General features: G+C 68.6%; 59 protein-coding genes, 1 tRNA gene and 1 pseudogene (2 of these 61 cut by a window edge). 32 read left to right on the plus strand and 29 right to left on the minus strand.

The window, feature by feature from the left end; genetic code table 11:
* The 9 genes and pseudogenes from ybeY to AO398_RS03045 all read right to left on the minus strand — a co-directional run.
* Positions 1 to 56: the start of an rRNA maturation RNase YbeY gene (gene ybeY, locus AO398_RS03005; protein WP_058190493.1), read on the minus strand. Its footprint begins 430 nt before the window's first position; the window shows 56 of its 486 coding nt (coding positions 1–56); the start codon lies at positions 54 to 56; its stop codon lies beyond the left edge, outside the window.
* On the minus strand, positions 53 to 1135 hold the full coding sequence (locus tag AO398_RS03010; RefSeq protein ID WP_058190494.1) for a PhoH family protein: 1083 nt from the start codon (positions 1133 to 1135) through the stop codon (positions 53 to 55). The genes ybeY and AO398_RS03010 overlap by 4 nt, the downstream gene beginning before the upstream one ends.
* 60 nt (positions 1136 to 1195) lie before the next feature.
* Positions 1196 to 2533 carry a tRNA (N6-isopentenyl adenosine(37)-C2)-methylthiotransferase MiaB gene (gene miaB / locus AO398_RS03015; protein WP_058190495.1) on the minus strand — a complete coding sequence of 446 codons (1338 nt, stop codon included), beginning with the start codon at positions 2531 to 2533 and terminating at the stop codon, positions 1196 to 1198.
* A gap of 195 nt (positions 2534 to 2728) precedes the next feature.
* Positions 2729 to 4462 carry an L-lactate permease gene (locus AO398_RS03020; protein WP_058190496.1) on the minus strand — a complete coding sequence of 578 codons (1734 nt, stop codon included), beginning with the start codon at positions 4460 to 4462 and terminating at the stop codon, positions 2729 to 2731.
* Between the two features lie 275 nt (positions 4463 to 4737).
* Entirely contained in the window at positions 4738 to 5607 is an 870-nt protein-coding gene (locus AO398_RS03025) for a 1-acyl-sn-glycerol-3-phosphate acyltransferase (protein WP_058190497.1), read from the minus strand.
* A 4-nt stretch (positions 5608 to 5611) separates the two neighbouring features.
* The gene (locus tag AO398_RS03030; protein WP_058190498.1) at positions 5612 to 6127 is read right to left on the minus strand and encodes a GNAT family N-acetyltransferase; all 516 of its coding nucleotides are present in this window, start codon (positions 6125 to 6127) and stop codon (positions 5612 to 5614) included.
* Positions 6124 to 6798: a tRNA (adenosine(37)-N6)-threonylcarbamoyltransferase complex dimerization subunit type 1 TsaB gene (tsaB, locus tag AO398_RS03035; protein WP_058190614.1), complete on the minus strand. Its 675-nt coding sequence runs from the start codon at positions 6796 to 6798 to the stop codon at positions 6124 to 6126. The genes AO398_RS03030 and tsaB overlap by 4 nt, the downstream gene beginning before the upstream one ends.
* Before the next feature lie 172 nt (positions 6799 to 6970).
* Positions 6971 to 7383: pseudogene (locus tag AO398_RS28935) on the minus strand (methyl-accepting chemotaxis protein); the annotation flags it as partial.
* Between the two features lie 133 nt (positions 7384 to 7516).
* The gene (locus AO398_RS03045) at positions 7517 to 8083 is read right to left on the minus strand and encodes a NifU family protein (protein WP_058190500.1); all 567 of its coding nucleotides are present in this window, start codon (positions 8081 to 8083) and stop codon (positions 7517 to 7519) included.
* Between the two features lie 175 nt (positions 8084 to 8258).
* Between AO398_RS03045 and AO398_RS03050 the strand changes: the two genes are divergently transcribed.
* The 4 genes from AO398_RS03050 (at position 8259) to AO398_RS03065 (ending at position 10478) form a co-directional block, all read left to right on the plus strand.
* Entirely contained in the window at positions 8259 to 8720 is a 462-nt protein-coding gene (locus tag AO398_RS03050) for an atp-dependent helicase (protein ID WP_244498641.1), read from the plus strand.
* 99 nt (positions 8721 to 8819) lie between these two features.
* Positions 8820 to 9248, plus strand: coding sequence for a DUF2934 domain-containing protein (locus AO398_RS03055; protein ID WP_058190502.1), 429 nt, complete (start codon positions 8820 to 8822; stop codon positions 9246 to 9248).
* 167 nt (positions 9249 to 9415) lie between these two features.
* Complete coding sequence (locus AO398_RS03060) at positions 9416 to 10081, plus strand: HAD family hydrolase (protein WP_058190503.1); 666 nt, start codon at positions 9416 to 9418, stop codon at positions 10079 to 10081.
* Positions 10082 to 10271: 190 nt separating this feature from the next.
* Entirely contained in the window at positions 10272 to 10478 is a 207-nt protein-coding gene (locus tag AO398_RS03065; protein WP_058190504.1) for a hypothetical protein, read from the plus strand.
* A 21-nt stretch (positions 10479 to 10499) separates the two neighbouring features.
* Here the strand turns inward: AO398_RS03065 and AO398_RS03070 are convergent, their stop codons facing one another.
* From AO398_RS03070 to AO398_RS03080, 3 genes are all read right to left on the minus strand, one after another.
* The gene (locus AO398_RS03070; protein ID WP_058190505.1) at positions 10500 to 10784 is read right to left on the minus strand and encodes a hypothetical protein; all 285 of its coding nucleotides are present in this window, start codon (positions 10782 to 10784) and stop codon (positions 10500 to 10502) included.
* Between the two features lie 142 nt (positions 10785 to 10926).
* A complete protein-coding gene (locus AO398_RS03075) occupies positions 10927 to 11256 on the minus strand; it encodes a hypothetical protein (protein WP_244498642.1) in 330 nt (109 codons plus the stop codon).
* Between the two features lie 319 nt (positions 11257 to 11575).
* Entirely contained in the window at positions 11576 to 11950 is a 375-nt protein-coding gene (locus tag AO398_RS03080; RefSeq protein ID WP_058190506.1) for a DUF6481 family protein, read from the minus strand.
* Between the two features lie 509 nt (positions 11951 to 12459).
* Between AO398_RS03080 and AO398_RS03085 the strand changes: the two genes are divergently transcribed.
* From AO398_RS03085 to AO398_RS03135, 11 genes are all read left to right on the plus strand, one after another.
* On the plus strand, positions 12460 to 12939 hold the full coding sequence (locus AO398_RS03085) for an ureidoglycolate lyase (RefSeq protein ID WP_058190507.1): 480 nt from the start codon (positions 12460 to 12462) through the stop codon (positions 12937 to 12939).
* 171 nt (positions 12940 to 13110) lie between these two features.
* On the plus strand, positions 13111 to 13305 hold the full coding sequence (locus tag AO398_RS03090) for a DUF4089 domain-containing protein (RefSeq protein ID WP_058190508.1): 195 nt from the start codon (positions 13111 to 13113) through the stop codon (positions 13303 to 13305).
* Positions 13302 to 14699 (plus strand): AtzE family amidohydrolase, encoded by a 1398-nt coding sequence (locus AO398_RS03095; RefSeq protein ID WP_058190509.1) that lies wholly within the window; start codon positions 13302 to 13304, stop codon positions 14697 to 14699. Before AO398_RS03090 ends, AO398_RS03095 begins: the two co-directional genes overlap by 4 nt.
* The gene (gene hpxZ / locus AO398_RS03100; protein ID WP_058190510.1) at positions 14699 to 15082 is read left to right on the plus strand and encodes an oxalurate catabolism protein HpxZ; all 384 of its coding nucleotides are present in this window, start codon (positions 14699 to 14701) and stop codon (positions 15080 to 15082) included. The genes AO398_RS03095 and hpxZ overlap by 1 nt, the downstream gene beginning before the upstream one ends.
* Positions 15083 to 15189: 107 nt before the next feature.
* Positions 15190 to 16812 (plus strand): ABC transporter substrate-binding protein, encoded by a 1623-nt coding sequence (locus AO398_RS03105; RefSeq protein WP_058190511.1) that lies wholly within the window; start codon positions 15190 to 15192, stop codon positions 16810 to 16812.
* Between the two features lie 202 nt (positions 16813 to 17014).
* Positions 17015 to 17968 carry an ABC transporter permease gene (locus AO398_RS03110; RefSeq protein ID WP_058190512.1) on the plus strand — a complete coding sequence of 318 codons (954 nt, stop codon included), beginning with the start codon at positions 17015 to 17017 and terminating at the stop codon, positions 17966 to 17968.
* A 14-nt stretch (positions 17969 to 17982) separates the two neighbouring features.
* Positions 17983 to 18912, plus strand: a complete 930-nt coding sequence (locus AO398_RS03115; RefSeq protein ID WP_058190616.1) for an ABC transporter permease — start codon at positions 17983 to 17985, stop codon at positions 18910 to 18912.
* Entirely contained in the window at positions 18909 to 19964 is a 1056-nt protein-coding gene (locus AO398_RS03120) for an ABC transporter ATP-binding protein (protein ID WP_058190513.1), read from the plus strand. The genes AO398_RS03115 and AO398_RS03120 overlap by 4 nt, the downstream gene beginning before the upstream one ends.
* An 8-nt stretch (positions 19965 to 19972) precedes the next feature.
* The gene (locus tag AO398_RS03125; RefSeq protein WP_201025702.1) at positions 19973 to 20998 is read left to right on the plus strand and encodes an ABC transporter ATP-binding protein; all 1026 of its coding nucleotides are present in this window, start codon (positions 19973 to 19975) and stop codon (positions 20996 to 20998) included.
* A 96-nt stretch (positions 20999 to 21094) separates the two neighbouring features.
* Positions 21095 to 22342 carry a hypothetical protein gene (locus tag AO398_RS03130; RefSeq protein WP_058190514.1) on the plus strand — a complete coding sequence of 416 codons (1248 nt, stop codon included), beginning with the start codon at positions 21095 to 21097 and terminating at the stop codon, positions 22340 to 22342.
* Between the two features lie 457 nt (positions 22343 to 22799).
* The gene (locus AO398_RS03135) at positions 22800 to 23000 is read left to right on the plus strand and encodes a hypothetical protein (protein WP_152997379.1); all 201 of its coding nucleotides are present in this window, start codon (positions 22800 to 22802) and stop codon (positions 22998 to 23000) included.
* Positions 23001 to 23020: 20 nt separating this feature from the next.
* Here AO398_RS03135 and AO398_RS03140 read toward each other — a convergent pair whose 3' ends face one another.
* On the minus strand, positions 23021 to 24499 hold the full coding sequence (locus tag AO398_RS03140) for a PLP-dependent aminotransferase family protein (RefSeq protein ID WP_058190516.1): 1479 nt from the start codon (positions 24497 to 24499) through the stop codon (positions 23021 to 23023).
* 92 nt (positions 24500 to 24591) lie between these two features.
* Between AO398_RS03140 and AO398_RS03145 the strand changes: the two genes are divergently transcribed.
* Positions 24592 to 25218: an FMN-binding negative transcriptional regulator gene (locus AO398_RS03145; protein WP_058190517.1), complete on the plus strand. Its 627-nt coding sequence runs from the start codon at positions 24592 to 24594 to the stop codon at positions 25216 to 25218.
* Positions 25215 to 25931: a GNAT family protein gene (locus tag AO398_RS03150; RefSeq protein WP_058190518.1), complete on the plus strand. Its 717-nt coding sequence runs from the start codon at positions 25215 to 25217 to the stop codon at positions 25929 to 25931. Before AO398_RS03145 ends, AO398_RS03150 begins: the two co-directional genes overlap by 4 nt.
* A gap of 2 nt (positions 25932 to 25933) precedes the next feature.
* Here the strand turns inward: AO398_RS03150 and AO398_RS03155 are convergent, their stop codons facing one another.
* Entirely contained in the window at positions 25934 to 27478 is a 1545-nt protein-coding gene (locus AO398_RS03155) for a GMC family oxidoreductase (RefSeq protein WP_058190519.1), read from the minus strand.
* Positions 27475 to 28899 carry an alpha/beta hydrolase gene (locus tag AO398_RS03160; protein ID WP_058190520.1) on the minus strand — a complete coding sequence of 475 codons (1425 nt, stop codon included), beginning with the start codon at positions 28897 to 28899 and terminating at the stop codon, positions 27475 to 27477. Before AO398_RS03160 ends, AO398_RS03155 begins: the two co-directional genes overlap by 4 nt.
* A gap of 116 nt (positions 28900 to 29015) precedes the next feature.
* On the opposite strand from AO398_RS03160, the gene AO398_RS03165 reads away from it, so the two are divergent.
* Positions 29016 to 29774 carry a GNAT family N-acetyltransferase gene (locus tag AO398_RS03165; RefSeq protein ID WP_058190521.1) on the plus strand — a complete coding sequence of 253 codons (759 nt, stop codon included), beginning with the start codon at positions 29016 to 29018 and terminating at the stop codon, positions 29772 to 29774.
* A 10-nt stretch (positions 29775 to 29784) separates the two neighbouring features.
* On the opposite strand, the gene xseA is transcribed toward AO398_RS03165, so the two are convergent.
* The 7 genes from xseA to AO398_RS03200 all read right to left on the minus strand — a co-directional run bounded on the left by xseA (position 29785) and on the right by AO398_RS03200 (position 35756).
* On the minus strand, positions 29785 to 31479 hold the full coding sequence (gene xseA, locus AO398_RS03170; RefSeq protein ID WP_058190522.1) for an exodeoxyribonuclease VII large subunit: 1695 nt from the start codon (positions 31477 to 31479) through the stop codon (positions 29785 to 29787).
* A 50-nt stretch (positions 31480 to 31529) separates the two neighbouring features.
* Positions 31530 to 33002 carry an MDR family MFS transporter gene (locus tag AO398_RS03175; RefSeq protein WP_058190523.1) on the minus strand — a complete coding sequence of 491 codons (1473 nt, stop codon included), beginning with the start codon at positions 33000 to 33002 and terminating at the stop codon, positions 31530 to 31532.
* A 97-nt stretch (positions 33003 to 33099) separates the two neighbouring features.
* On the minus strand, positions 33100 to 34419 hold the full coding sequence (locus AO398_RS03180; protein WP_058190524.1) for an MFS transporter: 1320 nt from the start codon (positions 34417 to 34419) through the stop codon (positions 33100 to 33102).
* The gene (locus tag AO398_RS03185) at positions 34419 to 34628 is read right to left on the minus strand and encodes an Rmf/CrpP family protein (protein ID WP_058190525.1); all 210 of its coding nucleotides are present in this window, start codon (positions 34626 to 34628) and stop codon (positions 34419 to 34421) included. The genes AO398_RS03180 and AO398_RS03185 overlap by 1 nt, the downstream gene beginning before the upstream one ends.
* A gap of 63 nt (positions 34629 to 34691) precedes the next feature.
* Positions 34692 to 34949, minus strand: coding sequence for a hypothetical protein (locus tag AO398_RS03190; RefSeq protein ID WP_058190618.1), 258 nt, complete (start codon positions 34947 to 34949; stop codon positions 34692 to 34694).
* A gap of 136 nt (positions 34950 to 35085) precedes the next feature.
* The gene (locus AO398_RS03195; RefSeq protein ID WP_058190526.1) at positions 35086 to 35349 is read right to left on the minus strand and encodes a hypothetical protein; all 264 of its coding nucleotides are present in this window, start codon (positions 35347 to 35349) and stop codon (positions 35086 to 35088) included.
* A gap of 167 nt (positions 35350 to 35516) precedes the next feature.
* A complete protein-coding gene (locus AO398_RS03200; RefSeq protein ID WP_244498643.1) occupies positions 35517 to 35756 on the minus strand; it encodes a hypothetical protein in 240 nt (79 codons plus the stop codon).
* 115 nt (positions 35757 to 35871) lie between these two features.
* Here AO398_RS03200 and AO398_RS03205 point away from each other — a divergent pair, with 115 nt between their 5' ends.
* Positions 35872 to 36888, plus strand: coding sequence for an NAD-dependent epimerase (locus tag AO398_RS03205; RefSeq protein ID WP_058190620.1), 1017 nt, complete (start codon positions 35872 to 35874; stop codon positions 36886 to 36888).
* Here AO398_RS03205 and AO398_RS03210 read toward each other — a convergent pair.
* Positions 36876 to 37070, minus strand: a complete 195-nt coding sequence (locus tag AO398_RS03210; RefSeq protein ID WP_058190527.1) for a hypothetical protein — start codon at positions 37068 to 37070, stop codon at positions 36876 to 36878. The genes AO398_RS03205 and AO398_RS03210 overlap by 13 nt on opposite strands.
* Positions 37071 to 37404: 334 nt before the next feature.
* Here AO398_RS03210 and AO398_RS03215 point away from each other — a divergent pair, with 334 nt between their 5' ends.
* Complete coding sequence (locus AO398_RS03215) at positions 37405 to 37770, plus strand: cytochrome c family protein (RefSeq protein WP_058190528.1); 366 nt, start codon at positions 37405 to 37407, stop codon at positions 37768 to 37770.
* Positions 37771 to 37867: 97 nt separating this feature from the next.
* On the opposite strand, the gene AO398_RS03220 is transcribed toward AO398_RS03215, so the two are convergent.
* The 3 genes from AO398_RS03220 to AO398_RS03230 form a co-directional block, all read right to left on the minus strand.
* Complete coding sequence (locus AO398_RS03220) at positions 37868 to 38386, minus strand: MarR family transcriptional regulator (RefSeq protein WP_058190529.1); 519 nt, start codon at positions 38384 to 38386, stop codon at positions 37868 to 37870.
* A gap of 125 nt (positions 38387 to 38511) precedes the next feature.
* Entirely contained in the window at positions 38512 to 39450 is a 939-nt protein-coding gene (locus AO398_RS03225) for a site-specific tyrosine recombinase XerD (RefSeq protein WP_058190530.1), read from the minus strand.
* Complete coding sequence (locus tag AO398_RS03230) at positions 39447 to 39599, minus strand: hypothetical protein (RefSeq protein ID WP_058190531.1); 153 nt, start codon at positions 39597 to 39599, stop codon at positions 39447 to 39449. The genes AO398_RS03225 and AO398_RS03230 overlap by 4 nt, the downstream gene beginning before the upstream one ends.
* Before the next feature lie 258 nt (positions 39600 to 39857).
* On the opposite strand from AO398_RS03230, the gene AO398_RS03235 reads away from it, so the two are divergent.
* The 6 genes from AO398_RS03235 to AO398_RS03260 all read left to right on the plus strand — a co-directional run bounded on the left by AO398_RS03235 (position 39858) and on the right by AO398_RS03260 (position 45666).
* Positions 39858 to 40457, plus strand: coding sequence for a shikimate kinase (locus AO398_RS03235; RefSeq protein ID WP_058190621.1), 600 nt, complete (start codon positions 39858 to 39860; stop codon positions 40455 to 40457).
* 19 nt (positions 40458 to 40476) lie between these two features.
* Positions 40477 to 41622 (plus strand): 3-dehydroquinate synthase, encoded by a 1146-nt coding sequence (aroB, locus tag AO398_RS03240; protein WP_058190622.1) that lies wholly within the window; start codon positions 40477 to 40479, stop codon positions 41620 to 41622.
* Positions 41623 to 41771: 149 nt separating this feature from the next.
* Positions 41772 to 41846, plus strand: a tRNA-Thr gene (locus AO398_RS03245).
* A gap of 181 nt (positions 41847 to 42027) precedes the next feature.
* Entirely contained in the window at positions 42028 to 42597 is a 570-nt protein-coding gene (locus AO398_RS03250) for an NUDIX hydrolase (protein ID WP_058190532.1), read from the plus strand.
* Positions 42598 to 42711: 114 nt separating this feature from the next.
* Complete coding sequence (locus AO398_RS03255) at positions 42712 to 44430, plus strand: IlvD/Edd family dehydratase (protein WP_058190533.1); 1719 nt, start codon at positions 42712 to 42714, stop codon at positions 44428 to 44430.
* Positions 44431 to 44496: 66 nt separating this feature from the next.
* The gene (locus AO398_RS03260; protein ID WP_058190534.1) at positions 44497 to 45666 is read left to right on the plus strand and encodes an acetyl-CoA acetyltransferase; all 1170 of its coding nucleotides are present in this window, start codon (positions 44497 to 44499) and stop codon (positions 45664 to 45666) included.
* Positions 45667 to 45711: 45 nt separating this feature from the next.
* On the opposite strand, the gene AO398_RS03265 is transcribed toward AO398_RS03260, so the two are convergent.
* The 3 genes from AO398_RS03265 to AO398_RS03275 form a co-directional block, all read right to left on the minus strand.
* Positions 45712 to 47004, minus strand: coding sequence for an aminotransferase class I/II-fold pyridoxal phosphate-dependent enzyme (locus tag AO398_RS03265; protein ID WP_058190535.1), 1293 nt, complete (start codon positions 47002 to 47004; stop codon positions 45712 to 45714).
* Between the two features lie 58 nt (positions 47005 to 47062).
* Positions 47063 to 47449, minus strand: a complete 387-nt coding sequence (locus AO398_RS03270; protein ID WP_058190536.1) for a response regulator — start codon at positions 47447 to 47449, stop codon at positions 47063 to 47065.
* Between the two features lie 87 nt (positions 47450 to 47536).
* A complete protein-coding gene (locus AO398_RS03275; protein WP_058190537.1) occupies positions 47537 to 48193 on the minus strand; it encodes an alpha/beta hydrolase in 657 nt (218 codons plus the stop codon).
* A 273-nt stretch (positions 48194 to 48466) separates the two neighbouring features.
* Here AO398_RS03275 and AO398_RS03280 point away from each other — a divergent pair, with 273 nt between their 5' ends.
* From AO398_RS03280 to AO398_RS03305, 6 genes are all read left to right on the plus strand, one after another.
* Positions 48467 to 49636 (plus strand): cysteine desulfurase family protein, encoded by a 1170-nt coding sequence (locus tag AO398_RS03280; protein ID WP_058190538.1) that lies wholly within the window; start codon positions 48467 to 48469, stop codon positions 49634 to 49636.
* Positions 49637 to 49705: 69 nt separating this feature from the next.
* Complete coding sequence (sufB, locus tag AO398_RS03285; protein ID WP_058190623.1) at positions 49706 to 51175, plus strand: Fe-S cluster assembly protein SufB; 1470 nt, start codon at positions 49706 to 49708, stop codon at positions 51173 to 51175.
* 198 nt (positions 51176 to 51373) lie between these two features.
* The gene (sufC, locus tag AO398_RS03290; protein ID WP_058190539.1) at positions 51374 to 52126 is read left to right on the plus strand and encodes a Fe-S cluster assembly ATPase SufC; all 753 of its coding nucleotides are present in this window, start codon (positions 51374 to 51376) and stop codon (positions 52124 to 52126) included.
* Positions 52127 to 52130: 4 nt separating this feature from the next.
* On the plus strand, positions 52131 to 53453 hold the full coding sequence (locus AO398_RS03295; protein WP_058190540.1) for a SufD family Fe-S cluster assembly protein: 1323 nt from the start codon (positions 52131 to 52133) through the stop codon (positions 53451 to 53453).
* Positions 53454 to 53653: 200 nt separating this feature from the next.
* Positions 53654 to 54898, plus strand: coding sequence for a cysteine desulfurase (locus tag AO398_RS03300; RefSeq protein ID WP_058190541.1), 1245 nt, complete (start codon positions 53654 to 53656; stop codon positions 54896 to 54898).
* Positions 54899 to 54990: 92 nt separating this feature from the next.
* On the plus strand, positions 54991 to 55179 hold the beginning of the coding sequence (locus AO398_RS03305; protein ID WP_007566736.1) for an SUF system Fe-S cluster assembly protein. 195 nt of this gene lie beyond the right edge of the window; the window shows 189 of its 384 coding nt (coding positions 1–189); the start codon lies at positions 54991 to 54993; its stop codon lies beyond the right edge, outside the window.

Genomic DNA, 55179 nt, shown 5'->3' on the forward strand with positions numbered 1-55179 from the left:
GCGGCTTCCCAGCGGTCGTCTTCGACGGCCAGATCAATGGCGTGGGACGTGCTCACGCCAAGGGCCGGCGCCGGGGGTTGGGATTGCGGTCGGCGTCACCGTCACCGTGGGAGGCGCGCTCGTAGGCCGTGACGATCCGGCGCACGAGGTCGTGGCGGACCACGTCCACGTCCTTGAACGTCACCCGGCCGATCCCCTCGACGCCGTCGAGCACGTTCACCGCCTCCACGAGGCCGGACTTCTGGCCCGGCGGCAGGTCGATCTGGCTCGGGTCGCCGGTGATGATCATGCGCGAGCCCTCGCCGAGGCGAGTCAGAAACATCTTCATCTGCATCGAGGTCGTGTTCTGCGCCTCGTCGAGGAGCACCACGGCGTTGGTGAGCGTCCGCCCGCGCATGAAGGCCAGCGGGGCGATCTCGATGATCCCGGTCTGCAGGCCGCGATCGACGTGGCGCGCCTCCATGAAGTCGTAGAGGGCGTCGTAGATCGGGCGCAGGTAGGGATCGACCTTGTCGCGCATGTCGCCGGGCAGGAAGCCCAGGCGCTCGCCGGCCTCCACCGCCGGGCGCGACAGGATCAGCCGCTCGGCATGGCCCTGCTCCAGCAGCGACACGGCGTGTCCGACCGCGAGCCAGGTCTTGCCGGTGCCGGCCGGGCCTTCCGCGAAGACCAGCTCGTTGGTCCGCAGCAGCTTAATGTACTGGTCCTGCGCGGAGTTACGCGCCCGCACGGCGCCACGCTTGCGGGTGGCGATCTGCTCGAAATGCGGCTTGTCGGCCTCGGCGGCGATGGCTTCGGCAGGGAACAGCGTCGCCTGGGCGGTGGATTCCCGAATCGCCCCGTCGACGTCGCCGAGGGTCAGGGTACTGCCGCCGGTGCGAACCCGGGCGTAGAGTTTCTGGAAAACCCGCCGGGCCTTCTCGGCGGCGTCAGGTGATCCCTTGATGACGAGGTGGTTGCCGAGCGCTGTCGCAGTGACGTCGAGACGGCGCTCGATATGGGCGACGTTCTGGTCGTACTGACCGAAGACGAGGCTCGCGAGGCGGTTGTCGTCGAAGGTGAGCGGCACCTCGACCGCCTCGTCCGCTCCCGCCGGCCTGGCCGCCGGCCCGCGGCCCCGGAGGGCGCCGCGCATGCCAGACCCGTCCGACGCGCTCAACCTGTGATCCTCACCGGCATCCCCATCACTCGATCCTCACGCCGCCACGGCTTCGGTCGCCAACTGGCCGAACAGGCTATTGGTGCCCGCCTCGACGATCCGGACCGGCACGATCATCCCGATATGGTGGGGCGCGGCGTCGAACTGCACGGCCAACAGGTGCGGCGTCTTGCCCGCAACCTGACCCGGGCGCCGGCCCGCCTTCTCGACCAGCACGTCGAAGACCTGGCCGACCGCCGCCCGCTGGTAGGCGTAGCGCTGGCCATCCAGCAGCCCCTGCAGCTCGGCGAGCCGTTCCGCCATCACCGGCTCGGGAACCATGTCGCCTCTATCGGCTGCGGGTGTGCCGGGGCGGGGGCTGTACTTGAACGAGAATGCGCTCTCGAACCCGATGTCGCGCACGAGTTGCAGGGTGTCGGTGAAATCGGAATCGGTCTCGCCGGGGAAGCCGACGATGAAATCCGAGGACAGGGCGGTGTCGGGCCGGGCGGCGCGCACCCGGTCGATCAGGCGGCGATACTGATCGCGGGTGTGCTTGCGGTTCATGGCGGCGAGGATCCGGTCCGAGCCCGACTGCACCGGCAGGTGCAGGTAGGGCATCAGGGCCGGCACCTCGGCATGGGCGCGGACCAGGGACTCGTCGAAATCGTTCGGATGGCTGGTGGTGTAGCGGATCCGGGCGAGGCCAGGGATCTTCGCGACCGCCCGGATCAGCTCGGCGAGCCCGACCGGGGCGCCGTCGGGGCCCAGGCCGTGATAGCCGTTGACGTTCTGGCCGATCAGCGTGACCTCGCGGGCCCCGCCCTCGGCGAGCCTCTGGGCCTCGGCCAGCACCGCCGCCACAGGACGCGAGACCTCGGCGCCGCGGGTATAGGGCACCACGCAGAAGGCGCAGAACTTGTCGCAGCCCTCCTGCACGGTGAGGAAGGCCGTCGGCCCAGAGGTCCGGCGTCGGGGCAGGTGCGTGAACTTGTCCTCGACCGGGAATTCGGTGTCGACCACCCGGCGCTCGCGGGAGCTAGCCAAGAGGTCCGGCAGGCGGTGGTAGCTCTGCGGACCGACCACCACGTCGACCGCGGGCTGGCGGACCTGGATCTCGGCCCCCTCGGCCTGCGCGACGCAGCCGGCCACCACGATGCGGGTGTCCAGGCCCCGGGCCTGCCGCTCGCCCTTGAGGACGCGCAGGCGGCCGAGTTCGGAATAGACCTTCTCGGCGGCCTTCTCGCGGATATGGCAGGTGTTGAGGACGACGACGTCGGCCTCCTCCACCGAATCGGTCGCCGTATACCCTTCAGCGCCCAGCACGTCGGCCATGCGGGCCGCGTCGTAGGCGTTCATCTGGCAACCGTAGGATTTGACGAAGGCCTTCTTCAACGCGTGCCGCCCTAAAACCGTCCGCTTCCCCATGGGCCCGCTCCGATCCTGCGCGGATCGGCGGGCGGGAGCCTGTAGCACGGATCGTTCGGGCCGTCGCGACGCCCGACGACAAACGCCGGACCGCCCGGGGGTTCGGGCGATCCGGCGTCGGGTGATGCAGGGAGGCGGCGGAGCGCGCACGCCGCCCCGTCGTCAGTGGGCTACGGCCGCAGCCGGGACGTCGATGACCATCTGCTGGAAGAACGGCACGTAGGCCTGGAGCATCACGAACATGCCGACCAAACAGGCCAGGGCGATCGAGTGCCAGAACACGAACCGCAGGATCGTGCCTTCCTGGCCGAAATAGCCGGTGGCCGTGGAGGCGACGACGATCGACTGGGCGTCGACCATCTTGCCCATCACGCCGCCCGACGAGTTCGCCGCCGCCATCAGCACGCCGGACAGCCCGAGCTGCTCGGCGGTGATGCGCTGGAGGCCGCCGAACAGGACGTTCGAGGCCGTGTCCGACCCGGTCAAGGCCACGCCGAGCCAACCGAGCAGCGTCCCGAAGAACGGGTACAGGATGCCGGTGCCCGCGAAGGCGAGACCGAGGGTGGCGTCGACGCCCGCGTAGCGGGTGAGCACGCCCAGCGCCAGCATCGCCGCGATGGTGATCAGCGAGTAGCGCAGGGCCCAGATGGTCTCGACATAGGCCGTCACCAGCCGCACCGGCGAGAAGCGCATGATGATGCCGGAGATGATCGCGGCGATCAGCACCCCGGTGCCGGTGTAGGACATGTAGGTGAACAGGAAGACCGCGCCCTCAGGGACCGGCTTGGCCACCACCGGCGGCACCTTCAGGATCACGTTATGCAGGCCCGGCACCTCGTATCGCCAGGTGAAGAGCGGGTTCACGATACCCTTGAACCAGCCGGTGCCCCAGATCGCCACGATCACCGAGAGGACGATCCACGGCACCCAAGCCATCAGGATCTCGCCCTGCGAGGCGGTGCGTGCGCCGGTATGGACCGGGGGGGTGCCGGGAACGCCGGCGCCGAGCGCCACGGGGCGCTGGGCGGCGAGCGCCAGGGACGGATCGTGGCCGCGCAGGGCCGGCGAGGTCCAGATCTCCCGGGGCTGCCAGACCTTGCGGAAGAGGACGAGGGCGAGCATCGAGGCCAGCGAAGCGCCGATATCGACGATCCACGGGTTGACGTAGTTCGAGATCAGGAACTGCGCGATCGCGAAGGATCCGCCGCAGATCAGGATCGGCGGCCACACCCGGATCATGCCGCGGAAGCCGGCGAACACCCAGATCAGCCAGAACGGCACGATCAGCGAGAACAGCGGCAGCTGCCGGCCGATCATCGCACCGAGGATCTCGGGCGGATAGCCGGTCACCGAGGCCAGCCCCTGGATCGGCGCTCCGAGCGCTCCGAAGGCCACCGGAGCGGTGTTGGCGATCAGCGACAGGCCCGAAGCGGCGAGCGGCGAGAAGCCCAGCCCGATCAGGATGGCGCCGGTAACGGCGACCGGGGTGCCGAAGCCGCCCGCGCCCTCGAAGAAGGCCCCGAACGCGAAGGCGACCAGGAGCAGCTGCAACCGCCGATCGGCGGTGATGTCGGCCACGGATTGCTGCAGGATGGCGAACCAGCCTTTCTCGACCGTCAGCCGGTAGAGGAAGATGACGTTGAGGATGATCCAGCCGATCGGGAAGAAGCCCGTGACCATTCCGAGGATCGCGGCCCGGGAGGCGAGTTCGGTCGGCATGCCGAAGCCGACGATCGCCACCAGCATGGCGAGGCCGAGGGCGATGACGGCGGCGATGTGCGCCTTGACGCGACCGCTCGCGATCATGGCGAGGAGGGCGATGACCGGCACGGAGGCGGCCAGGGTCGAGAGCCAGGGGCTCCCGAACGGATCATAGACCTGGTTCCAGGTTTGCAACGGTCGTCCTCCCACGATCCCGACTTCACGGGTTTCGGCCTAGCTAGCAGAGGGACAGCGCCCGCTCAACAGACATGAATCATGTATTCATGGGGTGTTTTACCGGGACATCCCCCTGGATGGACCGATCCGTCCAGGCTGTCATCGCGCGCTCAGACAAGCAACCCAGTGGACCGCCTCGTCCGGGGACCGCGCGCTGCCCGCGGTTGCTTCGTTGCGCCTACGATGACGCGACGTCTGTGGCGCGCTGGCCGCATCCGGCCATCCACAAAACCTCACACCGTCGCGATCCCGGAACCGCCCAAATCGACCCCGGGCGAGGCCGAACGGGTGCCGGCGGCGGGCGGGGCCGCACCGCGGCCGGTGGCGAGGCCCTGCAGGGCGGCCCGCACCTCGGCCTCGGCAGCGGCCGTCGCGACCTTCCGGTCGGTCGACGCTTCGAAAACGATCGGCTTGCCCCAGACCACTTGGACGTCGATCGGGCCACCATTCACGAAGGCGGAGAGGTGCGGCGCCAACTCCATGTCGCCGTACCACGCGATCTCGGAGCGCTCGGAGCGCACCACCGGCAGGCCATTGCGCCGGGGATAGGCGATCGCCAGCGGCTGAAGGCGGACGCGCCCCTGTCCAGCCTCGGCCTGCAGGGCGGCGCGCGCGGCGCCTACCAGCGCGGAGCGGAACGGCAGGAGCCGGTTGCCGTCACCGGTGGTCCCTTCCGCGAACAGCACCACCAGCTCGCCCCCGGCCAAGCGGTGGCCCATCGCGGCGCTGACCGTGGCGGTGGCACCCCGGCGCTGCCGGTCGATGTAGATCGTGCGCTGCAGGGCCGCCAACGCGCTGATCACCGGCCATCCGGCGATCTCCGACTTCGCCACGAAGGACAGGGGGCGCAGCGACCCGATCACCACGATGTCGAGCCACGATACGTGGTTGGCCAGCACCAGGGCCGCCTCTCCGAAGTCCGGCGGCGTGCCGGATTGCATCACCCGGATGGAGAACAGCCAGAGGAAGGTGCGGTGGAACAGAATCGGCGCCACGGTCGAGCGGCGGCCGAAGACCCGCAGGGCGACCCAGTGGGGCGGGGCCAGCACCAGGAAGGCGAGGACCAGGGCCGCGGCCCGCCAAAGGACGCCGAAGCGGCTCACGCCGTTACAGGTCGGCGCTCATGGTCAGCGCGGTCGCCCGGCTACCGTCGGCCTTGAGATAGTAGCCGGTGCGCTCGCCGACCTTTCGGAAGCCGTTGCGGGCATAGAGCTTGAGCGCAGGGGCGTTGCCCTCGTCGACCTCCAGATGGACCCGGGCGATCCCGGAATGCGCCAGGCTCGACAGGTGCTCGCGCAGCAGCCGACGGCTATGGCCGCCGCCGCGCAGCGCCGGGGACAGCACGACGGTCAGGATCTCGGCCTCGTCGGCGGCACGGCGCGACAGGACGAAGCCCTGGAGCGTCCCGGTCCGCCATAGGGCATGCGCCTGTGTCGAGCGTTCGCACAGCATGCGCTCGAATTCGTGGGCCTCCCAGGGCCGTGCGAACGCGGTGGCGTGCAGCCGAGCCAGAGCCGGCGCCTGCGCGGCGTCGGCAAGCGGCGTGACATAGGGCTCCGGCGTGAGGGCATCCCACCAGGCAGCCCACCAGTCGAGAGGCCAGAACGGAAGGGGACGCGTCATTGCCGCGCGATCCTGGCATGGTCCTGGGGCCGCGCATCGGGCCCGCGGAGGTAGAGCGGCCGGGGCAGGGCCTGGGCCGGATCGGCCACGAGACCGAGCGATGCTACGGCCGTGATCTCAGGCGCACCGAGGCCGGCGACGCGGGCGCTCACACCGCGCGCGACCAGGGCGGCGGCCTCCTGCGCGGCCCCCGAGCCGATCAGCACAACAGGCCCGGATCCCAGCCGTTCCGCAGCGGTTTCGACCGGGAGATGGGCCGGGGCGAGACCGTCGCTCGGGCCGAGCGCCTGGACGTAGACCGCACCATGCCGGGCATCGACCGCCGCGGCGATCACGCTTTCGCCGGACTCAGCCAGCAAGGGCGCCAGCAGTGCCGAAAGGGTGCCGACACCGACCACAGGCTTGCCGGTGGCGAGCCCGATGGCGCGGGCTGCCGAGAGGCCGACCCGAAGGCCGGTATAGCTGCCGGGACCGACCGTGACGGCGATCCGGTCGATCGCCTCGAAGCCGCCCTCGATCCGGGCGATCACCCGTTCGATCAGCGGCAGCAGCGCCTCGGCGTGGCCCCGCACCATGGGCAGCGACTCGGCCGCGAGCGGCGCGTCGGCATCGTCTGCGGCGACGCAGGCGGCGCAGACGTCCAGCGCTGTGTCGATGGCAAGGATACGCACGCCCACTCCCGCATGCCGGTCCGGACCGGCGACCGCTCCCATTCTGCCCCGAAGGACATGAAGACCCTAGCGTTAGAACAAAACCGCCGCCCCGTCAGCGCAGGGCTGCGGCGGAAACCGTGTTGTCGGTGAAGTGTTGCCGGCTTGCGCCGGTCGGCAGGCCTAAGTGCCCTCAGGCCGCCCGGACGACCGTGAGGAACGCGCGGACCTCCGCGTTCAGCTGCTCGGATTCCCGGGAAAGTTCGGAGGCCGAGGCCAGCACGAGATGGGCCACCGCACCGGTCGCCTCGGAGGCCTTCACCACCCGGACGATGTTGTGCGTCACCTCGCCGGTGCCGTGCGCTGCCTGCGCCACGTTACGGACGATCTCCTGGGCGGCGGCGCCATGCTCGTCGACCGCAGCGGCGATGCCGGTTGCCGCGCCGTTGATCTGACGGATCAACCTGTCGATCGTGGTGATCGCCGAGGCTGCCTGGCCGGTCGAACCCTGGACCCGGCCGGTCGTGCGGCGATCTCGTCGGTGACCCTGGCGGTCTGCTCGGCCAGTTCCATCACCTCGGCCGCCACCGCCGCGCAGCCGCGTCCCTCAGGCATCTAGTCGCAGTCGAAACCCGCGTCGAAGGGCCCAGGGTCGAGCGGGTCTCTTGAAAACAAAGCGCCGGCGGTCTTGAGACCGCCGGCGCCCTTCAGATCGGTGTCCAGTGGACAGCGCGAGCACTTAGACCGCCTGAACCTCACGGATCTCCGGCAGGAAGTGCCGGAAAAGGTTCTGTACGCCGTGCCGCAGGGTGGCGGTGGAGGAGGGGCAGCCCGAGCAGGCGCCCTTCATCTCGAGATAGACCACACCCTCCTTATAGCCGCGGAAGGTGATGTCACCGCCATCGCCGGCCACAGCAGGACGGACCCGGGTCTCGAGCAGATCTTTAATGGTCACGACGGTGTCGTGATCGGCTTCGTCGTAGAACTCGTCCTCACCGTCCTGGTCATCGAGGCCGCCTTCCGCCATCACCGGGGCGCCGGACTGGAAATGCTCCATGATCGCGCCGAGCACGGCGGGCTTCACCTGCGCCCATTCCGAGCCGTCCTCCGCCTTGGTGACGGAGACGAAATCGTGGCCGAAATAGACGCCGGCGACACCTGGGACAGCGAACAACGCGGAGGCGAGGGGGGAGCGGTTGGCCGTCTCGGCATCCCGCGCCTCGAAGGTGGCTTCGGGCAGGACGACGCGGCCGGGAAGGAACTTGAGGGTCGCCGGGTTCGGCGTGGCTTCGGTCTGGATGAACATGATCGGCGAACTCCGCTGCGCCGGTTCAAGGCCGGCCGGGACAGGCACCGTAGGGTGCTCTCTCCCATGTGGACCGGCGGGTGGATTTTCTCAACTGGGCCCGGGCGCCTGGAAGGTGGACATTCGCGCTACGCCCCTTCAGGACGAGCGAAACGGGAAGCTGACGGAGCCGGCGGTGGATGTAACCGGGGATGGGATGCTCGCTAAGGAGTTGCTGAACGATCTGCGGGCGGCACAGGCCAAGCTGGAGGCCGCGCGCGAGGACGCGGCGTCGCTCAAGGTGTTGCTCGCCCTGCGCACGCACCAGCATGACCTGGCCTGGCAGGACGTGCAGCGCTTGACGGCCGAGCTGGAGGCAACCCGCGCCCGGGCGGTCGCCCTGGAAGTGGAACTGGCCGAGGCGCGGACCAACGCCGCCTCCGCGGACGCCGCCGCCGAGGCCGACGAGCGCACCGAGGCGGTCCGGACCGTGCGCGGTGCCGTGCTCGACAGCATCGGCAGCCGCGCCCTCGACCGGCGCCGGTTCCAGGAGATCATCGCCCAGGCCGGGCGCGAGGCGCCGACCGGCGGTCCCGGTGCAGCCCGGCACGCGGTGTTGCTGACCGAGGCGCGGCGGGTTCTGGGCATCCCCGGATAGGGCGGAGATCCGACCGCGTCCGCGACGGCCGGCAGGGTTAACCGCGCTTTAACCCTCCGCTCGCATCGTCGATCCCAGGACGGACAGGAGATCGAACGCATGCAGATCAGCGAGCAGCACGTGCGCGAATGCGCCTATTACATCTGGGAGAAGGCAGGCCGGATTCACGGTCATGCCGTCGCTCATTGGATGCGCGCCGAAGCCGAGCTGCGCGCCGGCGTGGTGCTGGCCGACGGCCAGACCGTCGAGGCCAAGCCGGCCGCCGTGAAAGCTGCCCCGAAGGTTTCGGCGTCGAAGTCTGCGCCTGCCAAGACTGCCACCACGAAGACTGCCACCACGAAGACTGTCGCGGCCAAGACCGCGTCCCCCAAGGCCCCGGTTAAGGCCGCTGCCCCCAAGACCGTGACGCCCAAGGTCGCGCTGGCCAAGCCGGTCGCCGCGAAGACCGCCAAGGCCTCGAAGGCGGCGGTCACCGCCGGCCTCGCCGCCAAGGCCAAGCCGGCCCGCGCCCCGGCGTCGATGCACTGAGGCGAAGGCGCCTCCCGGCGCCATCACACCGCCGTTTCAGGAGCCCGCCCCTTCACCGAGGGGCGGGCTCCTGCCGTTTGTACTCCTTACGGCAAGCCGGAACAGGCCGCTCCGGCCATCGTTGTTCGGCCGGATGCGTACGCCGTGCGCCACAACAGGGGCCGATAATGCGCGCCGTGATCTTCGACATCGACGGGACGCTGCTCGACAGCGTCGATCTGCATGCCCGTGCCTGGGTCGAAGCCTTCGCGCATTTCGGCGTCGAGACCGACGAAGCCGAGGTCCGCAGCCAGATCGGCAAGGGCGGCGACGAGCTGATGCCGGTGTTCTTGCCGAAAGAGCGCATCGCGCGCGAGGGCACGGAGATCGAGACGTTCCGCTCCGACCTGTTCAAGGCGAAGTACCTGCCCGAGGTCCGGTCGTTCCCGGCGGTGCGCCCCCTGTTCGAGCGGATTCGCAAGGCCGGGCTGACGATCGCACTGGCCTCCTCGGGCAAGGGCCCCGAGGTCGAGCGCTATCAGGACATCCTGGGCATCGCCGATCTTGTCGACGTCGTCACCAGCTCGGACGACGCGGAGCGGTCCAAGCCGCATCCCGATATCTTCGAAGCCGCAGTGCGGAAGCTCGACGGTCTCGGCAAGGACGAGATGATCGTGATCGGCGACACGCCTTATGACGCCGAAGCAGCTTCGAAGGCTGGTTTGCGCACCATCGGCGTCCTCTGCGGTGGCTTTCCGGAGGCTGATCTATCGGCTGCGGGCTGCATCGCGATCTACCGCAATCCGCAGGATCTGCTGGACGGATTCGAGCGATCACCGCTGGCCATCGGCTGACGAAGCGTAAAAGCAAGCTCTTTCCGCAACCAAACTTGAATCCTCCACGGTTTCCCGCGGGCTGTGTTGCAGCGCGGTGACGGAGCCCGATGCCGGCTACGTAAAAACGCGAATGGGGCTGGCGCGGTGCGGCGGGAAGGCGTAGCCACCCGCCCGCCATCTGGAACGTCTCAAAGCACGAGCGCCGCGCATGCCCCAGACTCACCAGGCCAGCCTCACACCGCGCTTTGTGCCGGCGGCCAAGCCCCTTCCGGAACAGATCGCCGAGGCGATCGAATGTCGGTCGACCCCGCTCAGCCATCTGTTGCGGCTGATGGCTGCCTTGAATGCGGAGGGCGGCAACGAGGCGCTCCGTCACCAGCTGCGCGCCCGGATCGGAGCCCCGCTCGACTCCTGATTCAGGACAAGCGGCGGCGCATCAGCGCCGCCGATGCCGGCGATGCTTGCGCGTCGGCGGCTGCGCGGTCGCCTGGGTCGTCCGTGCCATACAGGCGAAATAGATCTGTCGTCCGATATCCTCGAGTTCCAGCCCCTTCGGATTGGGGGCCGAGAACACCTTCGCGCGGGCCTCGACGCGGCAGGCAGCATCCTCCGGGCTGCGGATCGGCGGCTCGGCCCGGGCCGGCACATGGCCGAGCAAGACGGTGATCAGGGCAACCGACAGGAATGCGGACGCCCGCGTCCAGGCCTGGATACTCAACATACCGGAGCGTATTCCTCGTGGGACCGAGCCGCCGAGATAGAGCGGATTGCCCTGCCGTGAAGCTTCGTCAGACTGCTGGATTCGGCTGAAAGTCAGCCCCCGATTCATGGAAGCGCGCCGAAGGCGATCGGCGGTCAGCCTCTTACGGTACGACCCAGAGGCAGTGGCCGGCCCCCGCCACGGTCAGGCACTCGTAGGGTGCCCCGCCGATCAGCGCCCGCTGCTCCACGGTGCCGATATCGGCCTTCGGGATCTGCCGGCATCCGGCCTCCGGTACCGCGCGGTCAGGCCCGGTCGCGGCGTCGATCCGGCGCGTGGCGATCAGCGTGTCACAGGCGGTCACGGTGGTGCGATCCTGTGCCGAAGCATGACCTTCACTCACCAGAACGAACGGTAGCGCCGCCAACAGGATTCGAGACCGCATCGCTTCCTCGCCCATCCGCGTCGTCTTCACGAGAAGACAATCGAGCACACCGCGCATCGTGCAAGACGGCGGCTCTCAACCCCCGTCGGTCGTGGAGGGTTGCAGGGGGCCGCATACCCTGGGTCGCGCACGTTGCCCGTCTTGGCAAGATCCGCCGTCGGACGCGGCCATGGCAAGGGCGGTGGCCCTCCTGAGAAACCATACGCGGTGCCGCCGGGTCGATCTCGGATCGGACGTATGGATGGCGGCTGTAGAGCCCTTCGCTTGTCGAGGACCGGCCGAGGGCTCCCAACAACAACGCCGCCCGCCTGGGGGGCGGACGGCGTTCGAGCGCTCGATGGATGCGCGCCGGGGCCGGCGCGGCGCCTCAGCGCTTGGCTTTGGCCTTGCGGGCGGCGTAGCGGGCGTCGCGCTGCGCCTTCTTCAATGCGAGTTCGGCAGACTTGCGCTCCTGCGCGGCAGCGAGTTCGGCGGCTTCGCGGGCGAGGCGCGCAGCCAGTTCGGCCTCCTCGCGCAGTCGCTTCTCCTCGGCGGCCTTCCGCTCGGCGGCGATGCGGGCGGCCTCGCGCTCGCGGGCACGCTCCTCACGAGCCTGGGCGATCTCGGCCCGGGCCTTGGCCTTGGCGATCACCTCGGGATCGTCGGCCGGCGGCCGGGCCTTGAATTTGGCCAGCAGAGCGGCCTTGGCGTTCTGCGAATGCTGACGGCGGTCGTCGAAATTCCGGTAGTCGAATGCGCTCATTTGACCTTTCTCGGTTGGGTACGTCACGCGCGTTGCGGGGACGACCGGCGACGCCGGCCACGTACTGGAGAATACGGGTTTCAGGACCGTCCCCGGGCCCTGGAACCGCACCGATCCATCGGCAATGCCGATGGTCCGACCCGAGCGCTCGGGTCACGCAAAAGCGTTCGGGTCGGACCATGTCTGATAAAAACGGGAGAGCCCTTAGACCCAGCCTGCCCCAACACGCAATCGGTTCCGCGTGCTGAGGCGGCCGCCAAAGCGACTATCCACCGCGACTCGGGAAAAGTTTGACGCGACGATGCCGAAATACCTCAAACCGACGATGGGACGCGGCAATCTCGAAACGCGTTTGGCCGATCGCCGGGTGGGCCGAGCCGCAGGCTCGAAGGAATGCGCGAATCGTAGGTCGCGGCCTTCCGGACGGCAAGACCAGTCGCGTGGCATCGATGCCGCTTAATCCCGCGCCGGGATGCCGGCAGGCTATATCGATGAGGGATAGAGTGTTGATGCGCACGATCACGATCGCCGAGTTCACCGTGGACGCTTTCGCACCCTACGGTGATCTCCTGCTCACGCCGACGACACCGCCGCGCCAGGACCGGGCGGTGACGCTGCAGAACACGCGGCCGGCGGCGAGTGCCAACCTCGCTTTGATCCGAAGCGAGGTGATGGACGGCCTGATGCCCCTGCGCCGCCTGGAACGGCACCCGCATTCCAACCAGGCCTTCCTGCCGCTCTCGGTCGAGGCTTACGTGGTGGTGGTGGCGCCGGACCGCGACGGTCGGCCGGACGAACCCCGTATCCAGGCGTTCCGCGTCCCGGGCCATGCCGGTATCAACTACCGCGCGGGCGCCTGGCACGCGCACATGATGACCCTGCGCGCGCCCGGGACTTTCGCCATGCTCGTCCACGAGGACGGTTCGGAGTCCGACTGTGTTTTTGCTCCGATCGAGCCTCTCATCGTCGCACGTCCTGTTCATGCCTAGAATTTAGGCAATCCACGGCGGGGCCTCGGCTCATCCCAACTAGCCTCCAAATTTGCTCAACGAATGAGCAAGCCGGAACTCGTATCGCGCCGGGGCGAGAGGATGAGGCGGCACGATGCCTGCTACCCGGTAAGCAAGCCGGCCCTTCGGCATGCCGGCGCGAGGAACGCGATGCCTGAGACGCCCCCTCCCTTCGACCCGCATGCCTACGCGACCGTCACCGCGCCGCTTCTGGGCCTCGACCTCGATCCGACCTGGATGGCAGCGATCACCGCGAACCTGGGCGTTCTGGCGGCCGCAGCCGAACTGGTGGCGGGTTTCCCACTCCCTGACGCGGTCGAGGCGGCGCCGAGGTTCGAGGCATGAGCATCCCTCCTGTGTCCGATGCGACGACGATCGCAGCTGCCATCTCCCAGGGCCGGGCAAGTGGCCGAGAGGTCGTCGCGTCCGCCCTCGACCGGATCGCCCGAATCGATGGGCGGGTCGGCGCCTTCACGAATGTCCTGACCGAGCGCGCGCGCATGCGGGCCGAGACACTCGATGCCGCCATCGCCCGGGGCGAGGCCATCGGCCCCCTCGCCGGCGTTCCCTTCGCGGTCAAGAATCTGATCGACGTCGCCGGTCTGCCGACCCGGGCCGGCTCGAAAATCAATCGGGATTGCCCGCCTGCCGCACGCGACGGCACCGTGGTGCGGCGCCTGGAAGAGGCCGGTGCGATCCTGGTCGGCGCGCTCAACATGGGCGAGTACGCCTACGACTTCACCGGCGAGAACGTCCACGACGGCGACGCCCACAATCCCCACGCCCTCGACCACATGACCGGCGGCTCCTCCGGGGGCTCCGGCGCGGCGGTGGCGGCCGGGCTGGTGCCGCTGACGCTCGGCTCCGACACCAATGGCTCGATCCGGGTACCGGCCGCCTTCTGCGGCTGCTTCGGGATGAAGCCGACCTACGGACGGATCAGCCGGGCCGGAAGTTTTCCGTTCGTCGGCAGCCTCGACCATCTCGGGCCGATGGCGCGCAGCGTCGCCGACCTCGCCCTGGCCTACGACGCCCTGCAGGGCCCGGACCTAGAAGATGCCGTCCTCACCAGCCGGGTGCCCGAGCCCGCCAGTCCAAGCCTCGAATCCGGGATCGGCGGCCTGCGCATCGCGGTGGCGGGCGGCTATTTCGCGCGCGGCGGCGATCCGGAGGCGTTCGCGGCCTGCGCCCGCGTCGCCGAGGCGCTGGGGGCGAGCCGCGAAGTCGAACTTCCGGAAGCTCACCGCGCCCGGGCGGCAGCCTACCTGATCACCGCGGCCGAGGGCGCCACGCTCCATCTCGACCGGCTGCGAACCCGGCCGCGAGATTTCGACCCAGCGGTGCGGGATCGGTTGATCGCCGGGGCAATGATCCCGGCCCCCTTCGTCGAGCGGGCCCAGCGCTTCCGCCGCTGGTACCGGGACGCGGTGCTGACGGTGTTCGACAGCGTCGACGTGATCCTGGCCCCGGCGACGCCTTGCCGGGCGCCGAAGGGTGGCCAGACCCATTTCGTTCTCGACGGGGTGACGCTGCCGGTGCGGGCCAATATCGGCCTGTTCACGCAGCCGATCTCGTTCATCGGCCTGCCGGTCGTGGCCGTTCCGGTCCGACTCGATGCCGGGTTGCCGCTCGGCGTTCAGGTGATCGCCGCGCCCTGGCGCGAGGATCTGGCCCTGCGGGTCGCCCGCCAGCTCGAGCGGGACGGGATCTGCACGGCCCCCGTGGCGGAGATCGCCTGATGGTTATCGACGATCCCGCCGTGAAGGCCGAGGTCGAGGCCGCGTTCCGGGCCTACGAGGTCGCGCTCACCACCAATGACGTCCCCACCCTGGAGGCCCTGTTCCGGGACGACCCCCGGACCATCCGGTACGGCATCGGCGAGAACCTCTACGGCATGGACGCGATCCGGGCCTTCCGGCGCGCCCGCTCGACGGTGCGCCTGGAGCGGGTGCTCGCCCGGACGGTGATCACCACGTACGGGCGTGACTTCGCCACCGCCATGACCCTGTTCACCCGGGACAACGCCCCCGGCAGGACCGGTCGCCAGAGCCAGACCTGGGTGCGCTTTCCGGAGGGGTGGCGGGTGGTCGCCGCCCATGTGAGCGTCATCGCGACGGTCTAGCGATGGCCGGCCCGTGCATGGACCGGTGCCGGTTGGCCGCGAGCTTGCATACGGTCGAGCGTATTCCGGGCCCGCCCTCCCGGACCAACGCGAGTACCCGATCCGACATGCTGTCTCGTTTGAAAATCTTTGGTGCCCGTGCGGCGCTGGCCGGCGCCCTCACGCTTACCGCAAGCACCGCCGTCCTCGCGCAGGGGACACTGCGGATCGGCATGACCGCGTCCGACATCCCGCTGACCACCGGCCAGACCGACAATGGCGGCGAGGGCATGCGGTTTCTCGGCTATACGGTCTATGACGGCCTGATCAATTGGGATCTGTCGAGCGCCGAGCTGGCCTCCGACCTTGTGCCCGGCCTCGCCACCAGCTGGGCGGTCGATGCCACGGACAAGACCAAGTGGACCTTCAAGCTGCGGCCGGGGGTGAAATTCCACGACGGCTCCGATTTCACCGCAGATGCCGTAGTGTGGAACCTCGACAAGCTGTTGAAGTCCGATGCGCCGCAATACGATCCGCGCCAGTCGGCGCAAGGAAAGACCCGCATCCCGGCGGTCGCCTCCTACAAGGTGATCGACCCGCTGACGGTCGAGATCGTCACCAAGGCCCCCGACGCGACGCTGCCCTACCAGATCGCCTGGATCATGATGTCCTCCCCGGCGCAGTGGGAGAAGGTCGGCAAGTCCTGGGACGCCTTCGCCAAGCAGCCCTCCGGCACCGGCCCGTGGAAGCTGACCTTGTTCGCACCGCGCGAGCGCGCCGAGATGGTGCCGTTCAAGGAGTACTGGGACAAGGACCGGGTGCCCAAGCTCGACAAGCTCGTCCTGGTGCCGCTGCCCGAGGCCAATGCCCGGGTCGCCGCGCTCCGCTCCGGCCAGGTCGACTGGATCGAGGCTCCCGCGCCCGACGCCGTGGCCTCGCTGAAGGGCGCCGGCTTCACCATCGTGACCAACGCCTACCCGCATAACTGGACCTGGCATTTGTCCCGGGTCGAGGGCTCGCCGTGGAACGACATCCGGGTCCGCAAGGCCGCCAATCTCGCCATCGACCGCGACGGCCTGAAGGAGTTGCTCGGCGGTCTGGCCATCCCCGCAAAGGGCTTCATGCCGCCGGGCCATCAATGGTTTGGTCACCCGACCTTCGATGTGAAATACGACCCGGACGCCGCCAAGAAGCTGCTGGCCGAGGCAGGCTATAGCCCGGCCAAGCCCCTGAAGCTGAAGGTGGCGATCTCGGCCTCGGGCTCGGGCCAGATGCAGCCGCTGCCGATGAACGAGTTCGTGCAGCAGAACCTCGCCGACGTGGGCATCCAGGTCGATTACGAGGTGGTCGAGTGGAACACGCTGATCAACATCTGGCGGGCCGGCGCCAAGGCCGACATCTCGCGCGGCGTCTCGGCGATCAACTACTCGTACTTCATCCAGGACCCGTTCACCGGTTTCATCCGCCACCTCCAGAGCAACTTCGCCCCGCCGAACGGCACCAACTGGGGCTATTACAGCGACCCGGCGATGGACAAGCTGTTCGACCAGGTTCGGACGACGTTCGACAAGGCCGAGCAGACGCAGGTCCTAGAGAAGGTCCACGAGAAGTACGTGGACGATGCGCTGTTCATCATGATCACGCACGACGTGAACCCGCGCGCGATGAGCCCGAAGGTGAAGGGCTTCGTCCAGGCCCAGAACTGGTTCCAGGATTTTTCGAAGATCACCATCGCGCCGTCGGGGCGGTAGCACCACCGACTCCCTCCCCCCTCTGCGGGGGGAGGGTACCTCCGAAGCAGGGGGGAGAGGGGCAGCGCGACGATGCGGGTATCGTCGCCCGGCACGCCTTCTCCGGACGCGTCGCTCCCCTCTCCCGACCCCTGCTGACGCAGGGGCCACCCTCCCCCGCAGAGGGGGGAGGGGGATTCTTTAGGCCACGGCAAGGCACCCGATGCTGATCTACATCCTCAAACGCCTGGTCTACGTGACGCCCGTGGCGTTCGGCGTCAGTCTGGTCTGCTTCCTGCTGGTTCATCTCGCGCCGGGTGATGCCCTGAGCGCGGTGCTGCCGGCGGACGCGACGCAGGAGACCATCAACGAGATGAAGGCCGCCTACGGCTTCGATAAGCCGTTGCCGGTCCAGTACCTGATCTGGCTGTGGCACGTGCTGCACGGCGATCTCGGCACCTCCATCGCCACCGGCCGGCCGGTGCTGGGCGAGGTCACCCGCGCCGACATCAACTCGCTGATCCTGGCCTCGGTGGCGACCGTGATCGGCTTCACCTTCGGGACGCTGTTCGGCTTCGTCGCCGGCTACCACCGCAACTCCGTGGCCGACCGGGCTGCGTCCGCGCTCTCGGTCTTCGGCGTGAGCGTGCCGCATTACTGGCTCGGCATGGTGCTGGTGATCGTGTTCTCGGCGACGCTGGGCTGGCTGCCACCCACCGGCGCCGGGCCCGACGGCTCGGGCAATTGGCGGCCTGATTTCGACCATCTGCGCTACCTGATCCTGCCGGCGGTGACGATGTCGGTGATCCCCACCGGCATCATCGCCCGCACGGTGCGCGCCCTGGTGGCCGACATCCTGGCCCAGGACTTCGTGGAAGCCCTGCGCGCCAAGGGCATGGATGAGTTCGGCGTGTTCAAGCACGTCGTGCGCAACGCCGCCCCGACCGCGCTCGCGATCATGGGCCTGCAGCTCGGCTACCTGCTCGGCGGCTCGATCCTGGTGGAGACCGTGTTCGCCTGGCCGGGCACCGGCTTCCTCCTCAACGCCGCGATCTTCCAGCGCGACCTGCCCCTGCTCCAGGGCTCGATCCTGGTCCTGGCGATGTTCTTCGTCGTTCTGAACCTGCTGGTGGACGTGATGCAGACCGCCCTCGACCCGCGCATCGAACGCGCCTGACCCGGAGGCCGATGATGACCGCACCGATCACCGCAGCCTCGATGGCCCTCGACGGCGGCGTGCTCTCCGCCGGAGACACCGCCCCGGAGGCCGCCTTCGTCCCGTCCCGCGGCTTCTGGGGGCATGTCGGCCACCGCTTGGTGCGCGATCCCGTCGCCATGGGCGCAGGGGCCCTGATCCTTCTCGTCGTCCTGATCGCGATCCTGGCGCCCTGGATCACCCCGATGGACCCGTACAAGGGGTCGATGCTGCGCCGCCTCAAGCATGTCGGCGACGCCACCTACTGGCTCGGCTCGGACGAGCTCGGGCGCGACATGATCAGCCGGCTGATGCTGGGGGCGCGGCTGTCGCTGTTCATCGGGGTCACCCCGGTGCTGATCGCCTTCGTGATCGGCTCCGCCATCGGCATCCTGGCCGGCTATGTCGGCGGCTGGCTCAACACGATCCTGATGCGCACCATCGACGTGTTCTTCGCGTTCCCGTCGGTCCTGCTGGCGATCGCCCTGTCGGGCGCGCTCGGCGCCGGCATCTTCAACTCGATCGTGTCGCTGACCTGCGTGTTCGTACCCCAGATCGCCCGGGTCGCAGAGAGCGTCACGACCGGCATCCGCAAGCGCGACTACATCGACGCCGCCAAGCTGTCCGGCGCCTCGCCGCTGACGATCATGCGGGTGCAGGTGCTCGGCAATGTCGTCGGGCCGATCTTCGTCTACGCCACCAGCCTGATCTCGGTCTCGATGATCCTCGCTTCGGGCCTGTCCTTCCTGGGTCTGGGCGTTCGCCCGCCGGAGCCGGAATGGGGCCTGATGCTCAACACCCTCCGCACCGCGATCTACGCCAACCCGGTGGTCGCGGCCTTGCCGGGCGTGTGCATCTTCATCGTCTCGATCGCCTTCAACCTGTTCTCGGACGGCCTGCGCGCCGCGATGGAGATTCGCCAGTGAGCGTCATCCCGAGCGCCCCGGATCCGTTCGCCCGCGACCGCGGCGGACCGGCCCAGCCGCTCCTGTCGGTATCAGGGCTCTACAAGCATTTCCCGGTCCGCAAGGCCGGGGGGAAGAAGCAGGTGGTGCGGGCCGTCGACGGCGTCGATTTCGACGTGCTGAAGGGCGAGACCCTGGGCATCGTCGGCGAATCCGGCTGCGGCAAGTCCACCACCGCAAAGCTGCTCATGGGCCTGATCGAGCGCGATTCCGGCTCCCTGCTGTACGATGGGCAAGCCGTGGGTGAGCGGGTGATGCCGTGGCGGTCCTACCGCCGGCAGGTCCAGATGGTGTTCCAGGACAGCTACGCGTCCCTCAACCCGCGCATGACGGTCGAGCAGTCGATCGCCTTCGGCCCGAAGGTCAACGGCGTGTCCGGCCGGGAGGCGGTGGAGCGCGCCCGCGCCCTGCTCGCCCGGGTCGGACTGGAGCCCAAGCGCTTCGCCGGCCGGTATCCGCACGAGATCTCCGGCGGCCAGCGCCAGCGGGTCAACATCGCCCGCTCGCTCGCCCTGGAACCGCGGCTGGTGCTGCTGGACGAGGCGGTCTCGGCGCTGGACAAATCGGTGGAGGCGCAGGTGCTGAACCTGCTCCTCGACCTCAAGGCCGAGTTCGGCCTGACCTACATCTTCATCAGCCACGACCTGAACGTCGTCCGGTTCATCTCCGACCGGGTGATGGTTATGTATCTCGGGCGGGTCTCCGAGATCGGCCCGTCCGACACGGTGCTCGACGCGCCGGCCCATCCCTATACCGAGGCGTTGCTGGCCTCGATGCCATCCCTTGATCCCGACAACCGCACCCAGGCCGCGTTGCTGCAGGGCGACCCGCCGAACCCGATCGACCCGCCCTCCGGCTGCCGGTTCCATCCCCGCTGCACCCTTGCCGAACCGATCTGCAGCGAGAAGGAGCCGCCCCTCGACACGGTCGGGCCGCTGCACCGGGTCTCATGCCTCGCTCGCCAGCCGGGCTCCGGCCATTCCGCCGCCCCGGCCCGGGCGCTCGCGGCATGAGCGCCCCGATGTCGAACCCGGAACCCGCCGTCACCCTCGGAAACCTGCGCGTCGCCTTCGGCAAGGTGCAGGTCGTCGACGGCGTCGACCTCACCGTGGAGCGCGGGCAGGCGATGGCGCTCATCGGCGAGTCCGGCTCTGGCAAGAGCGTGACCCTGCGGGCGATCCTGCGGCTGTTCCACGAGGGGCGCAGCCGGATCGAGGGCACGATCCTGGCGGCCGGCCGGGACGTCCAGGCGCTGAGCAAGCGCCAGCTCGCCGATTTCCGCGGCGGCGACGTCTCGATGATCTTCCAGGAGCCGCTGCTGGCCTTCGACCCGGTCTACACGGTCGGCCAGCAGATCACCGAGGCGATCCACCGTCACGAGAAGATCTCGAAGGACGATGCCCGAAAGCGCGCGCTCGCCCTGTTCGAGCGGGTGCGGATCCCGAGCCCGGAGCGGCGGCTCGACAACTACCCGCACGAGATGTCGGGCGGCATGCGCCAGCGCGCGATGATCGCGCTCGCGCTCGCCTGCCGGCCGCAGGTGCTGCTGGCCGACGAGCCGACCACCGCCCTTGATGCGACCGTTCAGATTCAGGTTTTGCTGCTGCTGCGCGAGTTGCAGCGCGACCTCGGCCTGTCGATCATCATCGTGACTCACGATCTCGGCGCGGCGGTCGAGGTCGCCGACCGGATCGCCGTGATGTACGCGGGCAAGATCGTCGAGACCGGCACCGCGCATCAGGTCGTGCTCGACCCGCACCACCCCTACACGATCGGCCTGCTGCGCAGCCGGGCGGAAGGGGCCTTGGCGAAGGGCTCGCGGCTCCAGACCATCCCGGGCAGCCCGCCCGATCTCGCCAACCGGCCGCCCGGCTGCCCGTTCGCGCCGCGCTGCTTCCTGGCCGAGGAGCAGTGCCGCCGGGAGATGCCGCCGGTGGCCGAGATCGCCCCCGGCCACAAGGTCGCCTGCTGGCGGACCGACGAGGCCGCGGCCGCCTACCGGGCCGGACCGACCCCGGTGCGCGCGGCGGAGCTGGTTCCGGCCTGACCGGTATCGGGGATCGACGCATCCGCGCGAAGCCTTTATCCGGCTTCGCGCGGCTTTCAGGCGGACCACCGTGCGACCGGCCGCCCGAGCACCGCAATGAGCCAAACCTCCGCTGAGATCGTCCTGGTTCCCCGCGGGGAGGACGGCCATTTCCTGCCGGCGGCGCTGGGCTGGATGGGAAAGCCGGTCACCGTCACGGCCCATCCGGGAGCAGCCAACCACATCCTCTGCCTGCCGGTTCTCGACTTCGTCCGGCTCGGCTTTCCGGAGGCGAACGGACGGCTCGACCTGCTGGAGCCCGGGGACGTCGAGAACCTGCGCTCCGGGCGGGCGGCCCTGCTCCTCGACCTGTCGAACGAGGGGCCCGGCCTCCATGCCCCGACTTTCGAGGCGCTCCACCGCAACCTCGAAGGCCTGGGGATCCCGCGGGACCGGGTCACCCTGGTCACCCAGAACCGGCTGCTGCGGCTGGATTACGAGCGGCTCTACGGTGAGGGCCTGCGATTCTGGATCTTCGAGTTCTTCCCGCTCCAGGTCGCCCTCTGGCTCGACGAGGAAGCCGGCCCGCGGCTCTTTCCCGAACACTTCCTCGACCGGACGGGCTACGCGCCGCTCGCTCAAGACACAGGCCCGGCCCGATTCCTCTGCCAGAACGCGGCCCTGCGTTGGCACCGGGTGCTGCTCTACCGCTGGTTCCAGCTCAACGGCCTGGACCGCGACGGCCTGATCTCGTTCCACGGCATCGGCGCGGACAACCCGAAGGCGGGCGGCATCGACGTGTTCCACGCGCCGCCGGAGATCGAGACCGCCTTCGGGCCGCTGCTGGCGGATGTCGGCACCTGGATCCCAAGGCAGGCGCGGCGCATCGATACACCGGCGCCGGGCGGCGACATGGTCCTGACGGTCGATACCCAGGCCTATGCGGCGTCCGACCTGACCATCATTTCCGAGACTGACTTTTTCGAACTGGGCGTCGAGCGCATCACGGAAAAGTCGCTCAAGGCCGCGGCCATGGGGCTACCCTTCGTGACGATAGGCGCCCCCCGCGCCGTGGCGCTCCTGTCGGAACTGGGCTTCCACACCTTCGGCGGCCAGATCGACCATCAGTACGACCGGATCGCCGACCCGATCGCGCGCTTGCCGCTCGTGTTCCGGTCGATCGAGGCGGCCTGGGCCGATTGCAAGCGCGATCGCGCTGCCCGGCGTCGCCGGGCGCAGGCGCAGGCCGAGGCGAATGTGGCGCATGCCCGCCATGGGTTGCTCAAGCAACTCGACCGGGTGATGGTCGCGCCGCTGGTGGAGCGCCTGGCCCGATTCATGGAAACGGGCGCGCTCGTGCCCTGAGCCACGTTCCGCCGTGCCGCCTGTCATGCCCCGCGCGCCCTTCCGCTGCACCGCCTGCAACGGTGGCCACTATGTGCCAGTGCGGTTCTGCCCGTTCTGCGGCAGCGAGCAGGCGCGGCTGAAAGTCGAACCGCCGGCCCCGCCTCCACCAGCGCTGCCGACACCGCCTCCTCCTCCTCCGCCTCATCCACCGGTCGACATACCCTCGGAGCCTACGCCGCCAGCGGAAGCCGCACCCAAGGAGACGCCGCCGCTGCCGCCGGCCGAGCCGGATCCGGCGCCCCCGAGGCCGATCTGGACGAAGCGCCCGCCCGCCCGGCGGCGCGGACGGCTGGTCCGCCTCCGTCAGGCCGCTCTCGCGCTTGTGGCCATAATCGGCCTTGCGGCTCTCGCGCTGACGCGTCGCGACGTCGTGCCGGCTCCGACGCGGATCGCGGTCGGGCCGGAATGGACCGCGGTGGCACTGAGATCCTTCCGCACCGTCTCGCTTCTGCGGCTCACCGCAGACGGCGCGTTCAGCCTGCGCCTCGACGGTGAGCGGGTGCAGCGGGTCAGCCCGTCGAGCGGCGCGACCGTGCGCCCCAAGACCCTCAAGAGCCTGGAACTGCGTGCCGGACGCGGGCCTATCACCGTCACGCTGACGCCCCGGGGGGAATGACAGGGCGCGCGCGGCACCCGTTACGCGGCCGCCCGCAGGATTTCGGCCATCCGCCGCACCGCCGGTTCGATCGCCCGCTCCTGTACCGCCGCATAACCGAGCAACAACCCCGGCTCCGGAGCCCCGACGTGGTAGGCCGAGAGCGCAACGGCCGAGATGCCCGTCCGACCAAGCTGCGCGACCGCCTCGGCATCGCCGAGCGTGTCCGGCCAGGCCGAACCGGGTCGAGCGATCAGGTGCATCCCGCCATCCATCGGAGCGATCCTCACCACGTCGGCCGCGTGGCGGCGGGCCGCCTCGACCAGAGCCTTCTGGCGCAGGGCATAGAGGCGGCGGGTCCGGCGCAGATGGCCCGCCAGATGCCCATCCTCGATGAACCGGGCCAGCGCCCACTGGCCGATTCCCGGCGGGGACGAGCCGATCTCGGCGAGCGCCTGGTTCACCGGCGCCACGAGGCTCCGGGGCAGGACGAGGTAGCTGAGGCCGAGCGCGGGCAGCAGGAGCTTGGAGAAGCTGCCGACATAGATGACCCGCCCGCCGCGATCGAGCGTCCGCAGCGGCGCCAGCGGACGCCCGGCATACCGATAGGCGCCGTCGTAATCGTCCTCGACGATCCAGCCCGAGGCGGTTTCCGCCCAGGCCAGGAGGTCCAGCCGATTCTCGAGGCTCATGGCATGGCCCAGCGGGTAGTGGTGGGCCGGCGTGACGACGGCGAGCCGCGCCCCCTGCAGCAACGGCCCAGCCTCGGCCACCGCGAGGCCCCCAGGGCCGACCGGGATCGGGACCGGGCGCAGGCCCGCGCTCGCCAGCGCCTGGGCGATCCCGGGAAAACCCGGCTCCTCGACGAGCGCGATTTCGCCGGGATCGAGCAGCAATTCGGCCAGCAGGCGCAGGCTCTGACGGATACCCGCCGTGACGATCACGTCCTCAGCCTCGCAGGCGACGCCCCGGACCTGAGCCAGATAGGCGGCAATAGCGGACCGAAGCGCCGGCGAGCCGCGTGGATCAGGCCGTTCGGCTGGTCCGTGCCGCCACTCGGCCTGAAGCAGGCGTGCCCAGACGTCGTACGGGAAGGCGTCGAGCGCCGGGCGCCCGAGTGCGAAGGCGTCCGGCACGCCAGGCCCGGCCATGAACCGTCGGCCCGGAGCCGCTACGAAGCGGCCCCCCCGATGCGACAGGCTGGGAAGCGCCGTGCCGGTCGGTTGCGCCACCTGAATCTGGGGGAGGGTGTCGTCTGGAAGCATTGCGGCGACACGGGTCGCAGAACCGGACCGAGCCGTGAGGTAGCCCTCGGCGATGAGCTGCTCCAGGGCGAGGACGACCGTTCCCCGGGCACAGCCGAGATCGGCCGCCATCACCCGGGAGGACGGCAGCCGGGACCCGCGTGGAAGGCGTCGGTCGAGGATCGCAACACGCAGCCCTTCGCGCAGCTGGGCGTGCAGCGGCGTAGGCGCAGTCGGATCGAGGCTGACAGGCAGCGGCAGCGGGCCCCGGGCCATGATGAAAACTGGTCCAGACGGAATTCGAAAATCGGACCTTTCGCCTGGTCCGCCCTACGGTCAAGCAGGAGGGCGCCTCAAGGACGGGTTCGATGTATCAACCGCCGCACTTCCGGGATGACACGCGCACTGCGCAGCATGGGCTGATCCGTGCCTATCCGCTCGGCCTGCTGGTGACCGGCGGCCCGGAGGGCCTGATGGCCAACCCGGTGCCGTTCCTGCTGGACGAGGCCGGCTCGCAGGGCACCCTGCGTGCCCATCTCGCCCGCGCCAACCCGCAATGGCAGGCGCTGGCCGAAGCCGCCGAATGCCTCGTCGTGTTCCAGGGGCCGCAGGGCTATGTCACCCCCGCCTGGTACGCGAGCAAGCGCGAGCACGGTCGGGTGGTGCCGACCTGGAACTACGCCACGGTCCACGTCTGGGGCCGGCCGCGGGTGATCGAGGATACGGGTTGGCTGCGCCGCCAGATCGCCGACCTCACCAATCTGCGCGAGGCCCCGCGCGCCGCCCCCTGGGCGGTGGACGACGCGCCCGCGCCATTCGTAGCGGCGCAACTCCGGGCCATCGTCGGCATCGAGATCCCGATCACCAGAATCGAGGGGAAGTGGAAGATGAGCCAGAACAGGCCCGAGGCCGACCGCGCCGGCGTCATCGCCGGGATGCGGACGGAGGGTGAGACGATCCTCGCCGCGATGGTCGCCGACCGGAGCGGATCGTGAGCGTACGCGTCAACGAGTTCGGCCAGCCGATCGGACCGGCCCTGCCGGACTGGACTCCGCGCCCCCGACCGCCACGGACGCCCCTGGAGGGCCGCACCTGCCGGATCGTACCGCTCGATGCTGTGGCCCACGCGGCCGGCCTGTTCGCCACCTACAGCGCGGCGGTCGATCGGCGCAGCTGGACCTATCTGCCCGACGAGATGCCCGAGAGCGAGGCCGCGTTCCGCAACCGGCTTGAAGCCCGGGCGGAGAGCGAGGATCCGCTCTTCTATACGATCCTCGACCGGCGAAGCGGCTCGCCCCTGGGGGTCGCCTCCTACCTCCGGATCGACCCGGGCAACGGCGTCATCGAGGTCGGCCATCTGCATTTCGGCCCGAAGCTTCAGCGCTCGCCTGCATCGACCGAGGCGATGGCGCTGATGATGGCCCGCGCCTTCGATGAGCTCGGCTACCGCCGCTACGAGTGGAAATGCGACAGCCTCAACGCGCCGTCCCGGGCGGCGGCGCTCCGCCTGGGCTTCACCTTCGAGGGCGTCTTCCGGAACGCCGTCGTCGTGAAGGGCCGCTCCCGCGACACGGCATGGTTCTCGATCACCGACGCGGACTGGCCGCGGGCCAGAGCGGGCTTCGCGGCCTGGCTCGACCCGACGAATTTCGATGCGGAGGGGCGGCAGATCCGTGGGCTCGCGGATCTGCGCGCCGCGGTCGGCTGACGTCAGCGGCCGGCCAAGAAGGCCTCCGCGGTGCGCAAGCTCAGCGCCATGATGGTCAGGGCCGGATTGGCGGCGAGCGAGCTCGGGAAGGTCGAGCCGTCGCAGATCCAGAGATTGTCGATATCGAAGCTGCGGCCGACCGGATCGACCACGGCGCTCGATCCGTCGCGCCCCATCCGGCAGGTGCCGATCGTATGGGCGACCCGTTCCAGCACCCAGATATCCTCGGCGCCGGCCGCCTGCCACAGGTCGCGCATGACCTTGGTGGCGTGGGCGTTGAGGCGCTCCTCGTTGGTACTGTAGCCGAAGCTGATCTGCGCCTTCCGCATTCCGCGCGCGTCGGTCTCGTCGGACAGGGTCAGCACGTTCGCGTCGCAGGGCAGCGTCTCGCCGTTGATGCCGATACCGGCGAGGTGGTTGTAGCCGTCGAGATAATCGAGCAGCTTCTGGCCCCACAGGCCGCGTCCGCGCGCCACCGCGTTGCCGAAGGTCAGCGGGACCACGCCGAGGCTCTGAATCAGGTAGCCGCCGGCGAAGTCGGCGCCGGCTCGGATGAAGTCCTCGGTGATCAGCGACGAGGGATAGCCGCGGTTCATGCGCACCTCGTTGGCAAAGGTGCCCCAAACCTGCGTGGCGACATGGCCCATGTAGTTGCGACCGACCTGATCGCTGGAATTGGCCAGCCCCAGATGCAGCAGCAGCCGGGGCGTCTCGACGGCACCGGCACAGAGGAACACCGCCCCACAGCGCTGGCGCCGCTCATGCCCGTCCTGGGTATAGACGACGGCGGTGACCCGGCCATCGGTGCCCCGCTCCAGCCCGTGGACGAAGGCCCCGGGCCGGATCTCCGCCCCGTGCGTGACGGCCAGGGGCAGATAGGTGACGTCCATGCTGGTCTTGGCGCCGTTGCGGCAGCCCTGGTGGCAATAGCCGCAATTGATGCAGGCGTTGCGCCGCGATCCATCCTCGGCTTCGAAGTCTCGTGAGACCACGGCCGCCGGGGCGTCGGCCCAGCGGATGCCCAAAGCATCGCAGGCACCGGCCATGATCTGCGCCGGGCCATTGCGTGGCACCGGCGGCAGGGGGTAGCGACGGCCGGGATCCCAGGGATACGATTGCGGTCCCGACACGCCGATGAAGCGCTCGACCCGCTCGTAGAAGGGGGCCAACTCCTCGTAGCTCAGGGGCCAGTCGACACCTTCGCCGGTCTCGGTGTGGAGGCGCAGGTCGCGGGCATCGGCGCGGGGCACGAAGGCGCCCCAGTGGAGGGTCGAGCCACCGACTCCCGTGCCACTGTTGTTCGCGCCGAACGCCTCCGGGGTGGAGCCGCCGCTCAGGCGCTCCTCGGTCCAATAGATCTCGTCCGCCAGCGTCTCGTCGAAGGCGAAGCGTTCAGGGGTGAAGTTCGGCCCCGCCTCAAGGGCCACCACTTTCAGGCCGGCCGCGGCGAGCCGGGCGAGGAGCGGCGCGCCGCCCGCCCCTGTACCGACGATGACCGCGTCGACGGCCTCGTCCGTCCGATAGGTCCGCATCCCGTCGAGATTCATCGTACCGTCTCCCCGTGCGTCGGGCGCGGTTCCCAGGGTTCCGGCGCGTCGAGTCCAACCTGATGAAAGCCCGGCAAACCATCCGCGATCGGACCCGGCCGATCACCACCGGCGCCGATTCCGGAAAAACCGACCCGGGCCAGAGCTGCCGGATGGGCGAGCCAGAGACGCACGGCATCGGCCCGCAGATCCTCGAACCAGAACCGCATCCGGTCGCCATCGAGGCGACCACCGAGCGTTTCGGGCACAGACAAGTCTCCGCGTTGGGCGAGGGTCAGCAGGGCATCCTGATCCCGCCCATCGAGGACAACGAAGGGCCGGCCGTAAGCGGCACGGGCTCCCGCGTCGAGGGTGCGCAAAGCAGCCCGATACGCTTCCGGGTCCGGCGGCAGAGCCACGAAGCGCCAGCCGTCACCGGCGCCGGATGCCAGGCGCTTGTCGAGCCGTGCGGCGATGTCCACGCCGGGCGCCGGCAGGACGCGGGAACAGGCGGTACGGAGGATCGCGAACTCCACGGGATCGAGGGCTTCCGGGCGGTAGGCCGGATCGTCGGGCTCTGCGCGCTCGTCCAGGGCCGCCCGAAGGCGGCTGTTGACCCGCTCCGATGCGATCAACGCGGCATAGCTCGGCGATATCGCAGCAGCCCGCGACGTGTCTCCCCGTGGACGGTCGCGAACGTGATCGCGCAGCGATGCGGCCAAGGCCTCGGGACGCTCCAACGGCAGGAGATGGCCGACGCCGTCGATCGTGACGATCCGATGATGGGCGAGATGCGGCGCCATCAGGGCCGTCTGCGCATCGACGCCGAGATCGGCATCCTCGGACCCGGCCAGGATCAGGGCCGGAGTCTGCAGGATCCCGATCCGGCGGCACAAATCTTGGTGCGAACCTGCTTCCAGCCAAGCCTTCCAGGCAGCCGGTGCAGCCTGCAGCACGTCGGCAACCGCACGGGCTTCCGTCTCGGGATCGAGTGCATCGCCGACATTCGCACGCACAAAGGCTTTGGCCTCACGCAGGCGCGTGTCCGGATCCGCGTCGATCCAGGCGATCATCTTGCCGCGGCGATCCTCGGGGATTGGCTCCGGACTGGGCGGCGAGCCGGAGATCAGGATCAAGTCGGTGAGCCCTTCCAAGCCGGGCTCGCCGTCCTCGGAACGGCGGGCAAGCGCCAGCGCGACCTTGGCGCCCATGCTGTGGCCGGCAATGGCGAAGCGTGCCGGCGCCCGCGCTCGGATCGCAGCCGCCACGTGATCGGCCATCGCGTCGATCGAGAAACCCGTCACACCGGCTGCGTTGCCGAAGCCCGGCAAATCGATGGGCACGCAGACCGGCGTTTCGCCGAGGGCTTTGGAGAACGGCTCCCAGGTTCGGGCGCTACCGCCGAGAAAATGGAGGCTGAAGAGAAGGTCGGGCGCAAGCATGGCCCGGACATCGCGCGGACTTGGAATGCTTCAAGCGTACGCGACGCCGCACGGCCCTGCTGGCGTCGGGGTGGCGCGGTGCCCACCGGCATGGGATCAAACAGCCGGAGCGTATCATGACGTCCGACATCGATCTGGCTTGGCGCGTCGAAGAGGCCTGCCTCAACGCCTGGCCCAGCCCACGCCAGCTTCTGGTCCACGGCTATCTCCTGCGCGCCGCGGGCGGCGGCTCGAAGCGGCAGAACTCCGTGAACCCTCTGCGCGGCAGCGGCGCTCCGGAGAAGGCGATCGCGGCCGGCCAAGCGTTCTACGCGGCCCTCGGTCGGCGGGCGATCTTCCGAGTGCCGGACATCGCGCCGCAGATGAAGCCACTGCTGGCGGCGGGCGATTACACCGTCGTCGACGAGACCTGCACGCTGTTTCGCGACCTCGCCGACCTGTCAGGTTCGCCGGATCCCGTGGTGAGACTCACACCGGCGCCCGGTGCGGAATGGCTGGCGGTGCGCGACGCCGTGAACCGGGCCGACGCGGCCGCCGCGCAGGCGTTCCGCGACACGGTGGACACCCTGATCCTGCCGCGAGCCTTTTCGGCCGCGCCCGCGGAGGACCGGATCGGCGCCTTCGCGTTCGGGGTTCTCGACGACGATGTTTTGGTCATCGAATCGGTCGCCACGGTCGAACGTCTGCGCGGCCGCGGCCTTGGCAGACAGGCCGTGAGCGCCTTGCTCCACTGGGCCAAGAGCCAGGGTGCCCGGGCCGCTTGCCTGCAGGTGGTGGCGGCGAACAGACCGGCGCGTGCGCTCTACCGGGGGCTGGGGTTCGAGCGGGAACTGTACCGGTATCACTACCGCGTTGGCCCAGACCCTCAGGAGTGAGGTCGTGCGATCAGGCATCGAAGAGCGAACCCTGCCGCGTGGCTGCGGCGGCACTCGCGGGCTTAGGCTTCCCCATCTCTGCACCGGATGACGAACGCGTACGCGTCGTACGCGGGGCCAGCTTGGCGGACACGGATGGGTCAGGGGTCCCATCCGGCACCGCATTCACCGTTCCGTCGGCGAATTGCAGGCTGAGGCGGCTGGCTGCTGCGGCCTCGGCGGCGCGGCCGACCGGCAGGCCGGCAGCATCGCGGACCAGGACATAACCACGCTCCAACACGGCGTGATAGCTGAGCGAGCCGAGGAGATGCGCGAGGCCTTCGAGCCGGTCGCGGCGGCGCTCGATGCCGCGCAGTCCGGCCTGGGTCAGGCGATCCGTCAGGGCAACCAGGCGGTCGGACCGACGCGCCTGCAGCGCTCGTGCCCGCTCCAGGCTGGCATCCCGGGCGACGACGAGGCGGCGGCCGAGTTGGGACAGGGCCTCGCCCTTGCGCTGAACGTCGTTGCGCAAGGCGGTCAGCGGACGGTGATCGATTCGGGCGAAGCGCGCCCGCGCATTGGCCAGAGCCACGTCCGGCGAGCGGCGAGCCATGCGGTCGAGAAGGAGCTGCAGCCGGGCGCGGTGCCGGCTGGCGCCGGCCGCGAGCGCCGGGGCAAGGCGTGCTTCGGCGAGGTCGAGACGCTGGCGCTTGGCAGCGAGGATGGCGTCCGCGCTCGGCAGGGCGCGGGCCAGCGCACGCAGGTCGGACCGGTCGCGCTCGACCCGGCGCCCGATCGATCCGATCGCGCGGCCTGAGAGATCCGTCACCGTGGCGATCAGGTCGGCGCGCACCGGTACGGCCATCTCGGCCGCGCCAGTCGGCGTCGGGGCCCGCCGATCGGAGACGTAATCGATCAGCGTGGTGTCGGTCTCGTGCCCGACGGCCGAGATCAGTGGGATCACGCTCTCGAAGGCGGCGCGGACAACGCATTCCTCGTTGAAGGCCCACAGATCCTCGATGGAGCCGCCGCCCCGGGCAACGATCAGCACGTCCGGGCGCGGGATGACGCTGTTCGGCCCCAGCGCGTTGAAGCCCCGGATCGCGGCGGCGACCTCTTCAGCCGCGCCGTCGCCCTGGACACGCACCGGCCAGACCAGCACGGGACGCGGGAACCTGTCCTCCAGCCGGTGAAGGATGTCGCGGATCACCGCCCCGGTGGGCGAGGTGACGACACCGACAACGCGCGGCAGGTAGGGAATGGCGCGTTTGTGCTCCGGGGCGAACAGCCCTTCCGCGGCAAGCTGCTTCTTGCGCTCTTCCAGCAGGGCCATCCAGGCGCCGAGTCCCGCCGGCTCCAGGCTCTCGACCACGATCTGATACGAGGATTTGCCCGCGAAGGTGGTGATGCGGCCGGTAGCGACCACCTCCAGTCCCTCCTGCGGCTTCTGGCGCAAGCGCCCGAACACGCCCTTCCAGACCACGGCGTCGATCCGGGCCTGTCCGTCCTTCAGGGAGAAATAGGCGTGGCCTGAGCCGTGCTGCCCGCGATAGCCGGAGATCTCGCCGCGCAGGCGGACATGGCCGAACGCATCCTCCAAGGTCCGCTTGAGCGCGCCCGCCAGCTCGCCGACCGACCATTCCGGCTGGTTGGCGGTGAGCACGCTGGTCGGCGGGATATCCGCGGCGGGCGAGGCTGCGGGGCGCGGAGGCGGCACGAGGGGCATGGGCGGACGCTAGGCGGCCCGCGCCGCCAGGTCAAAGGTCCAGAGCTGTCCTATTCAACGGCCAATTCACGCGGTGCGTCCGAGATCGCGACCCGCGGCACGAACAGCGACAGCACCAAGGTCAGCAGGGCCACCGCGAAAACCGTCCAGAACGTGCCGTGCAGGGCGTGCTGGAGCCCGTCGCGGATCGCGTCGCCGCCGGCTCCGAGGCTCGCGGGATCCTCGAGGAGGCGCCGGAGCTGGCTGGAATCGACCGGCGGGCCGTCGACCGGGTTGACCAGGCGGTAATTCAGCACGGCACCCAAGGCGGTGGCGCCCAAGGTCGAGCCGAGGTTGCGCGCGAAGATATTCGAAGCCGTGGCGGCGCCCCGTTGCGCCCAGTCTACGCTGTCCTGGATAATCACGATGGCGGCAGTGGACAGAAAGCCCATGCCAAGCCCCATCACGATCGAGCCGCAGGCGGCCACGATTGGCGAGGTCGCCGACCCCAGGGCAACGAAGGCGGTGGCGCCCAGCGGCAGCAGGGTGGCGCCGACCAGCAGCGTCGGGCGCAGGCCGAAGCGCACGAAGTTGCGCGCCGCCGTGGTGGCGCCGATCGGCCAGCCGAGCACCATCAGCGTCAGGGTCAGGCCGGCGATCAGCGGCGATTGCCGGAGCACGCCCTGGACGTACATCGGCAGGAACGCGGTCAGCCCGATCACCGTCATGCCGGACAGCAGGGTGGCGGCGTTGGTGGTGGCGATTGGGCGCTGCATCCACAGGCGAATGTCGAGCATCGGGTCGGCGGCCCGCCGCTCCTGCAGCACGAACAGGATGGCGGCCACCACGAAGCCGAGGGCCGGCCACAGGGCCGCAGCCGCCGAGGTGCCGGCCTCAGTCAGCGCCATGATCAGCGCCGCGATGGCCGTGGTGAACAAGGCGGCGCCAAGCGCGTCGATCGGCCGGCTGCGGCGCTCGACGCTCTCCCGCAGGTAGAGCAGGAACAGACCGGCCGCGACGACGCCCACGGGCAGGTTGATCCAGAAGATCCAAGGCCAGCTCAGATGGCCGATGATCAAGCCGCCGACGAGCGGGCCTGCCACCGACGAGATACCCCAGACGCTGGCGAGATAGCCCTGGACCTTGCCGCGCTCGCGGGCCGGGTAGAGGTCGCCGATCACCGTGAGGCTCACCGGCTGGATCGCCCCAGCTCCAACGCCCTGTACAAGCCGGAACAGGATCAGAGAGGGCATCGACCAGGCGAGCCCGCACAGCAGCGAGCCGGCCAGGAACACCGCGATACCGAACAGCAGCACGGGGCGCCGGCCATAGAGATCGGACAGCTTGCCGAACACCACCGTGGTGGCCGTCTGGGTCAGCAGGAAGGAGCCGAAGACCCAGGCGTAGAGGTGGAGGTCGCCGAGCTGCCCGGCAATCTGCGGCATGGCAGTCGAGACGATCGTCGCCTCGATGGCGATCATGAACATCGCCGCCATCACCGCGGCGAGGACCAGCGGGCGGCGCGTCTCGGAGGGGCTCGGCATCCCTGCGGTCTAGGCCCGCAGCCGCCAGCGACCTAGCGTTGGAGATGTGCTCCCGCATAGCCCCGCTTCCGAGCCGTGCGGGAACGCACACGGGCGGCTACGCTTCGAGCTCCGCGTCGAGGTCGCGTCCGCGGGTCTCAGGCAGCAGGAACGCAGCGATGGTCCCGACCAGGCTGAAGGCAGCGAGGTAATAGGCCGGGGCCAGCCGGTCGCCGGTCGCGGCGATCAGCCAGTTGATCACGTAGTTGGTGCTGCCGCCGAAGATCGAGACCGAGAGCGCGTAGACGATCGATAGCCCTGCGCTGCGCACCGCCCTCGGCAACGCCTCCGGGATACCGACGATCACCGCGGCGGCGTTGATCGAGGACAGGGCCGAGAGCAGGAAGGTCACCGCATAGACGCTTGCGGCGCTCGGCGCGCTCACAACCCAGGCGAAAGCCGGCACAGCCAGGACCAGAATCAGGGCTCGCGGCCAGATCATCAGCGGGCGCCGGCCGAAGCGGTCCGCAAGCCAGCCACCCAGAAGCGGAAAGATCACCGAGGCGAGGCCCAGGGCGATCGGGACGGCGGTGGCGGCGGTCTCGCTCAGGCCCAGGGTCGCGCCGGCAAAAACCGGCATGTTGGTGCCTACGGCGTTCGACACGGTCGAGGCGGCAATGACCAGGAAGGTCAGACCCAGCAGGCGGCCGTGCTCGCGCAACAAGCGCTTGACCACAGCCAGCGTCGAGGGAGCCGCATGCGGGTCCTCTTCGGCGCCGGCGGTCTCCGGCAGATGGCTCCGGATCACGAGGCCCACCGGGACCACGCACAGGCCCAAGGCGAACATCACCCGCCAACCCCAGGCCGACATCGCCTGGTCGCCGACGATGAGCGCCAGGAGCGTTGCGACGATCCCGGCGACCAGGGCAGCGCAGCCCTGGCTGGCGATCTGCCAGCTGGTCACGAAGCCGCGCTTGGCCGGGGGCGCAGCCTCCAGAAGGTAAGCGGTCGACGGGCCGACCTCGCCGCCCAGCGCCAAACCCTGGATGAGGCGCCCGGCAATGACGATCACCTGCGCCCAGCCGCCGATGGCCGCGTAGGACGGGCAGGCGGCCAGCATCAGCATGCCCAGTGCCATCAGCGCGATGGTGATGAGCATCGCGGGCTTGCGTCCGGCCCGGTCCGCGAAGGCGCCGATCAACACGCCGCCGATCGGCCGCATCACGTAGCCGATGCCGAAAAGAGCCAACGACGCCAGGAGGCTGTGGGTCGGGTCGGTCGCCGGGAAGAACGCCTCGCCGATCGGCTTGGCGAAGAAGGCGTAGACCGTGAAATCGTAGAATTCGAGGGCGTTGCCTAGCACCACGGCACCGACCGCCTTGCGGTCGAGGGTGGGATGCGGCGTGGCGCCGGCGGGGATCGTCGTCCTGGCATCCATCAGCGCGTCGGCTCCCCGGCGGGCGGATGCTTGGCGAGTCCGCCGGTCACCGGCTCGGCCCCGTCAGCGATGGCTTCGTCATACCCTGCAAGCCAGTGCGTGCGCGCCTCCGTACCCTCGGCATAAGGACAGGCCTCGCGTGCAAGGCCCTTCCCGGGTGCGGCGCGTCCGAGAGCGTGCGTGTCGAGATCGTTCGGGGGCGAATCCATGCGGGCGCAGTTCCTCGTGTGTCGCGTCTGGCGCGATGTAGGGCACCCACGCGCGCCGGCGCCTCAATGAAGCGTGGGATCCGCGTCCGGCGGCAGAGAAACGGCCTCGCTGAACGGGAATTCCAGCACCACCTCGCCCGCGGCATCGGTGACGATCAGGCAGGCGGTCAACAGTCGGGCCTGGTTTTGCGGATTGGCCAGGGCCGCGCGGATCGTGTCCTGGGCTTTCTCCCAGGCCTGATCCGGATCGCGCAGTTCGCACCCGGTCGGATCGGTGATCGTGTCCGCGCCGATTTGCGTGTGGAAGAAGTAGCGCGGCATGGCCGTCGTCCCCGGGGTCGCGCGCTCCTGCGAGGAGCGCATTCTCCAAATGGGGATCGGGACGGCTCAGGTCAGCACCGCGCTGCCCACCGGACCGGTCAGGAAGATCCATCCGTTACGATGCCGTGCGCGGTGCTCAGCCGTTGGCGGCTTGCGCCATGGGGGCCGAAGGGACCGGTCGGAGGGTGTGAACGGTGGCGGAAGCCGTCCCCGTGCGATGCAGCTTCTCCATCGCCATCAGCGGACGCAACTCGGGCTCGGCGAAATCTAGCAGTCGGGCGTTGCGCCAGCGCGGCTTTCCGGCGCCGCGGCCGAACCAGCGCGGGCGTACCTCTTCGACCAGCAGCACGAGCCGGCCCGTCCAAGATTTGCGGAACCAGAAGCGCCCGGTCAGAGCCATCGTCCCATCCCCAGAAACGGACGCCGACCGGCGCGGTCGAACGCGCCGATACGACCCCGCGATCGGCACTTCCAATATCGGATTTGGCCGCAGAAGTACCGATACATCTCGCTGCCGCACCGCAGATCGACCGATATCCACCGGTCGAGTTAGGTCGTAGGCAGCACTCAGCGTGCGAGGTGACGGAGCACCAGACCGACCACGAGGAGCCAGACGAGGCCTGATGTGAGGTAGACAAAGCCACGCAGCAGCAGGGCTTCAAGGGCCCGGTGCGTGGAGCCCTGTTCGGCGGGTCCGATCCTGCGTTCGGCAGGCCGCGGCACCGGCTCGCTCACGTCGGCGGAAGATGCACCGAGGTAGCGCGTCAGGCTCTCCGGCAGGGGGCGTTCGTCAGTCTGCACGGGCACGCGATTTGTCGCCTCCCTCTGTGCGCGGCAAGAGAGCGCTTGCGGGTGAATCAAAGAAGGACGCGTGATACTGATCACCGGCTCCGGCGGCACCGCCCGCCCTCGGTGTCCGGTCATGTCCCTGCCTCCTGTCCTGATCACAGGCGTCGCCGGATTCATCGGTAACGCACTCGCGCTGCGCTACCTCGAGGCGGGCCGGAGAGTCGTGGGCCTCGACAATCTCAATGCCTATTACGATGTCGGCCTGAAGGAGGCGCGGCTTCGACGCCTCCAACCGTTCGAAGGTTTCGGCTTCGAGCTCCTCGATCTGACCGATGGGCCCGGGCTCGACGCACTGTTCCGCCGCCAGGGTTTCCACACCGTCATCCACCTCGCCGCACAGGCCGGTGTCCGTCACTCGTTGACGAATCCGCACGCCTACGCGTCGAGCAATCTCGTCGGCTTCCTCAACATCCTGGAAGCGTGCCGGCACGGCGGCATCGAGCACCTGCTCTACGCCTCCTCCAGCTCGGTCTACGGCGCAGTCACCGCCATGCCGTTCTCGATCCACCAGAACGTCGACCACCCGGTGAGCCTCTACGCGGCAACCAAGAAGGCCAACGAGCTGATGGCGCACAGCTACAGCCATCTCTACCGGCTGCCGACCACGGGCTTGCGCTTCTTCACCGTGTACGGACCCTGGGGTCGGCCCGACATGGCAATGTCTCTGTTCACGCGCGCCATCCTGGCCGGCGAGCCGATCCGGGTGTTCAACGAAGGCCGGATGCGCCGGGATTTCACCTATATCGACGACATCGTCGCAGGGATCGTCGCCCTCGCGGAGAAGCCGGCCGCGCCGAACCCTGCCTGGAGCGGCGCCGAACCTGATCCCGGCACCAGCGCGGCGCCCTACCGAGTCTACAACATCGGCAACAACGAGCCGGTGGAGCTAATGCGCATGATCGCGCTCCTCGAGGACTCGCTCGGACGGAAGGCCGAGACGATCCTGCTGCCGATGCAGCCGGGCGACGTGCCGGCGACCTACGCAGATATCGACGACCTGGCCCGCGACACCGGGTTCCGGCCGGCAACCCCGCTGACGCTCGGGATCGAGCGCTTCGTCGCGTGGTATCGAACCTATCACGGCCTTTGAGCGCGGCGCCGATAGCCGAGGACGGCCGCGATCCCGACGAAGACCGCGAGCCCGGTCCACATCCCGCCCGCGCCGAGTTTCTCGACGACAACCCCAAGACGCTCCGGCTCGTCGAGAACCGCGATCGCCAGAGCGACGAGGCCGCAGAGCGTGACGAAGATCGCCAGCGTGCGAAAGGTCATCGTGGGCGCTCCGCTCCCGACACCGCCATAGGCGCGATCCCCCAGCCAGCCGGTTCGGCCTGCTTATGGCGTCACCGGCGTGATCCGCAAACGGACGGCATCACAAGCTGGCTTCGCCTCCGAGCCTGCCCTCAACGCTCCAGCTTCCATCCGCCGCAGGCGGCTCAGCACGCGGCCACGTGTTGAGGGTCTGGTCGGCCCACGCAAACAGCGGGACGGCGGCTCTCGGGAGGCTAGGCCGTTGCACCATCTGCGTGTAATCATTTAGAGCTGTTCCAGGCAGGCAAGCTCTGCTCTAAACGCTGCCGCGCTAGCGGTCATAAGGAGGAAATCCATGCGTTCTTTCGTTCTCGGCGCCGTTCTTGCCGCCCTGATCCCGCTCTCGGCGCAGGCCCAGGAGGCTGGTGATGCGGCGGCAGGCGAGAAGGCGTTCGCCCCCTGCAAGGCGTGCCACAACTTCCAGAAGAACGGCGTGGGCCCGGACCTGAAGGGCGTCGTCGGGCGCAAGGCCGGCACCTACGAGGGCTACAACTACTCGGCCGCGCTGAAGAATTCCGGCCTCACCTGGGACGAGGCCACGCTTCACGAGTGGCTGAAGAACCCGAAGGCCAAGGTGCCCGGCACCAAGATGATCTTCCAGGGCTACCCGGACGACAAGAAGATCAACGACGTGATCGCCTACCTCAAGACGCAGTCCTAAGCGCGCGCGCCATCGCGCACTTGAAGCTGGGGGCATCCGCGCAGCCGCGCGGGTGCCCTTATGCGTTGTGAAACAGCGCGACGAAGCCGCGTTCGCACTACTCGGGGATCAGGCCGGCCTGCAGGCCGAGCCGCAGGGTGACGAGATCGTTCAGCAGGTCCTTACGGCCCTGCATGTCGAGCCCGGTCCGATCGCCGGCCTCGTCGGGCACGCAGGCGAGCACGTCGCGCAGCGATTGTCCTGCAGCCGTCAGGAAGATGCTGACCTGCCGCTCATCGGCTCGGTCGCGGGCTCGCCGCACGCGGCCCGAGGCTTCCAGACGCTTGAGCAGCGGAGTCAGGGTACCGGAATCGAGGAACAGGCGATTGCCGATCTCCTTGACCGACAGGCCATCCTCTTCCCACAAAACCAGCAGGACAAGATATTGTGGATAGGTCAGCTCGTAGCGGCCGAGAAGAGTTCGGTAGGCGCGGCCGAACGCGTGCGCGGCGGCGTAGACCGCGAAGCACAGCTGGTTGTCGAGGCGCTGCCGATCCCGTGGCGACGACTGGTCGACGCTCGCATGACCCGCCTGGTTCGGCTCAGCGCCGCTCTGCGAAGCAGTCGGGCCTGACATCGGATAAACTCTCTCTGGTAAAGGCGGCCTATCGTACCGGTATGCCGACGGGCCACTCTTAGTCAGTTCGTCAAACCTGTACAATTCGCGGGGACAGGCGGCGTGCCACAGATCGCGTGCGGCGTTCAGCCATCCATAAGCGGGTGCAGGTCTCGTACCATCGCCTTCAGGCGCTCATCGAGGACGTGCGTGTAGATCTGCGTCGTCGAGATGTCGGCGTGGCCGAGCAACTCCTGGACGATGCGCAGATCGGCCCCGTTCTGCAGGAGATGACTGGCGAAGGCATGGCGCAGCACGTGCGGGCTCACGTGGTCGGGGCGCAATCCGGCCGCGACGGCCGCAGCCTTCAGGTCACGGGCGAAAGCCTGCCGGGTCAGGTGGCCGCTGTCGCTGTCGGTTGGGAACAACCAGGGGGATTCCTCCGGCACGGCCGCCAAGTGGGCGGTCATCGCGGCCCGGGACGCCTCGGTCAGCGGGACGAGCCGTTCGCGGCCGCCCTTGCCCTTGATAAACAGGTAGCGCTCGCTCGTGGTGCCGGCGGCGCGCGGTAGGGCGACGAGTTCCGAGACGCGCAATCCCGTCGCGTAGAGAAGCTCGAGCAGGCAGACCATCCGGCGTGCGCGCCGCGCCGGCCCCGTCTCCTCGTCGGCCGCAGCCGCATGCGCAGTGGCCAGCAGCCCGTCGACCTCGGCGATCGACAACACCTTCGGCAGGGTCCGGCCCCGGCGCGGCCCGGAGACCGCGACGCTCGGATCGGCCTCGGCATAGCCCTCGGCGTAGAGAAACTTGTGGAAGCCGCGCACGCAGGACAGGCGCCGAGCGGCCGAAGACGCCATGAGCCCGCGGGTCTCCAGATCGGCCACGAACGCCCGAAGGCTGTGCGTATCGGCCTCTTCGAGCGGGATACCTGCGCGGTCCAGATAGGCCAGATAATCGTCGAGGTCGCGCCGGTAGGCGGCCAGCGTGTTGGCACCTGCCCCGCGCTCGGCCGCCAGCATGTCGAGATAGGCGGCGACCTCCTGAGAGGGGGGCTGGGCCGGACTCCCTGCCGCCGCCGCGCTCAACGGTTGCCCGGCTGGAGCTTCGAAGCCGGGATGGTCACGATCATCTCCCGAGGTGTCGGCACAACGAAATTCGCCAGCGCGAACATCGCAGCGAAGACAAGGCCGGCCAGGATCGCGAGGGTGGCGAAGAAACGGAACAGGGTCGGCACGTCGGTCGAACCTCGGGCAGACGAGCGCAGTCGGCGGGGAGGGGAGCGCGCGGAAAGCCACCCCCAGGATGTCGCGAGAGATCGGTTTCCACCACGCGATCGCGGCGCTGACAAGGCCCGCAAGGACACAGCGATGCGTTTCGCAGGCCGCTTGAATCGCGCTAAGAGCCTGGCACAGGATTGGAAGCCCCCGGCGAGGCGCGTACGGGGCGGCCGATAGGGAGCCGGAGACGCCGCGACCATGCGATGCTGCCGTCGATGAACGAAGAGGATGTCGGTGAACCGATCGAGGCGCGCCTGCGCCGGGCGCTGGGCCTGCGCTCGATCGTGCTCGTCGGCTTGATGGGAGCGGGCAAGAGCACGGTCGGCCGGCGCCTCGCCAGCCGGCTCGGGCTGATCTTCAAGGATGCCGACAGCGAGATCGAGGCGGCGGCCGGCCTGACCATCCCCGACATCTTCGCCATCTACGGCGAGCCGAGCTTCCGGGACGGCGAAGAACGGGTGATCTCGCGCCTGCTGCGGGCCGGCCCCCTCGTGCTGGCGACCGGCGGCGGTGCCTATCTGCGCGCGGCGACCCGGGATCGGATCAAGGAATCCGCCATCTCGGTCTGGCTCAAGGCCGATCTCGACGTCCTGATGCGGCGGGTACGCAAGCGCGGAAACCGCCCTCTGCTCCTGACCGAAGATCCCGAGGCGACGATGCGCGACCTCATGGCGATCCGTCACCCGGTCTACGCGGCGGCCGACGTGGTGGTGATCTCCCGGGAGGTGTCGCACGACCGGGTCGTTCAGGACGTGCTGGAGGCGCTGGACGTCCACCTGAATGGCGGAAGCCCGAACTCCATCGCCGCCCAGTGACCTTGCAGTGAGTCTGTCCGTGACCGAGCCCTCGCCCCATCCGGTTCCCCTGACGGTCCACGTCCCGCTCGATGCCGGCCGCGCCTACGACATCCTGATCGGCCGCGGCCTCATCGAAACCGCCGGTGGGCAGATGGTCGCCCTCGGTGCCAGGCGGGCGGCGATCGTCACCGACGAGAACGTCGCGGCGCTGTATGCCGATCGCCTGCGGGACAGCCTGGAGCGCGCCGGCCTCAATGCCGGCGTGGTGACGGTGGCGCCCGGCGAGGCCTCGAAATCTTATGCTGGCTACGCTCAGGTCTGCGATGGCCTGCTGGCGCTGAAAGTCGAGCGCGGCGACCTAGTGGTTGCATTGGGCGGTGGCGTGGTCGGGGACCTCGCGGGGTTCGCGGCTGCGACCCTGCGGCGGGGCGTGCGCTTCGTGCAGGTCCCGACCAGCCTGCTCGCACAGGTCGATTCCTCGGTGGGCGGCAAGACTGGGATCAACGCCCCACTCGGCAAGAACCTGATCGGCGCCTTCCATCAGCCCCGCCTCGCCGTGGCCGACACGGCGGCGCTCGACACGCTGTCCGAACGCGAGATGCGCGCGGGCTACGCCGAAGTCGCCAAATACGGACTGATTTCCGATGCCGGCTTCTTCGACTGGTGTGAGGCGAACTGGCGGGGGATCTTTTCCGGCGGGCCGGAGCGCGAGGAAGCAGTGGCGTCCTGCTGCCGCGCCAAAGCGGCCGTTGTCACCCGTGATGAGCGGGAAGACGGCGAGCGTGCCTTGCTCAACCTCGGCCACACCTTCGGGCATGCCCTGGAGCGACTGACCGGCTACGACTCGGCCCGGCTGGTACACGGGGAGGGGGTCGCGATCGGCACGGCCCTGGCCTTCCGGTTCTCGGCCCGGCTGGGTCTCTGTTCCGGACAGGATGCAGGCCGCGTCGCCAACCACCTCGCTCTCGCGGGACTTCCGACCCGGCTCCAGGCGGTTCCGGGCGGTTGCGGCGACGCCGACGCCCTCCTCGACGCGATGGCCCAGGACAAGAAAGTCCGCGACGGGGCCCTGACCTTCATCCTCGCCCGCGGCATCGGCCAAAGCTTCATCGCCCCCGGCATCGATCGGGGTCAGGTGCGGGCGTTCCTGCAGGACGAACTGGACGCCGATCCGCGCCCCTGATCGCGCCATCGGCCTTGCCTTGCGCCGGTCGGACCGCTATGAGCCTGCCACGTCCGGGACGGCGCGAACCGTCACGGAGGTCTGGCTCGGACCGTCCTTATCGACGCTCGGGACAGACGTTCAAGATCGGTACGCCGATCTTGCCGGTTGCCGGTGTAGCTCAGTGGTAGAGCAGCGCTTTCGTAAAGCGAAGGTCGGGGGTTCAAATCCCTCCTCCGGCACCATTTTCTCTAACGGACAGCGCTAGCGCGTCCGATCATTCCCGATTTCTGGTACTGGCGAGAGATCCCCGGGAGGCGTCCCGTTGGAACGCCGCCGTGCTTGGCACCTCCCACGGAACCGGACGGCCTGTCTTTATGTAGGTCGATCTGTGCCGCGCGTCGGCTCAGCAGACGGGAACACGCCATGAAACCCGAGATCCTGGGTGTCCGGTTTATCCACGAGGGCTGGAGCAAGTTCGGGATCGCAACGGTGCGCCTCGCCGACGGCGCCGTGGTCGAGCGCGAAATTGAGGATCACGGCAACTCGGTGAGCGTCCTGCCCTACGATCCCGAGCGGCGGGTCGCTACGCTGGTGCGGGAATTACGGGTGCCGCCTCTGTTCGCCGCTGGCGAGCACGTGCAATTGGAGGCGCCGGCCGGTCTGATCGACGCGGGCAGCCCGGAGGAGAACGGCCGCCGCGAGGTGCTGGAGGAGGTGGGCCTGCGCCTGCGCGATCTCGAATTCGTGGGCGCCACCTATTCCTGCGCCAGCCTGACAACGGAGAAGCTGCACCTTTATCTGGCGCCCTACGGGCGAGCTGACCGGACTGAGGATGGCGGCGGCGCAGACGGCGAGCACGAGAACATCCGGATCGTCGAGATCCCCCTCGCTGACCTCGCCGGGAGAGCGGACCGGGCCGAACTCACAGACCTGAAGACGCTGACGCTGATCCTGGCGCTTCGCGCACGGCACCCGGAGCTTTTCGCGGCGTGAGAATCCGCTATCGCGTATTCGTGCAATGGTTGATCACCGGCGCGGTGGTCTTCGCGGTCGCCTGGATCGCGTTCCACCTGCGCTGAGTAGAACCCCGTCTCAGGAATCGAAGCGATGAGCGAAGACGCCGGCACTGCCGAACCGCACGGCCTCGACCGGGGTCTGACCAATTACGGCGACCGTGATTTCGCGCGCTACCTGCGTCGCTCCTTCGCCCGATCGATGGGGATCTCGCGCACGCTCCTCGACAAGCCGGTGATCGGCATCGCCATGACGCCGTCCGGCTTCAACAACTGCCATCGCGGCATGCCGGAGTTGGTGGAGGCGGTCTCGCGCGGGGTGCTGGCGGCGGGAGCCCTGCCGATGCCGTTCCCGACCGTGTCGCTCGGCGAGGTTTTCCTTAACCCGACCAGCATGATGTACCGCAACCTCATGGCCATGGACACGGAGGAGATGATCCAGGCCCAGCCGATGGACGCGGTCGTGCTGATCGGCGGATGCGACAAGACCGTGCCGGCCCAGCTGATGGGCGCGGCCTCCGCGGGCCTGCCGGCGATCCAGGTGGTGACCGGCCCGATGTCGACCGGCCGCCATCGGGGCCAGCGTCTCGGCGCCTGCACGGATTGCCGGGGTTTCTGGGCGAAATACCGCGCCGGCACGGTGGATGCGGAGGAGATCGCCGAGGTCGAGGGAAGGCTCTCGGTCACGGCCGGCACCTGCGCGGTGATGGGCACGGCCTCGACCATGGCATGCATCGCCGAAGCGCTTGGCATGTCGCTGCCGGGGACCGCCGCGATCCCGGCGGTGCATTCGGACCGGCTGCCGGCCGCCGACGAGACCGGGCGCGCGGCCGTGCGGCTGATCCAGACCAAGATCACCCCGGCCCAGGTTATCACCCGGAAGTCGGTGGAGAACGCGATCCGGGTCCTGATGGCGGTGTCCGGCTCCACCAATGCCATCGTGCATCTGACGGCCATCGCAGGGCGCCTTGGCATCCGCATTCCATCCAGCCGTTTCAACGAGATCTCGGACGAGACGCCGGTGCTCGTCGATCTGAAGCCGGTGGGCGAGGGGTATATGGAGGATTTCCATGCCGCCGGCGGCATGGGCGCACTGCTGCGCGAGCTGCGCCCGCTCCTGCATCTCGACACCGTGGACGTGGAGGGCCGCACCCTCGCAGAGCGCCTTGACGAGCCGCCCGGCTGGGTCGACCGCGCGGTGATCCGCGCGTTCGACAACCCGGTCTCGCCGGTGGGCGGGCTGGTGGCGCTCAGCGGCAATCTCGCCCCCGACGGAGCGATTTTCAAGCGCGCCGCCGCGACGCCGGCGCTGTTCGAATCCGAGGGGCGGGCGGTGGTGTTCACCGGCCTCGAAGACCTGAGCCGCCGCATCGACGACCCGGATCTGGACGTGGCGCCGGGCGACGTGTTGGTGCTGCAGAATGCCGGGCCGCATGCCGCCGGCATGCCCGAGGCCGGCTATCTGCCCATTCCGAAAAAACTCGCCCGGGCGGGGGTCAAGGACATGGTGCGGATCTCCGACGCGCGGATGTCCGGCACCGCCTTTGGGTCGATCGTGCTGCACATCGCCCCGGAAGCGGCCATCGGCGGTCCGCTCGGCGCCGTACGCGACGGCGACCGGGTCCGCCTGTCGATCCGCGACAAGCGGATCGACCTGCTGGTGGACGAGGCCGAGATCGCCGGGCGCCTCGCGGACCATCAGCCGCCGCCGGCACCCAAGCGTGGCTACAAGGCGCTCTACCGACGTACCGTCACCCAGGCGCCGCAGGGTTGCGATTTCGACTTCCTGATCGGCGACGGCGAGCCCGGCTGAAACGTGGCTTGATCCTCGGCCGCCCCAGGGCCATCGTTCGACGAAGAATTGGGAGGAGTCGAGAGCATGACGCGCGCCTGCATCGTGGGCTGGGCCCACACCCCCTTCGGCAAGCTCGAGGAACCGGATGTCGAGGGCCTGATCGCACGGGTGTCGGGCGAGGCGCTGGAGCATGCCGGCGTCGATGAATCCCAGGTCGACGGAATCTATGTCGGCGTCATGAACACCGGCTTCTCGAAACAGGGCTTCGAGGGGTCTCAGGTCGCCTTGAACCGGCCAGGCCTCGCGCATGCGCCGGCGACGCACCTGGAGAATGCCTGCGCCACCGGATCGGCGGCGCTCTACGCAGCCCTCGATTTCGTCGATAGCGGCCGCGGCCGGATCGCCCTGGTGGTCGGCGCCGAGAAGATGACGGCGAAATCCGTGGCCGAGACCGGAGACATCCTGCTCGGCGCCTCCTACCGGAAAGAGGAGGCTGACATCGAGGGTGGCTTCGCCGGTGTGTTCGGGCGGATCGCAGCGGGCTACTTCCAGCGTTACGGCGACCGCAGCGCGGAACTTGCCCGCATCGCCGCCAAGAACCATCGAAACGGTGTGGCCAACCCGTACGCGCAGCTCCGCAAGGACCTCGGCTACGAATTCTGCAACACGGTCTCCGAGAAGAACCCCTACGTTGCAGCACCGCTTCGGCGCACCGATTGCTCGCTGATCTCGGACGGCGCTGCCGCCATCGTGGTGGCGGATGCCGAGACTGCCGAGGGGCTGACCCGTGCGATCGGCTTCCGCGCCCGAGCGCATGTCAACGACATCCTGCCCCTGTCGCGCCGGGATCCGACCGAATTCAAGGGCGCGCGGCTTGCCTGGGAGAAGGCCCGCGCGCAGGCCGGGATCGGCAACAGTGATCTGTCGTTCGTGGAGACGCACGATTGCTTCACCATCGCCGAGCTCATCGAGTACGAGGCGATGGGGCTGGCCGAACCCGGCCAGGGCTTCCGCGTCGTGCGCGAGGGCCTGACCGAGAAGGGCGGACGGCTGCCGATCAATCCGTCCGGCGGGCTGAAGTCCAAGGGCCACCCGGTCGGCGCCACCGGCGTCTCGATGCACGTGATGGCCTGCCTGCAGCTCATGGGCGAGGCCGGTGAGATGCAGGTTCCCGGCGCGAACCTGGCCGGGATCTTCAACATGGGCGGCGCGGCGGTGGCGAACTACGTGTCGATCCTGGAGCGGCGGCGATAGCGCGACCCAGCCTCGGATTGGTGGCGGAGAGGGGGGCGATCCCCCTCAGCCGAGTTTGTCCAGCGCCTGCGCAAGGTCTGCGATCAGGTCGGCCTCGTTCTCCAGCCCGATCGACAGCCGCACGGTCTCCGGGCCGACCTGAGCCGCGGACTTTTCACCCTCAGGCAGCTGCCGATGGGTGGTTGAGGACGGGTGGATCGCGAGCGATTTGATCTCGCCGATGTTGACGAGGTGCGAAATCAGCTCGAGCCCCGCGATGAATTTCAGCGCGGCCGGCTCGCCGCCCTTGAGCGCGACGGTAAAGATCGAGCCCGGCCCCTGCGGGGTGTAGCGCTGGGCCAATTCTTCCCCGGGCTGCCCCGGCAGGCCGGGATAGCTCACCCAGGCCACCGCCGGATGGTCCTTGAGGAAGGCCGCGACAGCCCGGGCATTGGCGCAGTGCCGCTCCATGCGCAGCGGCAGGGTCTCGATGCCCATCAGGGTCAGGAACGCGTTCATCGGCGACAGGCCGGGGCCGAGATCGCGCAGGCCGAAGAACCGGCAGGCCGCCGCAAAGGGCGTCTCCGGGAAGCTCTTGGTCAGGACGAGGCCGTCGTAGTCCGGCCAGGGCTCGGTGATCAGGTTGTAGCCGCTGGTCCGGGTCCAGTCGAAGGAGCCGGCATCGCAGATCATGCCGCCGATGGTCTGGCCCGAACCGCTCAGGAATTTCGAGGTCGAGTGCCAGACGATGTCCGCACCGTGCTCGATCGGCCGGATCAGGGCCGGCGAGGCCAGGGCGTTGTCGACGACGAGGGGCAGGCCGTGGCGCCGGGCCACCGCGGCGATCCCGTCGAGATCCACCACCGAGGCGCACGGGTTCACAATCGACTCGCAGAAGATGGCCCGGCATTCCGGCGTGATCGCCGCCTCGAAATCCTCCGGCCGCATGCCGCGGGCAAAGCGCGGCTTCAGATCGTAGCGGCCGTCGAGCCGGCGCATGACGCCCAGGGAGCCGCCGAACAAGCGCGGCGAGGCCACGTAGGCGTCGCCGCTCTTCATCAGAGTCATCAGCACGAGCATCATCGCCGACTGCCCGGACGACACCGCGACGCCCGCCTTGGCGCCTTCGAGATCGGCGACCCGCCGCTCAAGAGCGGCGACCGTGGGGTTCGAGCCCCGTGAATAGGAAAAACCGGAGCGGCGGCCGGCGAAGATGTCGGCCGCCTGCTCGGTGGAATCGAACACGAAACCGTTTGTGAAATAGATCGGCTGGACCCGCGCGCCGGTGGCGGGGTCCGGCGCCGCGCCGGCATGGATGGCCCGGGTCGCGAAACGATGCTTGCGGCTCAAATCCGTCATGGCTCTCGGTCGGCTGTTCGACGCCCGGATCGTGGATGCGCCCGAGCCGGAAAAGGCTTCACGCCGCGCGATGGATGAAGGCCTGCAGGGTTCGGACCAGAGTCGTCGGCTCGTAGGGCTTCGGGATGAAGCGAGCCCCGTCGGGCATGTCGTTGGGCCCGGGCGTGCCCATGCCGGAGACGACCAGCACGGGAATCCCAGGCCACCGATGCGCCACCAAGCGGGCCAGGGCAAACCCGTCCATCGAACCCTGCGGCATGTCGACATCCGTCATCAGGACGCCGACATCGTCGCGATTTTCCAGGACCTTGAGCGCCTTGTCGGCGTGACTGGCCTCCAACACGGTGAAGCCGGCATCGGCCAGGGTGTCCGACGCCTCCATCAGCAGAAGGCCGTCATCTTCCACGAGCAACACGACGGGTTGGTCGGATGGGCTCTCTGACATCAGACCTGCAAAGGTTAAAGCCGCGACGTTCGAAGCCCGCGCCGTATGCCCCGGGCCTGTCCCCGTCAAGGCGCCGGAGCTTCCGCCTCAGGCGGCCTCCTCGCGCTTGCCGAGGCGCTTATCGAGGTAGGTGTCGACCGTCTGGGTCAACTCGTCGACCTTGCCGTCGAAGAAGTGGTTGGCCCCCTCGACCATCTGGTGCTCGATGATGACGCCCTTCTGCACCTTCACCTTCTCGATCACCGGCATGACATCCCGGGCCGGCGCGACCCGGTCTTCGGAGCCGTGCACGAAGAGACCGGAGGAGGGGCAGGGGGCCAGGAAGGTGAAATCGAAGCGGTTGGCCATGGCGGCGATCGAGATGAAACCCTCGATCTCAGGACGGCGCATCAGCAGCTGCATCCCGATCCACGCGCCGAAGGAAACGCCGGCGATCCAGCACGACTTCGCCTCCGGATTGACCGACTGCACCCAATCGAGGGCTGCGGCAGCGTCGGACAGCTCGCCCGAGCCGTGATCGAACGCGCCCTGGCTGCGGCCGACCCCACGGAAATTGAAACGCAGGGATGCAAAGCCGCGATTGGCGAAGGTGTAAAAAAGGTTGTACACAATTTGATTGTTCATCGTACCCCCGAATTGGGGGTGCGGGTGCAGCACGATGGCGATCGGCGCGCCGCGCTTCTTGGGGGCCTGGTAACGGCCTTCCAGACGTCCGGCCGGGCCGGTGAAGATGACTTCAGGCATCGTTCGACTCTCGTTTCAGCGGTCGCCGGCCGCGCGATCGTGGGCAGTGGAGAGGCAGCCTTGACTCGCCGCACGCACACCATACAAACGCTCTTAGAATTGTTCTAGGCGATTAGAACTATTCTAAAGTAGCTTAGACGGCGTGCAATGCTTGCGCGCTGCACCAGCCTCACGGTTGGCGAGACCTCATTTGTCGGCGCGCCTTAGCACGGCGAGCCGGGGCGCGGGCAAGGAATTGTAACGCGCTGCAGCAGGGGACGACACGGAATCAGCATGAGCCGGGCCCGCGCCTATCTCGATCACAACGCGACCGCCCCCGTCCGCCCCGCCGTGGCGGAGGCGGTGGCACGCGCGCTGATGCTGCCCGGCAATCCCTCATCGATCCACCAGGAAGGCCGTGCGGCGCGTGCAGCCCTCGAAGCCGCCCGCGCCCAAGTCGCTGCCCTGATCGGCGCCCGTCCGGCACAGGTGGTCTTCACTAGTGGCGGGACCGAAGCCGCGAATGCGGTTCTGTCCGGGGCGCTCGGCCGACGCGGGCAGCCGAAGCCGACCCGCCTTCTCCATACGGCGACGGAACACCCCTGCGTAGCCGCCGGCCATCGCTTCCCCAAGGGCGCGGTCGAGTTGCTGCCAGTTACGTCGGCCGGCGTGATCAACCTCGCCGCCCTCGAAAGTCGTCTCACAGCGCTCGCGGGCGAGAATGTGCTCGTCTCAGTCCACGCCGCCAACAATGAGACCGGTGCCGTCCAGCCTCTGGCCGAGATCGTAGCCTTGGCCCACGCCCATGGCCGGGTGCTGGTGCACAGTGATGCCGTACAGGCGGTTGGCAAGATCGCCCTCGATATGCAGGCCCTCGGCCTCGATGCGCTGACCCTCTCGGGCCACAAATTCGCCGCCCCGAAGGGCGTCGGTGCGATGATCCTGGCCGACGACGTCGCCCTGGACGCGGCCTTCCTGCGCGGCGGCGGGCAGGAGCAGCGCCAACGCTGTGGCACCGAATGCCTGCCGGCCATCGTCGGCATGGGTGAGGCGGCGCGGATCGCCGGCGAGGCGCTCGTTCGGGAGGCCGCGCGCCTGTCGGGCCTGCGCAACCGGATCGAGGCCGGCGTGCTCGCCCGATCCCCCGATGCGGTGGTGTTCGCGGCCCATGCGCCGCGCCTGCCCAACACGCTCAGCTTCGCGGTCCCGGGCCTTGATGCTCCCGCGGCGCTGATCGCCCTCGACCTCGCCGGCGTGGCGGTGTCGTCGGGCTCGGCCTGCTCCTCGGGCAAGGTCGCGCGCTCGGCGACGCTGGCGGCGATGGGTGTCGATTCCGAGCTTGCCGGGGGTGCGCTGCGCGTCAGCCTCGGCTGGAACACGGTGGACGAGGATGCGTCACGCTTTCTCGACGCCTTCGAACGGGCCTTGCAGCCCCTATATAAACGGCGAGGGTACGCGGCCTGAGCGACCGCGTTCCACGCTTTCCGACAGACGCTTCCCGGTCCTTGAAACCGGGCTTGCCAGGAGATGCTGATGCCTGCCGTGCAGGAAACAATCGACCGGGTCCGCTCGATCGACCTCGACCAGTACAAGTACGGGTTCGAGACCACCATCGAGATGGAGAAGTCCGAGAAGGGCATCTCCGAGGATGTCGTGCGCTTCATCTCGGCCAAGAAGAACGAGCCGGCCTGGCTGCTGGAATGGCGCCTCGACGCCTATCGGCGCTGGCTGACCATGAAAGAGCCGGATTGGGCCCGCGTCTCGTACGACAAGGTCAATTATAACGACATCTACTACTACGCGGCGCCCAAGCGTCCGGCGGCGATGTCGCTCGACGAGATCGATCCGGAGATCCTGAAGACCTACGAGAAGCTCGGCATCCCGCTGCGTGAGGTCGAGGTGCTGGAAGGCATCGCGCCGGAGCGCCGCGTCGCGGTCGACGCCGTGTTCGACTCGGTCTCGGTGGCCACGACCTTCAAGAAGGAGCTCTCGAAAGCCGGCGTGATCTTCATGCCGATCTCCGAGGCGGTGCAGGAATATCCGGAGCTGGTGCAGAAGTACCTGGGCACGGTGGTGCCTTCGACCGACAACTTCTTCGCCACGCTGAACTCGGCGGTCTTCTCCGACGGCTCGTTCGTGTACATTCCGCCGGGCGTTCGCTGCCCGATGGAATTGTCGACCTATTTCCGCATCAACGAGCGCGACACCGGCCAGTTCGAGCGCACGCTGATCATCGCCGACAAGGGCTCCTACGTCTCGTATCTTGAGGGCTGCACCGCCCCGAAGCGCGACGACAACCAGCTCCACGCCGCGGTGGTCGAGCTGGTCGCGTTGGACGACGCCGAGATCAAGTACTCGACCGTTCAGAATTGGTACCCGGGCGATAACGACGGCAAAGGCGGCATCTACAACTTCGTCACCAAGCGCGGCGATTGCCGCGGCGCCCGCTCGAAGATCTCCTGGACCCAGGTCGAGACCGGCTCGGCAATCACCTGGAAGTACCCGTCCTGCATCCTGCGCGGTGACGAGTCTCGCGGGGAATTCTACTCGATCGCGGTGTCGAACGGCATGCAGCAGGTCGATTCCGGCACCAAGATGATCCACCTCGGCAAAAACACCACCAGCCGGATCATCTCGAAGGGTATCTCCGCGGGTCGTTCGCAGAACACCTACCGGGGCCTCGTCTCCGCCCACAAGAAGGCGACGAACGCCCGCAACTTCACCAACTGCGACTCGCTGCTGATCGGCGACCAGTGCGGGGCGCACACCGTGCCCTACATCGAGTCGAAGAATGCATCCGCGGTGTTCGAGCATGAGGCGACCACCTCGAAGATTTCCGAAGACCAGAAGTTCTACTGCCTGCAGCGCGGCCTCTCCGAGGAGGAGGCGACCGCCCTCATCGTCAACGGCTTTGTCCGTGACGTGCTGCAGCAACTGCCGATGGAGTTCGCCGTGGAGGCCCAGAAGCTGATCTCGATCAGCCTCGAAGGCTCGGTCGGCTAGGCCTTCAGCGGATCGAAGCAATAGAGCGATCACGGCACCTGCGCCGTGATCGCAAGCCGGATCGAGCGAAGGTTTCGACGCTCAATATCCGTGCGAAAAAGCTTTCAGAATGGCCGTCCCGGTGGCGGCACGACAGGAACTGACGGCGCGCAGTTGGCGTACGGGTCCGACCCGCCGTTCGATAGGACGCGAACTAACATGTTGGAAATCAAGAACCTCGTCGTACAGATCGAGGACAACCGCATCCTGAACGGTCTGAATCTCACCGTGAACGACGGCGAGGTCGCGGCGATCATGGGTCCGAACGGGTCCGGCAAGTCGACCCTGTCCTATGTCATCGCCGGCAAGGAGGACTACGAGGTCCTCGACGGCGAGATCCTGCTCGACGGGCAGAACGTGCTGGAGTTGGGCGCCGACGAGCGCGCCGCCGCCGGCGTTTTCCTGGCCTTCCAGTACCCGCTGGAGATCCCCGGCGTCGGCACGATGACGTTCCTGAAGGCCTGCCTCAACGCCCAGCGCCGGGCGCGCGGCGAGGGCGAGATCTCGACCCCGGACTTCATCCGCAAGGTCAACGCTGCGGCGGACAAGCTCGAGATCAACAAGGAAATGCTCAAGCGCGCCCTCAACGTCGGCTTCTCCGGCGGCGAGAAGAAGCGCATGGAGATCCTCCAGATGGCGCTGCTGGAGCCGAAGTTCTGCGTGCTCGACGAGACCGATTCCGGCCTCGACATCGACGCCTTGCGCATCGTCTCCGAGGGCGTGAACGCATTGCGGGCCCAGGGCCGCTCGTTCCTGGTGATCACCCACTACCAGCGGCTGCTCAACCACATCGTGCCCGACACCGTCCACGTCATGTCGAAGGGCCTGATCGTGAAGACCGGCGGCAAAGAGCTGGCGCTCGAGCTTGAAGCGTCGGGCTATGCCGAGTACCGCACCAACGAGGCCGCGTAAGCCCATGGCCGACATCCAGAACCTGCGCACCAGCGCCGAGACCGGGCTATCGAGCCTGTTCGAGTCCGCGCGCAAGAGCTTCGCCTCGGAAGAGGCGATCGCCCGCGAGGAGGCGTTCCGTTTCTTCGAGGCCACTGGCCTGCCGAGCCGGCGGGTGGAGGCGTTCAAGTACACCGATCTGCGCGCCGCCATGAAGGAGGCCGTGCCCCCGGCCGAGGCTCCGTCGCCGGAGGCCGCTCAGGCGGCCGTCGCCTCTGCGAAGGGCTTCGCCGGTCTCGACGCCGCGCGCCTGACCTTCGTCAACGGGCATCTCATCCGGCCGCTCTCGGACCTCGACGGATTGCCGGCCGGCTTTACGGTCACGCCGCTCAACGACGCAATGGGCAAGAGCGATGCTCGCCTCAGGCTCCTGGCTCCCGTCGAGCAAGCCCGTGAGAACCCGGTCTACCAGCTCAACACCGCCTTCCTGGCCGACGGCGCGCTGATCTCGGTGGCAGCCGGCACGAAGATCGAGCGCGCTGTGCACCTGCGCTTTATCGGCACCGGGACCGATGGCTTCTCAACCGCCACGCGGGTGCTGGTCGATCTCGGCGCGGGCGCGGAGATTACCGTGTTGGAGAGTCACGAGGGACCGGACGGTCTCACCTACCAGCCGAACGACGCCCTCGACGTGCGGGTCGGCAAGCAGGCGGTGTTCCGCCATGCCCGGCTCAACCGCGAGGGCGACGCCGCCATCGCGCTCTCGACGATCAGCGTGCGTCTCGATGACGAGTCACATCTGGAGACGGTCAACCTCGTCACCGGTGCCGTCCTCTCGCGCCACCAGATCTTCATGCATGTCGCGGGAGAGAACGTGAACGCCGTTGTCAACGGCGCCGCGATGCTCGGCAACGGCCAGCTGGCTGACTCGACTCTGCTGGCCGACCACGCAGCCGTGGGCGGCGTGGGCCGCGAGATGTTCAAGACGGTGATCGACGGGAACGCCACCGGCGTGTTCCAGGGCAAGATCATCGTCCGGCAGGCCGCGCAGCAGACCGACGGCAAGATGAAGTCGGATTGCCTGCTCCTCAGCGACGAGGGGCAGATGATGAACAAGCCGGAGCTGGAGATCTTCGCCGACGATGTCGCTTGCGGCCACGGTGCCACCTGCGGCGCGCCGGACGACGACCTCCTGTTCTACCTGATGGCCCGCGGCCTGCCCCGCGCGGTGGCCGAGAGCCTCCTGGTCCAGGCGTTCGTCGGCGAAGCGATCGAGTCGGTCACGCACGAGGGCGCTCGCGCAGCGCTGATCGGCGAGATCGAGGCCTGGCTGGCGGCACGCGCTTGAAGTCTCGGCCGGTCTCGTTTCGGGATCGGCCGACCTCGCGAACCTGAACTGCATCCGGCCCGACGGCGAAGCCGCCGCGATGGGATGAGATAGGATCCGCGAACTGCTGTCTGGAGGCTTCGTTCGAAGCCTCTGCTTCACTCCGGCGCCTCCGAGGAGGTGGCCCATGGGACGGACTTAGGTCTCAAAAGGTCGCGACGATGAACGCACCCGTCCTCACCACCGGCTACGACGTCGCGGCGATCCGCAAGGATTTCCCGATCCTGTCGCAGACGGTCTACGGCAAGCCACTGGTCTATCTCGACAATGCCGCTTCGGCGCAGAAGCCGCGCCAAGTGATCGACGCGATGGTGTCGTGCATGGAGACCGGCTATGCCAACGTCCATCGCGGCCTGCACTTCATGGCGAACGCCGCGACCGAAGGCTTCGAAGGCGCACGCGAGACCACGCGTCAGTTCCTGAACGCGGCCTCCACCGACGAGATCATCTTCACCCGCAACGCCACCGAGGCCTACAATCTCGTGGCCTCCAGCATGGGCTGGGCCGGGCTGATCGGCGAGGGTGACGAGATCATCCTGTCGATCATGGAGCATCACTCCAACATCGTGCCCTGGCACTTCCTGCGCGAGCGGCGCGGCGCCGTAATCAAGTGGGCGCCGGTCGACGAGGAGGGCAACTTCCTGGTCGAGGAATACGAGAAGCTGTTCACGCCGCGCACCAAGATGGTCGCGATCACCCAGATGTCGAACGTTCTCGGCACCGTGACGCCGGCTGAGGAGATCGTCCGCATCGCCCACGCCCACGGCGTGCCGGTCCTCCTCGACGGCGCCCAGAGCGCCGTCCACCAGCCGATCGACGTCCGGGCGCTGGACTGCGACTTCTTCATCTTCACCGGCCACAAGGTTTACGGTCCGACCGGCATCGGCGTTCTTTACGGCAAGAAGGAATGGTTGGAGCGGCTCCCTCCGTATCAGGGCGGCGGCGAGATGATCCGGACCGTCAGCCAGGATACGGTTACCTATAACGACCCGCCGCACCGGTTCGAGGCCGGCACACCGGCAATCATCGAGGCGGTCGGGCTCGGAGCGGCGCTCGAATACATGCTGGGGCTCGGCCGGGAGAACATCGCGGCGCACGAGGCGATGTTGACCCGCTACGCCCACGAGCGGCTCGGCGCCATGAACGCCCTGCGGATCATCGGGACCGCTAAGGGCAAGGGTGGCGTCGTCAGCTTCGAGATGAAGGGTGCCCACGCCCACGATATCGCCACGGTGATCGACCGTCAGGGCGTCGCGGTGCGCGCCGGCACCCATTGCGCCATGCCGTTGCTCACGCGCTTCGGTGTGACGTCCACCTGCCGGGCGTCGTTCGGCCTGTACACGACCACCGCCGAGATCGATGCTCTTGCCGAGGCACTCGGCAAAGCCGAGATGATGTTCGCCTGATCGGCGCAGCGTCCCAAACATGATCGTGCGGGCGATGCGTGAGCCGCGAGGAAACCGGTTCCGTCTGGGCGGTACCGGGGGAGAATGAAACCATGAGCACCGACGCTACAATCACCGGCGGCGCCAACGCCCCCGCGGTCGAAGCCGCCTCGGCAATCCCGCCTGCCGAATTGGATCGCCTGACCGACGACATCGTCGCCGCGCTGAAATCCGTCTACGATCCGGAGATCCCGGCCGACATTTACGAGCTCGGCCTGATCTACAAGGTCGATATCGGAGAC

The organism is Methylobacterium sp. GXS13 (assembly GCF_001455965.1).
In the GTDB taxonomy this organism is placed as follows: domain Bacteria; phylum Pseudomonadota; class Alphaproteobacteria; order Rhizobiales; family Beijerinckiaceae; genus Methylobacterium.

What these genes read in the sequence shown, in the direction of transcription:
- AO398_RS03085 (WP_058190507.1), top strand. Translation starts at nt 12,460, where the DNA reads ATGCGCACGATCACGATCGCCGAGTTCACCGTGGACGCTTTCGCACCC.
- hpxZ (WP_058190510.1), top strand. Translation starts at nt 14,699, where the DNA reads ATGGTTATCGACGATCCCGCCGTGAAGGCCGAGGTCGAGGCCGCGTTC.
- AO398_RS03140 (WP_058190516.1), bottom strand. Translation starts at nt 24,499, where the DNA reads ATGGCCCGGGGCCCGCTGCCGCTGCCTGTCAGCCTCGATCCGACTGCG.
- AO398_RS03195 (WP_058190526.1), bottom strand. Translation starts at nt 35,349, where the DNA reads ATGGCTCTGACCGGGCGCTTCTGGTTCCGCAAATCTTGGACGGGCCGG.
- sufC (WP_058190539.1), top strand. Translation starts at nt 51,374, where the DNA reads ATGTTGGAAATCAAGAACCTCGTCGTACAGATCGAGGACAACCGCATC.
- AO398_RS03045 (WP_058190500.1), bottom strand. Translation starts at nt 8,083, where the DNA reads ATGTTCATCCAGACCGAAGCCACGCCGAACCCGGCGACCCTCAAGTTC.
- AO398_RS03060 (WP_058190503.1), top strand. Translation starts at nt 9,416, where the DNA reads ATGCGCGCCGTGATCTTCGACATCGACGGGACGCTGCTCGACAGCGTC.
- AO398_RS03190 (WP_058190618.1), bottom strand. Translation starts at nt 34,949, where the DNA reads ATGCCGCGCTACTTCTTCCACACGCAAATCGGCGCGGACACGATCACC.
- AO398_RS03030 (WP_058190498.1), bottom strand. Translation starts at nt 6,127, where the DNA reads ATGACGCGTCCCCTTCCGTTCTGGCCTCTCGACTGGTGGGCTGCCTGG.
- AO398_RS03055 (WP_058190502.1), top strand. Translation starts at nt 8,820, where the DNA reads ATGCAGATCAGCGAGCAGCACGTGCGCGAATGCGCCTATTACATCTGG.
- xseA (WP_058190522.1), bottom strand. Translation starts at nt 31,479, where the DNA reads ATGCCCCTCGTGCCGCCTCCGCGCCCCGCAGCCTCGCCCGCCGCGGAT.
- AO398_RS03210 (WP_058190527.1), bottom strand. Translation starts at nt 37,070, where the DNA reads ATGACCTTTCGCACGCTGGCGATCTTCGTCACGCTCTGCGGCCTCGTC.
- AO398_RS03165 (WP_058190521.1), top strand. Translation starts at nt 29,016, where the DNA reads ATGACGTCCGACATCGATCTGGCTTGGCGCGTCGAAGAGGCCTGCCTC.
- AO398_RS03260 (WP_058190534.1), top strand. Translation starts at nt 44,497, where the DNA reads ATGACGCGCGCCTGCATCGTGGGCTGGGCCCACACCCCCTTCGGCAAG.
- AO398_RS03235 (WP_058190621.1), top strand. Translation starts at nt 39,858, where the DNA reads ATGAACGAAGAGGATGTCGGTGAACCGATCGAGGCGCGCCTGCGCCGG.
- AO398_RS03105 (WP_058190511.1), top strand. Translation starts at nt 15,190, where the DNA reads ATGCTGTCTCGTTTGAAAATCTTTGGTGCCCGTGCGGCGCTGGCCGGC.
- AO398_RS03090 (WP_058190508.1), top strand. Translation starts at nt 13,111, where the DNA reads ATGCCTGAGACGCCCCCTCCCTTCGACCCGCATGCCTACGCGACCGTC.
- AO398_RS03125 (WP_201025702.1), top strand. Translation starts at nt 19,973, where the DNA reads ATGTCGAACCCGGAACCCGCCGTCACCCTCGGAAACCTGCGCGTCGCC.
- AO398_RS03095 (WP_058190509.1), top strand. Translation starts at nt 13,302, where the DNA reads ATGAGCATCCCTCCTGTGTCCGATGCGACGACGATCGCAGCTGCCATC.
- AO398_RS03160 (WP_058190520.1), bottom strand. Translation starts at nt 28,899, where the DNA reads ATGCTTGCGCCCGACCTTCTCTTCAGCCTCCATTTTCTCGGCGGTAGC.
- AO398_RS03155 (WP_058190519.1), bottom strand. Translation starts at nt 27,478, where the DNA reads ATGAATCTCGACGGGATGCGGACCTATCGGACGGACGAGGCCGTCGAC.
- AO398_RS03215 (WP_058190528.1), top strand. Translation starts at nt 37,405, where the DNA reads ATGCGTTCTTTCGTTCTCGGCGCCGTTCTTGCCGCCCTGATCCCGCTC.
- AO398_RS03275 (WP_058190537.1), bottom strand. Translation starts at nt 48,193, where the DNA reads ATGCCTGAAGTCATCTTCACCGGCCCGGCCGGACGTCTGGAAGGCCGT.
- AO398_RS03080 (WP_058190506.1), bottom strand. Translation starts at nt 11,950, where the DNA reads ATGAGCGCATTCGACTACCGGAATTTCGACGACCGCCGTCAGCATTCG.
- AO398_RS03010 (WP_058190494.1), bottom strand. Translation starts at nt 1,135, where the DNA reads ATGCGCGGCGCCCTCCGGGGCCGCGGGCCGGCGGCCAGGCCGGCGGGA.
- AO398_RS03300 (WP_058190541.1), top strand. Translation starts at nt 53,654, where the DNA reads ATGAACGCACCCGTCCTCACCACCGGCTACGACGTCGCGGCGATCCGC.
- AO398_RS03250 (WP_058190532.1), top strand. Translation starts at nt 42,028, where the DNA reads ATGAAACCCGAGATCCTGGGTGTCCGGTTTATCCACGAGGGCTGGAGC.
- sufB (WP_058190623.1), top strand. Translation starts at nt 49,706, where the DNA reads ATGCCTGCCGTGCAGGAAACAATCGACCGGGTCCGCTCGATCGACCTC.
- AO398_RS03065 (WP_058190504.1), top strand. Translation starts at nt 10,272, where the DNA reads ATGCCCCAGACTCACCAGGCCAGCCTCACACCGCGCTTTGTGCCGGCG.
- AO398_RS03130 (WP_058190514.1), top strand. Translation starts at nt 21,095, where the DNA reads ATGAGCCAAACCTCCGCTGAGATCGTCCTGGTTCCCCGCGGGGAGGAC.
- AO398_RS03270 (WP_058190536.1), bottom strand. Translation starts at nt 47,449, where the DNA reads ATGTCAGAGAGCCCATCCGACCAACCCGTCGTGTTGCTCGTGGAAGAT.
- AO398_RS03255 (WP_058190533.1), top strand. Translation starts at nt 42,712, where the DNA reads ATGAGCGAAGACGCCGGCACTGCCGAACCGCACGGCCTCGACCGGGGT.
- AO398_RS03175 (WP_058190523.1), bottom strand. Translation starts at nt 33,002, where the DNA reads ATGCCGAGCCCCTCCGAGACGCGCCGCCCGCTGGTCCTCGCCGCGGTG.
- AO398_RS03295 (WP_058190540.1), top strand. Translation starts at nt 52,131, where the DNA reads ATGGCCGACATCCAGAACCTGCGCACCAGCGCCGAGACCGGGCTATCG.
- AO398_RS03070 (WP_058190505.1), bottom strand. Translation starts at nt 10,784, where the DNA reads ATGTTGAGTATCCAGGCCTGGACGCGGGCGTCCGCATTCCTGTCGGTT.
- AO398_RS03220 (WP_058190529.1), bottom strand. Translation starts at nt 38,386, where the DNA reads ATGTCAGGCCCGACTGCTTCGCAGAGCGGCGCTGAGCCGAACCAGGCG.
- AO398_RS03205 (WP_058190620.1), top strand. Translation starts at nt 35,872, where the DNA reads ATGTCCCTGCCTCCTGTCCTGATCACAGGCGTCGCCGGATTCATCGGT.
- AO398_RS03185 (WP_058190525.1), bottom strand. Translation starts at nt 34,628, where the DNA reads ATGGATTCGCCCCCGAACGATCTCGACACGCACGCTCTCGGACGCGCC.
- AO398_RS03115 (WP_058190616.1), top strand. Translation starts at nt 17,983, where the DNA reads ATGACCGCACCGATCACCGCAGCCTCGATGGCCCTCGACGGCGGCGTG.
- AO398_RS03265 (WP_058190535.1), bottom strand. Translation starts at nt 47,004, where the DNA reads ATGACGGATTTGAGCCGCAAGCATCGTTTCGCGACCCGGGCCATCCAT.
- AO398_RS03280 (WP_058190538.1), top strand. Translation starts at nt 48,467, where the DNA reads ATGAGCCGGGCCCGCGCCTATCTCGATCACAACGCGACCGCCCCCGTC.
- AO398_RS03145 (WP_058190517.1), top strand. Translation starts at nt 24,592, where the DNA reads ATGTATCAACCGCCGCACTTCCGGGATGACACGCGCACTGCGCAGCAT.
- AO398_RS03180 (WP_058190524.1), bottom strand. Translation starts at nt 34,419, where the DNA reads ATGGATGCCAGGACGACGATCCCCGCCGGCGCCACGCCGCATCCCACC.
- AO398_RS03110 (WP_058190512.1), top strand. Translation starts at nt 17,015, where the DNA reads ATGCTGATCTACATCCTCAAACGCCTGGTCTACGTGACGCCCGTGGCG.